At 49.6% G+C, this 57,671-nt stretch carries 54 protein-coding genes and 2 riboswitches (2 of these 56 cut by a window edge); of the genes, 47 read left to right on the forward strand and 7 right to left on the reverse strand.

What is annotated here, in order from left to right:
* From AXX12_RS10905 to AXX12_RS10920, 4 genes are all read left to right on the forward strand, one after another.
* Positions 1 to 933, forward strand: the 3' portion of a protein-coding gene (locus tag AXX12_RS10905; RefSeq protein WP_066242212.1) for a gluconeogenesis factor YvcK family protein. The gene continues 420 nt to the left of window position 1, outside the view; only the last 933 of its 1,353 coding nucleotides appear in the window; its start codon lies off the left edge, out of view; the stop codon is at positions 931 to 933.
* Between the two features lie 6 nt (positions 934 to 939).
* Positions 940 to 1,887: a DNA-binding protein WhiA gene (whiA, locus tag AXX12_RS10910; protein ID WP_066242215.1), complete on the forward strand. Its 948-nt coding sequence runs from the start codon at positions 940 to 942 to the stop codon at positions 1,885 to 1,887.
* Entirely contained in the window at positions 1,877 to 2,614 is a 738-nt protein-coding gene (locus AXX12_RS10915) for a polysaccharide deacetylase family protein (RefSeq protein WP_066242218.1), read from the forward strand. Before whiA ends, AXX12_RS10915 begins: the two co-directional genes overlap by 11 nt.
* 256 nt (positions 2,615 to 2,870) lie before the next feature.
* Positions 2,871 to 3,926, forward strand: a complete 1,056-nt coding sequence (locus AXX12_RS10920) for a copper amine oxidase (RefSeq protein WP_066242221.1) — start codon at positions 2,871 to 2,873, stop codon at positions 3,924 to 3,926.
* On the opposite strand, the gene AXX12_RS10925 is transcribed toward AXX12_RS10920, so the two are convergent.
* Positions 3,911 to 4,171: a hypothetical protein gene (locus AXX12_RS10925; RefSeq protein WP_066242224.1), complete on the reverse strand. Its 261-nt coding sequence runs from the start codon at positions 4,169 to 4,171 to the stop codon at positions 3,911 to 3,913. The two genes, AXX12_RS10920 and AXX12_RS10925, sit on opposite strands and share 16 nt — an antisense overlap.
* A 273-nt stretch (positions 4,172 to 4,444) precedes the next feature.
* On the opposite strand from AXX12_RS10925, the gene scfA reads away from it, so the two are divergent.
* The 10 genes from scfA (at position 4,445) to AXX12_RS10975 (ending at position 16,187) form a co-directional block, all read left to right on the forward strand.
* Positions 4,445 to 4,585, forward strand: a complete 141-nt coding sequence (scfA, locus tag AXX12_RS10930) for a six-cysteine ranthipeptide SCIFF (RefSeq protein ID WP_066242227.1) — start codon at positions 4,445 to 4,447, stop codon at positions 4,583 to 4,585.
* Positions 4,586 to 4,822: 237 nt separating this feature from the next.
* On the forward strand, positions 4,823 to 6,175 hold the full coding sequence (scfB, locus tag AXX12_RS10935) for a thioether cross-link-forming SCIFF peptide maturase (RefSeq protein ID WP_066242230.1): 1,353 nt from the start codon (positions 4,823 to 4,825) through the stop codon (positions 6,173 to 6,175).
* Positions 6,176 to 6,201: 26 nt separating this feature from the next.
* On the forward strand, positions 6,202 to 8,493 hold the full coding sequence (gene hypF, locus AXX12_RS10940) for a carbamoyltransferase HypF (RefSeq protein ID WP_066242233.1): 2,292 nt from the start codon (positions 6,202 to 6,204) through the stop codon (positions 8,491 to 8,493).
* 129 nt (positions 8,494 to 8,622) lie between these two features.
* Positions 8,623 to 8,844: a HypC/HybG/HupF family hydrogenase formation chaperone gene (locus AXX12_RS10945; protein WP_066242235.1), complete on the forward strand. Its 222-nt coding sequence runs from the start codon at positions 8,623 to 8,625 to the stop codon at positions 8,842 to 8,844.
* 32 nt (positions 8,845 to 8,876) lie between these two features.
* Positions 8,877 to 9,929 (forward strand): hydrogenase formation protein HypD, encoded by a 1,053-nt coding sequence (hypD, locus tag AXX12_RS10950; RefSeq protein ID WP_066243074.1) that lies wholly within the window; start codon positions 8,877 to 8,879, stop codon positions 9,927 to 9,929.
* A complete protein-coding gene (gene hypE, locus AXX12_RS10955; RefSeq protein WP_066242239.1) occupies positions 9,926 to 10,933 on the forward strand; it encodes a hydrogenase expression/formation protein HypE in 1,008 nt (335 codons plus the stop codon). Before hypD ends, hypE begins: the two co-directional genes overlap by 4 nt.
* A gap of 213 nt (positions 10,934 to 11,146) precedes the next feature.
* Positions 11,147 to 12,538: an RNA polymerase factor sigma-54 gene (gene rpoN, locus AXX12_RS10960; RefSeq protein ID WP_066243077.1), complete on the forward strand. Its 1,392-nt coding sequence runs from the start codon at positions 11,147 to 11,149 to the stop codon at positions 12,536 to 12,538.
* A gap of 716 nt (positions 12,539 to 13,254) precedes the next feature.
* Positions 13,255 to 14,412, forward strand: a complete 1,158-nt coding sequence (locus tag AXX12_RS10965) for a hypothetical protein (RefSeq protein WP_066242242.1) — start codon at positions 13,255 to 13,257, stop codon at positions 14,410 to 14,412.
* 92 nt (positions 14,413 to 14,504) lie between these two features.
* A complete protein-coding gene (locus AXX12_RS20015) occupies positions 14,505 to 15,401 on the forward strand; it encodes a YadA-like family protein (RefSeq protein ID WP_066242245.1) in 897 nt (298 codons plus the stop codon).
* A 309-nt stretch (positions 15,402 to 15,710) separates the two neighbouring features.
* Positions 15,711 to 16,187 (forward strand): DUF6941 family protein, encoded by a 477-nt coding sequence (locus AXX12_RS10975; RefSeq protein WP_066242248.1) that lies wholly within the window; start codon positions 15,711 to 15,713, stop codon positions 16,185 to 16,187.
* 174 nt (positions 16,188 to 16,361) lie between these two features.
* On the opposite strand, the gene thiW is transcribed toward AXX12_RS10975, so the two are convergent.
* The 3 genes from thiW to cytX all read right to left on the reverse strand — a co-directional run bounded on the left by thiW (position 16,362) and on the right by cytX (position 19,057).
* On the reverse strand, positions 16,362 to 16,862 hold the full coding sequence (gene thiW, locus AXX12_RS10980) for an energy coupling factor transporter S component ThiW (protein WP_066242250.1): 501 nt from the start codon (positions 16,860 to 16,862) through the stop codon (positions 16,362 to 16,364).
* Between the two features lie 192 nt (positions 16,863 to 17,054).
* Positions 17,055 to 17,867 carry a hydroxyethylthiazole kinase gene (gene thiM / locus AXX12_RS10985; protein WP_066242252.1) on the reverse strand — a complete coding sequence of 271 codons (813 nt, stop codon included), beginning with the start codon at positions 17,865 to 17,867 and terminating at the stop codon, positions 17,055 to 17,057.
* Positions 17,825 to 19,057: a putative hydroxymethylpyrimidine transporter CytX gene (gene cytX / locus AXX12_RS10990; RefSeq protein WP_066242255.1), complete on the reverse strand. Its 1,233-nt coding sequence runs from the start codon at positions 19,055 to 19,057 to the stop codon at positions 17,825 to 17,827. The genes thiM and cytX overlap by 43 nt, the downstream gene beginning before the upstream one ends.
* Before the next feature lie 292 nt (positions 19,058 to 19,349).
* Positions 19,350 to 19,462, reverse strand: a riboswitch (TPP riboswitch).
* A gap of 320 nt (positions 19,463 to 19,782) precedes the next feature.
* Between cytX and AXX12_RS10995 the strand changes: the two genes are divergently transcribed.
* The 5 genes from AXX12_RS10995 to AXX12_RS11015 all read left to right on the forward strand — a co-directional run bounded on the left by AXX12_RS10995 (position 19,783) and on the right by AXX12_RS11015 (position 24,789).
* Complete coding sequence (locus AXX12_RS10995; RefSeq protein WP_066242258.1) at positions 19,783 to 20,241, forward strand: RidA family protein; 459 nt, start codon at positions 19,783 to 19,785, stop codon at positions 20,239 to 20,241.
* Positions 20,242 to 20,254: 13 nt separating this feature from the next.
* A complete protein-coding gene (locus AXX12_RS11000) occupies positions 20,255 to 21,547 on the forward strand; it encodes an FAD-dependent oxidoreductase (protein WP_066242260.1) in 1,293 nt (430 codons plus the stop codon).
* Positions 21,548 to 21,715: 168 nt separating this feature from the next.
* Positions 21,716 to 21,827, reverse strand: a riboswitch (TPP riboswitch).
* Positions 21,828 to 21,964: 137 nt separating this feature from the next.
* Complete coding sequence (locus AXX12_RS11005; RefSeq protein ID WP_066242264.1) at positions 21,965 to 22,333, forward strand: Na-translocating system protein MpsC family protein; 369 nt, start codon at positions 21,965 to 21,967, stop codon at positions 22,331 to 22,333.
* A 332-nt stretch (positions 22,334 to 22,665) separates the two neighbouring features.
* Positions 22,666 to 23,685 carry a Nif3-like dinuclear metal center hexameric protein gene (locus AXX12_RS11010; protein ID WP_066242267.1) on the forward strand — a complete coding sequence of 340 codons (1,020 nt, stop codon included), beginning with the start codon at positions 22,666 to 22,668 and terminating at the stop codon, positions 23,683 to 23,685.
* 24 nt (positions 23,686 to 23,709) lie between these two features.
* Positions 23,710 to 24,789 (forward strand): hypothetical protein, encoded by a 1,080-nt coding sequence (locus AXX12_RS11015; protein ID WP_066242272.1) that lies wholly within the window; start codon positions 23,710 to 23,712, stop codon positions 24,787 to 24,789.
* Between the two features lie 155 nt (positions 24,790 to 24,944).
* Here AXX12_RS11015 and AXX12_RS11020 read toward each other — a convergent pair whose 3' ends face one another.
* A complete protein-coding gene (locus AXX12_RS11020) occupies positions 24,945 to 25,391 on the reverse strand; it encodes a hypothetical protein (RefSeq protein ID WP_066242274.1) in 447 nt (148 codons plus the stop codon).
* 187 nt (positions 25,392 to 25,578) lie between these two features.
* Between AXX12_RS11020 and AXX12_RS11025 the strand changes: the two genes are divergently transcribed.
* The 5 genes from AXX12_RS11025 (at position 25,579) to AXX12_RS11045 (ending at position 31,083) form a co-directional block, all read left to right on the forward strand.
* Complete coding sequence (locus tag AXX12_RS11025) at positions 25,579 to 26,040, forward strand: RidA family protein (protein WP_066242278.1); 462 nt, start codon at positions 25,579 to 25,581, stop codon at positions 26,038 to 26,040.
* Positions 26,041 to 26,066: 26 nt separating this feature from the next.
* Positions 26,067 to 27,536 carry a hypothetical protein gene (locus tag AXX12_RS11030; protein ID WP_066242281.1) on the forward strand — a complete coding sequence of 490 codons (1,470 nt, stop codon included), beginning with the start codon at positions 26,067 to 26,069 and terminating at the stop codon, positions 27,534 to 27,536.
* Positions 27,537 to 27,553: 17 nt separating this feature from the next.
* On the forward strand, positions 27,554 to 28,855 hold the full coding sequence (locus AXX12_RS11035) for an FAD-dependent oxidoreductase (protein WP_066242284.1): 1,302 nt from the start codon (positions 27,554 to 27,556) through the stop codon (positions 28,853 to 28,855).
* A 177-nt stretch (positions 28,856 to 29,032) separates the two neighbouring features.
* Positions 29,033 to 29,272, forward strand: coding sequence for a hypothetical protein (locus AXX12_RS11040; protein ID WP_066242287.1), 240 nt, complete (start codon positions 29,033 to 29,035; stop codon positions 29,270 to 29,272).
* The gene (locus AXX12_RS11045) at positions 29,269 to 31,083 is read left to right on the forward strand and encodes a cobalamin B12-binding domain-containing protein (protein ID WP_066242289.1); all 1,815 of its coding nucleotides are present in this window, start codon (positions 29,269 to 29,271) and stop codon (positions 31,081 to 31,083) included. Before AXX12_RS11040 ends, AXX12_RS11045 begins: the two co-directional genes overlap by 4 nt.
* A 146-nt stretch (positions 31,084 to 31,229) precedes the next feature.
* Here the strand turns inward: AXX12_RS11045 and AXX12_RS11050 are convergent, their stop codons facing one another.
* A complete protein-coding gene (locus tag AXX12_RS11050) occupies positions 31,230 to 31,913 on the reverse strand; it encodes a hypothetical protein (RefSeq protein ID WP_066242292.1) in 684 nt (227 codons plus the stop codon).
* Between the two features lie 83 nt (positions 31,914 to 31,996).
* Here AXX12_RS11050 and AXX12_RS11055 point away from each other — a divergent pair, with 83 nt between their 5' ends.
* From AXX12_RS11055 to kamB, 3 genes are all read left to right on the forward strand, one after another.
* Positions 31,997 to 32,443 carry a DUF6917 domain-containing protein gene (locus AXX12_RS11055; protein ID WP_197470694.1) on the forward strand — a complete coding sequence of 149 codons (447 nt, stop codon included), beginning with the start codon at positions 31,997 to 31,999 and terminating at the stop codon, positions 32,441 to 32,443.
* A gap of 19 nt (positions 32,444 to 32,462) precedes the next feature.
* A complete protein-coding gene (locus AXX12_RS11060; protein ID WP_066242293.1) occupies positions 32,463 to 33,203 on the forward strand; it encodes an FCD domain-containing protein in 741 nt (246 codons plus the stop codon).
* Positions 33,204 to 33,280: 77 nt separating this feature from the next.
* A complete protein-coding gene (gene kamB / locus AXX12_RS11065; protein ID WP_066242296.1) occupies positions 33,281 to 34,393 on the forward strand; it encodes a lysine 5,6-aminomutase reactivase subunit KamB in 1,113 nt (370 codons plus the stop codon).
* 193 nt (positions 34,394 to 34,586) lie between these two features.
* Here the strand turns inward: kamB and AXX12_RS11070 are convergent, their stop codons facing one another.
* Complete coding sequence (locus tag AXX12_RS11070) at positions 34,587 to 34,985, reverse strand: DUF2680 domain-containing protein (RefSeq protein WP_066242297.1); 399 nt, start codon at positions 34,983 to 34,985, stop codon at positions 34,587 to 34,589.
* A 281-nt stretch (positions 34,986 to 35,266) separates the two neighbouring features.
* Between AXX12_RS11070 and AXX12_RS11075 the strand changes: the two genes are divergently transcribed.
* The 20 genes from AXX12_RS11075 to AXX12_RS11175 form a co-directional block, all read left to right on the forward strand.
* Positions 35,267 to 35,935, forward strand: coding sequence for a TMEM165/GDT1 family protein (locus AXX12_RS11075; protein ID WP_066242300.1), 669 nt, complete (start codon positions 35,267 to 35,269; stop codon positions 35,933 to 35,935).
* Positions 35,936 to 36,633: 698 nt separating this feature from the next.
* Positions 36,634 to 37,347, forward strand: coding sequence for a GntR family transcriptional regulator (locus AXX12_RS11085; protein ID WP_066242308.1), 714 nt, complete (start codon positions 36,634 to 36,636; stop codon positions 37,345 to 37,347).
* Between the two features lie 43 nt (positions 37,348 to 37,390).
* Positions 37,391 to 38,473 carry a mannonate dehydratase gene (uxuA, locus tag AXX12_RS11090; RefSeq protein ID WP_066242311.1) on the forward strand — a complete coding sequence of 361 codons (1,083 nt, stop codon included), beginning with the start codon at positions 37,391 to 37,393 and terminating at the stop codon, positions 38,471 to 38,473.
* Positions 38,470 to 39,315, forward strand: a complete 846-nt coding sequence (locus AXX12_RS11095; protein ID WP_066242313.1) for an SDR family oxidoreductase — start codon at positions 38,470 to 38,472, stop codon at positions 39,313 to 39,315. The genes uxuA and AXX12_RS11095 overlap by 4 nt, the downstream gene beginning before the upstream one ends.
* A 27-nt stretch (positions 39,316 to 39,342) precedes the next feature.
* Entirely contained in the window at positions 39,343 to 39,873 is a 531-nt protein-coding gene (locus AXX12_RS11100; RefSeq protein ID WP_231881868.1) for a TRAP transporter small permease, read from the forward strand.
* Positions 39,873 to 41,165 carry a TRAP transporter large permease gene (locus AXX12_RS11105; RefSeq protein ID WP_066242318.1) on the forward strand — a complete coding sequence of 431 codons (1,293 nt, stop codon included), beginning with the start codon at positions 39,873 to 39,875 and terminating at the stop codon, positions 41,163 to 41,165. The genes AXX12_RS11100 and AXX12_RS11105 overlap by 1 nt, the downstream gene beginning before the upstream one ends.
* Positions 41,166 to 41,209: 44 nt before the next feature.
* Positions 41,210 to 42,223, forward strand: coding sequence for a TRAP transporter substrate-binding protein (locus AXX12_RS11110; protein WP_066242321.1), 1,014 nt, complete (start codon positions 41,210 to 41,212; stop codon positions 42,221 to 42,223).
* A gap of 303 nt (positions 42,224 to 42,526) precedes the next feature.
* Positions 42,527 to 42,898: an ArsR/SmtB family transcription factor gene (locus AXX12_RS11115; protein WP_066242325.1), complete on the forward strand. Its 372-nt coding sequence runs from the start codon at positions 42,527 to 42,529 to the stop codon at positions 42,896 to 42,898.
* A 5-nt stretch (positions 42,899 to 42,903) separates the two neighbouring features.
* Positions 42,904 to 44,991, forward strand: a complete 2,088-nt coding sequence (locus AXX12_RS11120) for a heavy metal translocating P-type ATPase (RefSeq protein ID WP_197470695.1) — start codon at positions 42,904 to 42,906, stop codon at positions 44,989 to 44,991.
* Between the two features lie 95 nt (positions 44,992 to 45,086).
* Positions 45,087 to 46,478, forward strand: a complete 1,392-nt coding sequence (locus AXX12_RS11125) for a hypothetical protein (protein WP_066242331.1) — start codon at positions 45,087 to 45,089, stop codon at positions 46,476 to 46,478.
* Between the two features lie 353 nt (positions 46,479 to 46,831).
* Positions 46,832 to 48,016, forward strand: a complete 1,185-nt coding sequence (iolM, locus tag AXX12_RS11130) for a scyllo-inosose 3-dehydrogenase (RefSeq protein ID WP_066242334.1) — start codon at positions 46,832 to 46,834, stop codon at positions 48,014 to 48,016.
* Between the two features lie 214 nt (positions 48,017 to 48,230).
* The gene (iolN, locus tag AXX12_RS11135) at positions 48,231 to 49,343 is read left to right on the forward strand and encodes a 3-dehydro-scyllo-inosose hydrolase (protein ID WP_066242336.1); all 1,113 of its coding nucleotides are present in this window, start codon (positions 48,231 to 48,233) and stop codon (positions 49,341 to 49,343) included.
* A 16-nt stretch (positions 49,344 to 49,359) separates the two neighbouring features.
* Entirely contained in the window at positions 49,360 to 50,244 is an 885-nt protein-coding gene (locus AXX12_RS11140) for a PfkB family carbohydrate kinase (protein ID WP_066242338.1), read from the forward strand.
* Between the two features lie 13 nt (positions 50,245 to 50,257).
* Positions 50,258 to 51,085, forward strand: a complete 828-nt coding sequence (locus tag AXX12_RS11145; protein WP_066242342.1) for a sugar phosphate isomerase/epimerase family protein — start codon at positions 50,258 to 50,260, stop codon at positions 51,083 to 51,085.
* A gap of 11 nt (positions 51,086 to 51,096) precedes the next feature.
* Complete coding sequence (locus AXX12_RS11150; protein ID WP_066242345.1) at positions 51,097 to 52,152, forward strand: ABC transporter substrate-binding protein; 1,056 nt, start codon at positions 51,097 to 51,099, stop codon at positions 52,150 to 52,152.
* A 164-nt stretch (positions 52,153 to 52,316) separates the two neighbouring features.
* Complete coding sequence (locus AXX12_RS11155) at positions 52,317 to 54,008, forward strand: ABC transporter permease (protein ID WP_197470696.1); 1,692 nt, start codon at positions 52,317 to 52,319, stop codon at positions 54,006 to 54,008.
* Positions 54,009 to 54,019: 11 nt separating this feature from the next.
* Positions 54,020 to 55,129: an ABC transporter ATP-binding protein gene (locus AXX12_RS11160; protein WP_066242348.1), complete on the forward strand. Its 1,110-nt coding sequence runs from the start codon at positions 54,020 to 54,022 to the stop codon at positions 55,127 to 55,129.
* The gene (locus tag AXX12_RS11165) at positions 55,126 to 55,947 is read left to right on the forward strand and encodes a Cof-type HAD-IIB family hydrolase (protein ID WP_066242352.1); all 822 of its coding nucleotides are present in this window, start codon (positions 55,126 to 55,128) and stop codon (positions 55,945 to 55,947) included. The genes AXX12_RS11160 and AXX12_RS11165 overlap by 4 nt, the downstream gene beginning before the upstream one ends.
* A gap of 11 nt (positions 55,948 to 55,958) precedes the next feature.
* Complete coding sequence (locus AXX12_RS11170; RefSeq protein WP_066242355.1) at positions 55,959 to 56,945, forward strand: LacI family DNA-binding transcriptional regulator; 987 nt, start codon at positions 55,959 to 55,961, stop codon at positions 56,943 to 56,945.
* 59 nt (positions 56,946 to 57,004) lie between these two features.
* A protein-coding gene (locus tag AXX12_RS11175) for a sugar phosphate isomerase/epimerase family protein (protein ID WP_066242357.1) crosses the window boundary here: on the forward strand, positions 57,005 to 57,671 show its 5' portion. It continues 170 nt past the right edge of the window; the window shows 667 of its 837 coding nt (coding positions 1-667); it begins with the start codon at positions 57,005 to 57,007; its stop codon lies beyond the right edge, outside the window.

A 57,671-nucleotide genomic window follows, 5' to 3' on the forward strand; every position in this document is an offset into this window, starting at 1 on the left:
ATTACGGCTATTGTCACGGTTGGCGACGATGGCGGCTCGTCCGGACGTATTCGCAGTGATCTTGGCATGATTCCACCAGGCGATTTGCGACGCTGTTTGGTCGCGTTGGCTGATACTGAACCGATGATGGAAAAACTGTTTGAACACCGCTTCGGCGGCAATGGCGGCTTAGCTGGCCACAACTTTGGCAATTTGTTCATTGCGGCGATGAATGAAGTACAAGGCGATGTCGAACTGGCTCTCCAAGCATCAAGCAAGGTACTGGCTGTCCGTGGTCAGGTTTTGCCTGCCACAACCGAGGCGATCCGTCTTTCGGCCACTATGTGTGACGGCAGCGTAATCGAAGGTGAATCCAACATTCCGCTCTGTGGCAAATGCATTGACCATGTGGGGATATTGCCTGAAGATGTTTTGCCAGTTCCTAGCGCAGTGGCGGCAATCCGTGAAGCAGATGCCTGTATTCTCGGGCCAGGCAGTCTGTATACGAGCGTTTTGCCGAATTTGCTGGTTAGGGGAATCGCTGACGAGCTTAGACGAACCAAGGCAGTCAAAATCTATATATGCAATGTGATGACCCAGCCGGGAGAAACTGACGGCTATAGTGCTTCACGGCATGTGAAGGCAATTCTCGATCATGTCGGGCCTGGTGTGATCGATTATGTGGTTGTTAATGCGCAAACCGTAGCACCTGTGTTGCGGGATAGATATGCCACTCAAGGCGCCGTTCCCGTCGAAGCAGACATTGAGGCGATTGAAGCATTAGGCGTTAGAGCAGTCAAGGCAAATATTATTAATGAGACTGATTTAGTGAGACATGATCCTGAGCGGCTGTCCCACACGATCATGGATATGGTAGTCAAGTTGGGCGGAAAGTCTGAACGCGTTCGACTGTTAGATTACTATTTGCAGGAAGAAGAAGGGCGTCAGAGGTGATGAGGATTGTCCTTTTCCATTGAGGTTCGCAATGAATTGGCGCGAATACTAGACGATGGTAAATGCTGCAGCACAGCAGAGCTGACAGCTTTATTGCGTATGGGTGGAACTTTGCTGATCATAGGCTCAGGCGTGCCTGGTCTGAGCTTTTCTACCGAAAATGCGGCAGTCGCTCGCAAGGCTCTTACTCTGATTCGGCAGGAATTTTCTGTGGCTGCTGAGGTTGTGGTTACTAGGGCACGCAGGCTACAGAAGCGCAACACCTATAAAATTCGGATCATTCCCTCACCAGCAGTGGCAGAACTATTGACTTCGCTTGGTATCCTGGCGGGCGGTGGCTGGGCTGGCGATGATTCAGCTTTACTACGGAAGCCTTGCTGTCGGCGGGCATATCTGCGCGGCGCTTTCCTAGGCGGTGGCTCGGTGAATAAGCCTGAGGGAGATTATCACCTGGAACTGGTAACAGCGAATGAGACTTTTGCGAAAACCTTATATAAGCTCTTGAGAGCGCAGCATTTGCCAGCTGGCATAACAGAGCGCAAGCATGATTCTGTCGTATACCTGAAAGATGGTGACGCTATTAGCGCCTTTCTTGGCCTGGTTGGCGCATATCAGGCAGTAATGAAATTTGAAAATGTGCGGGTTGTCAAGGATATGCGAAACCAAGTGAATCGCTTGGTCAACTGCGAAACTGCTAATTTGCAGAAAACTGTTAACGCCGCAGGTCGCCAGCTTGATGCAATCCGTCTTATTGATCAAACGGTCGGGATTGATAATTTGCCGAACGCTTTGCGGGAAACGGCTAAGCTAAGGCTAGAGTTTCCTGAAGCTACTTTGCAGGAATTGGTCGACGTATCTCGTGGAAAACTAGGCAAGTCAGGCATTAATCACCGATTGCGCAAACTTGAAGAAATTGCCATAGAAATTAAAGCGGGGGATAACAGTGAAACGTAGTCTACTGGTGCTGTTTGCTCTTGCGTTGCTGATAGGCTGGTTGCTTCGCCCGATTGACGGAGTTTCCATCCTCGCTTACCATAGGGTTCGTGAAGATGGGGAAAGATACAGTGTCAGTCCACAACAGTTTAGCGAGCAGATGCAATTTCTCCAACAGCATGGTTACACAGCCATCTCGATGGCCGAGATGGCTGATGCATTTTCTGGCAGCAAGACGCTGCCGCCTAAGCCAATTGTCATTACGTTTGATGACGGTTATGCCGATAATTTATTGACCGCCTTACCGATCTTGGAAAATTATGGAATGAAGGCGACAGTGTTCATTATTGCCGGCAGTGTAGGCCAGCCTGATTATCTCAACTGGGATCAGGCCACTGAACTGCTGCGCCGCGGTGTTGAAATCGGCTCTCATACAGTTAGTCATGCTGCTTTGAGTCAAGTCACTGATGCGCAGAAGCAAGAGGAAATCGTGCAATCAAAAGTCCTGCTAGAGGGCCAGCTAGGTAAGCCGGTGGAATTTTTGGCATATCCATTTGGTCAATTTGATCCCTCTTTATTTCCTTTGCTACAGCAGGCCGGTTATAGCGGTGCTTGCACCGGTATTGCTGGACTGAATTTTGCCGATGATCCGCCCTATCGCTGGAAGCGGGTCAGTGTGCCACGCCCTAAGTTTGGCATGTTGGAATTTAGGCTTAGATTATTGCGTGCGCAATTAGTTAGCTGGTGAATTAGAGAAGAGCTGAGGTACCATTCCACGGAGGCACGGAGTGGTGACGATGAGGGCACGGAGGTTACAATGTTTGAGCCAGCAAAGCTGGCATAATATCCTCTTCGCCTCTGTGACCTCCGTGTATCCTCCGTGTACTCCGTGGAACCGTTCTGTGTTCTTCATTATTAGGTAAGGAATTATTTACCTGGATAGCGAATGTTTACATAAAACAGAGATGTTGTTATACTAGTGGTATCATTTTTGGGGAGGGTCTATGAAAAAACTAAAGCATTTACTCGCTGCACTCGTTGTCTCTGCATTAATTCCCGCGTCTGTTATGGCTGCAGAGCTGGCTCCTGAACAAATTCGCACTTTGCCGGAATGGCCTGTGACGATTTCTACATATGGCGGAACGCTGCTGCTGTCTGATAGTCCGGAGATTGCACCTGCTGACGGCATCCTTTATCAAGATACTGTGCAAGGAACGGCTCGCCTGTTCTTTCACCATGTCAATGGAACAACTGTCGATAAGAAGGTTGTTGTCGTGCTTGAAAATGAAGGCAATCAGGCTGCTGAAGTCATTGTATATCGTTATGGCTTCGCCGGACCTGATCTCGACTACCTGAGAGTCGGTAAAGATGCGCAAACCCGTTATTTGACGGGCAGCGAGCTTTATACCGTATCTGTGCCAGCCAAGGGCTTTGCCTTACTTGATGCTGAGTTAGACAAGCTGGTCGTCAAACCGAATATGCTGGTGAATGGTATTTACGACTTTACCGCTAACTATCCAGTTAAAGTAAAGACGATGATGCTACCGGTAAAAAGTCATGCTGGCTTTGCGGCCCGCACTTTGCCAGTTTTGCCAACTGACAAAGATCGACTGCGGGGAACTTTCCCAGGCATGGACCGTATGGTGCTGCCGTTACGTCCCTATAATCCGGCTGAAGACGGACCTGCTGCCATCACTCTGGCAGATAACAAACTTGACCCTTATGCTGTTGGCGTTGATGCGACGACCGGGTTACCATCCTTAAACTATGGCAATTACGGAGTTGTTTATCGGATGTTCATTACCGGGGACTCGGGATTAGCTTCCTACTATATAAATCCGCGCGGTGGACTGTATGCCGGTGCGATGGGAGTTAAATACCGCCATGTTACTCAACCGCCGGTAGCTACACCTGCTGATACGCTGGTGATGGGCGAAGGTACGTCTACTTCGCTTTCCATCATTGGCAAGTACGAAGCCGACCAATCATTGTGGTTGACGTTTAGTCCGCCGGGGGCGTCGAACTTACCAGTACGGTTGGTGCTTCATTCCGGGCGTTGATAAAGGCCAATCTGCGTTGCACCCGTAAAGGGTATGCCGCCAACTTCATTGGACAGGAAGTCCAGGTACCGCGAAGGCCATGGACGGCCCAGAGCGGTGAAAGGCGCTAAAGCGCCAAGAGTTGCGCAATCAGACCCGAAAATCCATTGCTTGCGTACCCGTATCGTACGCGGCACTGCTGGATTTTCGGGGCTGCCTAGTGATGCTATCAAACCCAGTGCTTCATTTTTTGCAACCTGTCTCATAGGTAACAACATCTCGACCTTTCTGAACGCCATCGGGAACTGGGCCGAAGAAGCTGGGATCGCGTGCAGAGAATTTGAACAGAGAAGATTGTATAGCTAAATCTCAAAATCCATACTTTGCAGTGTTATCGCGAGGGCTTTTGCCCGTGGCGATCTTCTCTGATGTGTTTTGTCCTTCAGAGAAGGCGGTTTTGGGTATTGATTCTCTAGGCAAAAACAGCTACAATAATAATGATATACATACCTTGGATTCATCTGTTGGGAGGGAAAACAATGGCTAAGCACATTAAAACAATCAATACTGCATCACTGCAAAAATCCGTACATACCGGCGGTTGCGGCGAATGCCAGACATCTTGCCAATCAGCTTGCAAAACGAGCTGCACGGTAGCCAACCAAGCTTGCCAGAAGTAAGTTTCTAAAGAAGCCTCTCGCCGACGGCGGAGAGGCTTCTTTTTTGAGCTACTAATAAGAATAAGTATTCGACAAAGAGCGAGGCTGCGTTTTACCGCAGAGTACACAGAGGGAACGGATTTGTGTTTATAAATATCAACCGTAACCCTCCGTTGATCCTCCGCGTACTCTGCGTACTCTGCGGTTAGCGTAACCCCGTTTTCTCAATTAAATAGAAAAAAGAGGGAAGATTTACGTATGAAAATACATCTATTTGCACAAAATGGAATGTACATCCTATTGGATGTCAACAGTGGTGCGGTTCATACCATCGATGAAATGGTTTATGCGATCATGCAGATTTTTGATGGCAAGAACGATGAACAGGTTCTGGCCGTTCTCGGTGAAAAATATGATCAGGCTGAACTGCAGGAAGCGTTAGCTGAACTGCATGGACTGATCGAGCAAGAGCTGCTGTTCGCGCCTGATATTGATGAGCCGCCTGTGTTTGCGGCTAAACCGATTGTGAAATCTTTGTGCCTGCATGTGGCCCATGACTGCAACCTGCGTTGCGAGTATTGCTTTGCCGGGACAGGCGACTTTGGCCATAGCCGGGGATTGATGACACCGGAAATCGGTAAAAAAGCAGTAGATTTTCTTATCGAGCACGGCGGCAAAAGGCGGAACGCCGAGCTGGACTTCTTTGGTGGTGAACCGTTGTTAGCAATGGATACGGTCAAGGAAGTCGTCGCTTATGTCAGACAACGGGAACAGGAAACCGGAAAAAAGTTCAATTTGACTTTGACGACAAATGCCACGCTGCTTGACCAAGAAATCATCGATTATCTCAATGCTAACAACATTGCCATGGTACTGAGCCTCGATGGTCGTAAAGAAACGCATGACCGGATGCGGCCTTGCGTGGATGGCAGCGGCAGCTTTGATGAAATCGTAGCTAACGCCAAGAAACTGGTGGATTCCCGCGATGGACAGAATTATTACCTGCGCGGCACGTTCACTGCCTATAACCCCGATTTTGCGGCAGATGTGGCGGCAATGGCTGATCTCGGCTTTAAGCGTCTATCTGTGGAGCCAGTTGTGGCGAAAGAAGCGGCCTATGCGTTGACAGAAGAGCATTTGCCTGTCTTGTTTGCGGAATATGAAAAGCTTGCAGACGATTTTCTGAGCCGCAAGCTAAATGGTAATGGCTATGAGTTCTTTCATTTTAATTTAGATATTAACAATGGTCCCTGTGTCGCAAAGCGTCTGGCTGGTTGCGGCGCCGGCCACGAGTACTTCGCTGTTACCCCTGATGGAGACTTGTATCCTTGCCATCAATTCGTTGGCCGGGAAAACTATCAAATGGGTAATGTGTTTGAAGGGCTAAAGGCTCATGAACTGAGCGCCCATTTCCGTTCCAGTCATGTGTTGACCAAGCCAGCATGCCGTGAGTGTTGGGCACGCTTTTACTGCAGCGGCGGTTGTCACGCCAACGCTGATTTGTTCCATGGTGATATCCGCGCTCCCTATGAAGTCGGCTGTGAATTGCAAAAGAAACGGCTGGAGTGCGCTTTATATATTCAAGCGAATTTAGCCTCTCTTGCGGAGTAAAGAGGCACAGACCAGTAGGTGAGGACTTGACGAGACTCGCAATTCATATCACAGGTATTGTACAAGGGGTGGGGTTCCGCCCCTTTGTTTATCAATTGTCACATCGTCTGGGGCTGTCTGGCTGGGTGAAAAACGATGGCGGCGGTGTTTCCCTTGAAGTGGAAGGAACTGATGCTGCTCTGGCAGTCTTCCAGTGTGCTTTGACTCAGGAAGCGCCCAGGCCGGCTGTTGTTGAGCAGGTGATAGTACAACAGTTAGAGCCGGTCGGTGAGACCGGCTTTTTCATTGCTAAGAGCGATACGTCTGCAAGGCCAACAACCTTGCTCTCTCCCGACCTCGCTACTTGCGAAGCCTGTTGCCGCGAACTGTTCAATCCGGCAGACCGCCGGTATCGCTATCCCTTTATTAATTGTACGGAATGTGGCCCGCGCTATACGATTGTCCGCGGCTTGCCTTATGACCGGCCGGCCACAACGATGGCCGGCTTTTTGCTTTGCCCTGCTTGTCGGCGCGAGTACGAAGATCCGATAAATCGTCGCTTTCATGCCCAGCCGAATGCTTGCCCAGTCTGCGGACCGCGTTGCCACCTGCTGGATGCGAGCGGCAACGAGATCCAGACAGATGATGTCATCAGCAGAACCAGTCAATTGATTGCTGCTGGCGCGATTGTCGCACTCAAAGGGTTGGGCGGCTGGCAGTTAGTCTGTAACGCGCGCAACCAATTAGCGGTTGAGCTATTGCGTCGCCGTAAGGGCCGTGAGTCAAAGCCATTTGCTGTCATGGCCGGTAGTCTAGGCGCAGTGCGACAGATCTGTCACGTTTCTTCGGCAGAAGCGGCATGGCTGGCTGGACGAGAACGACCGATTGTACTACTCGAAAAAAAGCAATACTATGATTTGGCGGCTTCAGTTGCGCCGCAGAACTCGCGGCTGGGAGTCATGCTGCCCTATGCGCCGCTGTATTGGTTACTACTGCAAGCTGATGATGTCTGGGTAATGACTAGCGGTAACCGCTCAGACGAGCCGATTGTTTATGATGACACTGACGCGCTCGGCCAGTTGGCTGATGTGGCTGATTATTTTCTTAGTCATAACCGTCCAATTGAACGGCGGGCTGATGATTCGGTTATCCGTTTGTTTCGTGATCAACCGTTGTTTATCCGTCGTAGCCGGGGGTTCTCGCCGGCACCGGTGAGTTTACCGCATCTAACAGACTCTATTCTGGCGGTTGGCGGCGATTTGAAGAGCGCATTTTGCCTGACACGAGAGGGGCAGGGTTTTATTAGCCCCCATATTGGCGATCTCGCCAACCAGGCGGCATTTACTTTTTTTGGACAGCTATTGGAGCAATACCAGACTCTATTTTCGGTCAGGCCTAGTTTGGTTGCCCATGATTTGCATCCCGGCTATTGGTCAAGCCGCTATGCTCTCAACTGTGGGCTGCCCACAGTTGGTGTGCAACATCACCATGCTCATATTGCTGCAGTCATGGCAGAACATGATTTAGCCGGACCGGTCATCGGGGTTGCGCTTGATGGCACTGGTTACGGTGAAGACGGGGCGGTGTGGGGAGGTGAGTTTCTCGTCGGTGATTTGACTGGTTTTAGCCGAGAGGCGCATTTCGCCTATTTGCCTTTGCCAGGTGGTGAGCAAGCGGTGCGTGAGCCTTGGCGGCTGGCGGCTTGGCTGGTTCGGGAAATCGGCGGAGATCAGGTTGGTACGAGTCATCACCATTTTACATCGCTGCTACCTGAATGGTGGCAGACTGTGGCTGCTATGCCGGCAAACGGACTGAACTCGCCATTAACCTCCAGTGCCGGTCGGCTTTTCGACGCTGCGGCAGCGCTGATCGGCGGGCGACTATATAACCAGTATGAAGGTCAAGCGGCAAGTGAACTGGAATATCTGGCTGGGACAATGCCAGGAACAGTTTTGCCGTATCTGTTGCGCGAAGGCCCACCACTGACTGTCGACTTTATGCCAACCTATGCCGCTCTGCTGGATTGGCTGCCCAAGCAATCGCCAGCAGTGTTGGCTGCAGCCTTTCATGAGACGATGGCTGATGCAATATGTAGAGTCGTCAATCGGTTGGCTGAAGTAACTGGGATCCGGGTAGTTGTGCTTGGCGGTGGTGTGTGGCAGAATGCTAGGCTGCTTGCTACTACTGTCACGAGGCTTGGTTTAGAGGGATTTAGCATCTATATACCGCGGCAGGTTCCAATCAGTGATGGAGGGTTATGTTTAGGCCAGGCTGCCATCGCGGCACATAGCGTTGATAAAGGCCCATCTGCGTTGTTCGCCGACCCGCCCCATTGCTAGCGTACCATATGTACGCGTCGCGACTGGGACGGGTTCGTCTGCCTAGCATATGGACCTTTCTGAACGCTCTGTGCAGTGACGCGTGAGGTCTGTGTTTGTATTTAGTCTAAGTAGGAGAGTGTGTATAGCATGTGCTTGGGAGTACCGGCATTGGTAACAGATGTTAGTGATGGAATGGCGACAGTGGAGACTGCTGGCGTGGTGCGACAGGTTAGCAGCCTGTTGCTGCCTGGACTGCAGCTAGGAGAATGGGTGTTAGTTCATGCTGGTTTTGCCATGCAAACCATTGATCAGCAGGCAGTAACGGAAATACTGACAGTGTATCAAGGTTGGGCGGAGAGTGGTTCGTGAATAGCCGGGAAACCCGCCGTGCTGCTGCGGCGATGCTGGCTGAAATTCAACGTTTGGCCCGGCCGATGCGGCTGATGGAAGTGTGCGGTACCCATACAACGGCTATTTGCTTGTCAGGGATCCGCGGAATGCTGCCACCGGAAATCGAGCTAGTCAGCGGTCCAGGCTGCCCTGTCTGTGTAACTCCCAATTGCTATATTGACCAAGCTATTGCCTACTGTAAGCTGCCGGGCATGATTGTTGCCAGTTTCGGCGATATGTTGAAAGTCCCTGGTACAGCTTCTAGCCTGGCGCGTGAAAAAGAGGCTGGTGTTAATGTGCGTGTCGTCTACTCGCCGCTCGACGCGGTACAATTAGCTGTGGACAATCCGCTGTATCGTGTAGTTTTCTTGGCGGTTGGTTTTGAGACAACAGCACCTGCCGTGGCGGCGGCTATTCTAACAGCGGTGAAAAAAGGACTGAGGAATTTTTTTGTCCTATCATCACATAAGCAAGTGCCGCCAGCGCTAAGAGTCCTGCTGGCATTGCCAGAGACGAAACTGGACGGGTTTCTTTTGCCTGGGCATGTCTGCATGATTACCGGTCTTGCTCCTTATGCGTTTTTGCCGGTAGAATATCATAAACCCGCCGTCGTCACTGGTTTTGGGGCTCTGGACATTCTTAGGGCGATTATGCTGATCATGATGCAAGTGAGCGGGGTGGCAGAGACACGGCTGGAGAATGCTTATCCGTCTGTAGTCAGGCCTGACGGCAATCCCGTGGCTCAGCAAATGCTTGAAGTCGTATTTGAGCCCGATGACAGCGAATGGCGGGGTTTAGGGGTTATAGCGGCGTCTGGACTTCGTCTGCGGCGGGAATATCAAGACTATAACGCCGAATATAATCTGCCGGTTGCTGTAGCCGAAAGCCGTGAACCGGAGGGCTGCCGCTGTGGTGATGTGCTGCGCGGATTCGTCCAGCCGCCTGCCTGTTCTCTGTTTGGCAAAGCCTGTTTACCGGTACAGCCAATCGGGGCCTGCATGGTCTCGGCCGAAGGAGCATGCGCGGCTTGGTATAGATATGGACAAGGACGGTGGTTGGCGTGAATGATTTCATACGCTTAGGCCATGGCAGTGGCGGCAAGCTGAGTCATGACCTTATCTCCGCGATTTTGCTACCCGCCTTTGCTAATACGATATTAAACGAAGGACATGATGCAGCTCGGTTTACGATTCAAGGCGCGAATCTGGCTTTTACCACTGATTCGTTTGTGGTTAAACCGTTATTCTTTCCTGGCGGCGATATTGGGCGGTTGGCTGTATGCGGCACTGTCAATGATCTGGCGGTCAGTGGCGCCGAACCACTTTATATTAGCGCTAGTTTTGTACTTGAGACAGGCTTTCCCCTAGCTGATTTACAGAAAATCGTGAACTCGATGGCTGCCACGGCTCGGGAGGCTGGCGTTCTTATCGTAACTGGAGATACAAAAGTGGTGGAAAAAGGGGCCGTTGATGGTATATTTATTAATACCGCCGGTCTCGGCAGACTGATCACAGGCGTTGACATCAAGCCAGTCAATGCCGCGCCAGGTCAAGACATCATTGTCAGCGGTTCTCTGGGGGAACATGCGTTGGCTGTTATGCGGGAGAGGCACGGCCTGAAGTTTCCTGGCGAAGTAATCAGTGACTGTGCTCCGCTAAATAGTCTAATTAGCGAATTGCTGGTAGCAGTTCCTCAGGTCGCCGTCATGCGTGACCCGACCCGGGGTGGATTGGCCACCACGTTAAACGAAATTGCTAGTCAAGCAAATGTTGGAATTTTGCTGGAGGAAGAATTAATACCAGTCAACCCCACTGTTTGCGCGATTTGCCAAATTTTTGGCTACGATCCTCTCTACCTCGCCAATGAAGGGAAATTGATTCTATTCGTCGAATCTTCTTTTAGTGAGAAAACGTTAGCGACTCTGCACCGGCACCCGTTGGGCCGGGGCGCACGAAAAATAGGACAGGTAACTGCAGAACACAGGGGACTAGTCGGCTTACGCACCGCGATTGGTGGTATTCGACTATTAGATATGCTGGCTGATGACCAGTTGCCCCGCATCTGTTGAGAGAAGCTGTTATTAACCACATCTGCGATGCGCAAGGATGCGCTAGTGTCGAACGCGCCAAGGATGGCATAGCGTTCGATTGTTGCACCCGCAAGGGGTATGCCGCCAACACTACGGCGCTAAAGCGCCAAGAGTTGCGCAATCACTCCTGCGGTTACTTGCTTGCGTAAGTTTTGTTTGATATTGCCTGGGGAGGAGGGCTTCGTAGTGCGAATGGAATTTGGCCTCAAACTTGATATCAGTCAAAAATTAGTTATGACACCGCAGTTGTGCCAGGCTATCGCCGTGCTGCAACTTTCGTCCCTAGAATTGGCGGAATTGCTTGAAAAGGAAGTTTTGGAGAATCCGGTATTGGAAATGGAGGAGTCGGCAGAAGCCGAAACTACGGCAGAGCAAAGCCAAGAACCTGTTAAGGATGAGAAGCCTGCCGAAACCAAGCTGGATGAGTACCTTGAATGGGAAGCATATTTCAATGAAGGCGTCTACAACGGAGAAGTCGCTGCCGTCGAAGAAAGGCGATCCTTCGAGTCCATGGTTGGCGGTGTCGGTTCATTGCGAGACCATTTGGAGCTGCAGATGCATGTAGCTGCTCATGACGACCTGTCAGAAAAGATTGGTCGCTATCTGATTGGTTGTTTGGACGATAATGGCTATTTGACCATTAGTGTGCCAGAGGCAGCAGCGGCACTAAATGTTACGGCAGGCGCTGTCGAAGTTGCGCTGGCTTTGTTGCAAAGCTTTGATCCTCCCGGCGTGGCGGCACGGGACTTAAAAGAGTGCTTAGCGCTGCAACTCAAATACAGAGGGGTAAATGATCCACTAATTTGGTCGATCATCAATAAGTATCTGCCAGATGTGGGCGAAGGCCGCCTACGGCATATTGCTGAACAGCTAAAAGTGACACCACGTGAAATTCAACAGGCAGTGGACTTCATCCGGACACTTGACCCGAAGCCAGGCAGCGCGTTTGGCAGTGGTCAGTCTTCATATGTAACACCTGATATTACAATTGAACGGGTCAATGGTTCATACATCATTGTTGTCAACGATACGCAAGTTCCACGCTTAACGATTAATCCCTATTACCGGCGGGTGATACACGACATTGACGCAGATACCAGAAAATTCGTAGAGGGCAGGCTTAATGCAGCAGTCTGGCTGATTAAAAGCATTGAGCAGCGCCGGCGGACTCTATACAATGTAGCAGAAGCAATCGTAGATTTGCAGCGTGGTTTTTTTGACTATGGACCCAAACAGCTTAAACCCCTCACGATGAAAACTGTGGCCGACCGGCTGGGTATTCACGAATCGACCGTCAGCCGGGCAACATCCAATAAATATGCGGCGACTCCACATGGATTGTTTAGCTTACGCACCTTCTTTACCTCTGGCGTTAGCAGCACCGAGGGAGAGGCATTGTCTGCCTCTACTGTAAAACAGGCAATTCGTGAGCTGATCGCAGCCGAGCCGTCCGGTCAACCGCTGAGCGACCAAGCGATCGCGCAAGCTCTGGCTTGCACCGGCACCACCATTTCTCGCCGCACGGTTACGAAATACCGGGAAGAGATGGGAATAGCGGCGTCGAGTAAACGGAAACGATATTAATTTGAGCTGTAAAACTATATAAAGATCACGAGGCGCAGGCAAAATTGCCTACGCTTTTCTTATAATATAAAGCAAGCCAAATGTACGACAGGGGAACGTATTTGAACCGCCAAAACGCCATGCGCTAACGCGCCATTAAAGCGGGTACGTTGCGCACAATGTGCGCATTAATTTCTGTTTTGCGTTCCTTTTGGCGCAGGCGCACAGCGCCTACTTCATTTGTTTTGGCGGTTCAAAAATTGTTTCTAATCTAGCAACTCGTCTTTGTACTGCAAAGGCGGGTTGTTCTCTTTTAAATACAAATTAGCAAAAAAACAATCCTTATTCGCTCAAATAGTACTTGATTTACGCAGTGACAGGACAAAAGTCTGTCTTTTTGAACATAACCTAGGCCTAAAGTCCTAAAAATTGTCAGAATATTGTTAAGGCATGTCCTGTAAATAGACAAAAATGCAATGGGAAAAAATGTATATTAAACTTATGGGAATTTGGAATAATACTGCCATGATTTGGATAAGATGGATGGCAGGGGACATCCTGATTTAAGCAGGGGATTACCGTTCTGCTTAAGTCTTCATGTTTGATAAGCTAGTCGCCTAGAGCGTGCTCTGTGCGATTGGCTTGTCGATACGTTTACGCGGGAGGTGGGTAGCTTAGTTATCCAGTTTCCAAGTTGATTCGGGGGTTCAGTAATAAAGTATTTGGAGGGAAAAGAAATGAGAAAAACTTCTAAGAGAGCAGCTCTGGCCGTTGCTGCAATGTTGGTCGGGTCTATTTTCTGTACGCCGGTGTTTGCGGCTGAATGGTATGATGGATATTTGTTCAACGGCATTGCTGTAGGCCAAGTTGGTATTTTTACCCCAGGTAATGCTGGACAATTCAATGGGAATAACGTGGTTATAGGTACCGGGTCCGAAGTTGATAACAGAGCATTAAATTTCCATGCGGAAGGCTATGTTGGTATTTTTAATGGTCAAACCAATACGAATACCGTCAATGGACTTGGGGCGTATATTGGCCGGAGTGATGGCGCGCGAGCAATTGGTACAGTAGGGCAATTCTACAACAGTAACAACAATACAGTTGAGATGGGTACAGGTGCTGTAGTTAACTCGGGGAACTCAAACACTGCTATCGGTAGAGTAGGTATTTTTGATGGCAGTTACAACAACCAAATGAAGAATATTTGGGTAAACGGCGAAGGTGATGAGCCCGGTTATTCGGCTGGAAGCACAGGCGCTTATGTGGCAGGCGGATCCAATAACACTGCCATAGGTGACGTCGGTATTTTTAATACTGCAGGAACTCGTGAGAATGGAGTCCAAGGAAACGTTGTATATGCTAGCCAGGGTGCTGTTGTAATTGCAGGTACTGGGAATAGAGCGACTGGTACTGTGGGTAGCTTTACTGGAAACATATATACCGAAGTTCCGAACGAAGCCAGACAAGGGCAAGTACAGGTGTTTGCTGGAAATGTAGCCCAGAACACAGTTCAGTCAAGTACGGGCGCCATTATTGAAGGCGGCAACAATAATACGGCAACCGGTTATGTTGGAATGTTTACCGGTAGCGTGAATGCCTCTCCTTGGGGCGGGCCAGTCAGTTATGTAACCAATAATACCGTGTTACCTAGCACTGGTGCCTGGATAGTAAATGGTGACAACAACAGAGCTATCGGTTCAGTCGGTATATTCAACATGACTGCTGGGTACTCCAATGGAGATAGCTTCATGAAAATGAATCAGGTTCAGGGAATGGGTGCTTATATCTCGGGTGGCAACAACAATCTCGCAATCGGTACGGTCGGCCAATTTAACGGCGGTATGGCTGGAAACAACAAAGTCACTGGAACTGGCGTAATTATTCGCCGTTAAGAGGAACAAGCGGACTGTTCATTTCGAAGTGGTTGAGAGTTCACTCTCAGCCACTTCAAAAACCAAATAAACAACCCTATAGGGGGAGACATATGAAAACTAACAAGCGAAGGTTGTCGCTACTTACAGTCGGTATCTGTCTTTCGTTAACACTGGCTTTGCCAGTAGGGGCACATCATGGCTCAACTGAATTAAGTAATAACACAATTACTGACGTCGTTGGCGCTGTGGCAGGCAACGGGGATTATAACACGGCTGTTGGTGTGGCAGGTGTTATTGGAAACAACATCATTTTTGGCGATCTAGTCCCCGTGGATGAATACAATAACGGCCATATGGGTTATGGTTCACGTGCAGAAGGCGGCACGTCGAATAGGGCAATTGGTTATGGGGCATGGGCAGTAGGAACTAAAAACACTGCTATGGGGGCGAGTAGCCAGGCGCTGGGATTCGAGAACACCGCAGTTGGATTTGAGTCTTATGCTAGCGGCGGCGGCAAAATTGGCAGTGTTGCCATTGGGGCTCATTCCATTGCAACCGAACCTGATACCGTTTCCGTCGGCCAACCCGGTTACGAGCGTAGAATCATGAACGTTGCCCCTGGCATCAACGGCACGGATGCAGTCAATATGAACCAACTTCGTGTAGTTGACGACAAAGTCGATCGCGTCGGAGCTTCTGCAGCTGCATTCTCCGCTTTAGCGCCACTTGCCTATGATCCCAAAGAGCCGACCCAATATTCCGCAGGCATTGGCACCTATAACGGCACAGCTGCGTTTGCGGTTGGCGTGTATCATTACACTCAACCAGATGTCATGTTGAACGCCGCAATTGGTATCAGTAACGACGGTTGGGAGAAACAAGCCCGCGTCGGTATCAGCTGGAGAACCGGCGGATCAAAGGCAAAAGAGATTGCCCCCGCTGTCGAACCGAAAGAATCGATCGAAGACCGCGTGAAACGGATTCTCGAAGAAAACAAAACAGAATAGGATTTGAACAGCAACAGAAAATGTGCTGTGTTGAAACTAGATTTCGACACAGCACATTTTATTTAGTTTAAGTTGTAAGGCGTCACGAAGGCTTGTGACGCAGGAACACTAGCGCCACTAAGGAACTACGTTTTGTGGTCGCTCGTGTATCGCTAGTGCCGCTGGTGTTCATCGTACTTATAAAATCTCTCGGTACTATTAAGACAATGTCGGCAGTTTTTCTCATGTCGGATTGACCGGGAAAAAGATTTGGTATATACTAAATAATGTAAATTATAGAAATTATTGCATTTGAATGGAGGCGCATTGGTGTTGCATAAGCGAAGCTTTTTAACTATTCTATTAGGGCTTTTCTTGCTGCTTTTGCCGCAAGTGAGCCATGCCAGCATCAAAGTTATTACCGGTGACCATCCAGTCTTTGTCTCCAGTCATGTCATGGGTAACCAGGTAATTCAATATCAGAATGGTAATCGGTCGCTTGATGGATTGATTATGGGCTTCGCCGCAGCTCAATTTCCTGCCAAAGTGGCTTTTTCGACTTCGACGAATTTCATTGCAACCGGACAGTTCCAGTCGGTCTCAAACGCGATGGTCTTAACCGATTCCTTGGGCAAAGCCAATCTTTGCCGCTTGGAATTTGACCTCAAATTTCCCCGCGCAGGAGCGATGCAAAACCAAATTGTTCAATGGAAAGTCACCTTCCCGACTGAAGGATTTTATGCGATCAATGTCTTTGTTGACGGAACCTTGGTAGGCTACTATCCGTTCTATGTGTGGGCAAAATAGAGAAATTAGCCGCGAGAACGAGACTCTTTTGAACCGCCAAAACAAATGAAGTAGGCGCTGTGTTACTGCGCCAAAAAGAAATAATATATGCGCATTGCGTGCGCGCCGTATCCATTTGGCGGCGCACGCAGTGCGCATTGCGTTTCGGTTCAATAATCGTTCCTTACTCCGTACTCATCTTGTGTTCTGTCCCAATATCTCCCGCGAGTACGCAACTACCGGTGTCTTATACAGCAGCCAGGCGATCAAACTGCCGCCGACTGTGCTGACTAGGAACGGGATAATGAAAAAGAACGCGCCGACAGGTGAACCGATCAGGAACTTGGCGATCGGGAAGGATAAAAGACCGCCGATTAGGCCAGTGCCGATGATTTCGCCAGCGATTGCGCCCAAGATATGCCCAGTGCGTTTATAGAGTATGCCAGACAGTGCAGCGCCGATCATGCTGCCAGGGAAGGCTAGAATGGAGCCAGTGCCCAACAGATTGCGCAACAGCGAGATGCCAAACGCCGCGCCGGTCGAGTAGCGAGTTCCTAGCAGAACCGCCAACAGGACATTGATAGCATGCTGCACAGGGAAACATTTTGCGACACCCACCGGGATATACACCAAATGAGCCGACAATACGCCAATGGCGATAAATAGAGCAGTAAACGTTAGTTTTCTAATGTTCATAATCATTCTCCTCTCGTATCTGAGTATCCGTGGTTTAAGGACGCTAACCGCAGAGTACGCAGAGATCCCAGAGGGTTGCGGAGGGGGCGGAAAATACTATTATAATCAATAAATCCAGTAGCCCTCAGCGAACCCTCCGTGTAATCTGCGTACTCTGCGGTTGAAGTGCTGCCTCGTTTTCAGACGCTACGTTTACCCCTGGTTTACTCTGCCGTGCCGTAGCAGCAGTTCAGGAGTCATATTTGATACTGCGTCAAACAATCTAACCCTAAACGTGCCTATTCCTTCATCTGGTTTCAGAGAACGCTCAGCGATCTCGCCGGCGATCCCCATTACCGCTATGCCGCCAACGGCGCTGGCGAGGTAATCGGTAGTCACACCACAGAAACAGGCGATAAGCGAAGTGGCCATACAGCCGGTTCCGGTCACGTTAGCCAAAAGGGGATGTCCGTTGTCGATGCGGTACAGGCCCTGATTGCTGACAATGAGGTCCATTTTGCCAGTAATCGTGACAATGCAATTCAGTTTTTTTGCTACCGTTTGCGCCGCTTGGTCACCATCTGCCGTATCAACCGCCGAGTCTACTCCGCGAGTGACTGCCTCGAAACCGGCCAGAGTTTTGATTTCCGACATATTGCCTCTGATCACCGTTGGCTGCACAGCTTGCAGTATTTGGCCGGCCGCTTGCCTGCGAAAAGACGTAGCCCCTACTCCTACCGGGTCGAAGATGACTGGGATGCCGAGCGTATTGGCTTGCTTGCCGGCCGCGATCATTGATTGCACTTTGGTCGCGTCAAGGGTTCCAATGTTGATCACCAGCGCCGCTGCGTGGCTAACCATTTCTTCCACTTCCTGCGGGTCGTTAGCCATGACCGGCGATGCGCCAATAGCCAAAGTGATGTTAGCACAGTCATTAATTGTTACATAATTCGTCAAGTGGTGGATCAGCGGCTTCGATTTCCTTATGGCTGCGAGGGCTTGGGCTGCTGTTTGCAGTATGTCCATGTGTTGGCAAACCTCCCGACAATTGTATAGATAAACGCGGTGACGATAATGACCGGAATCGTCGCGCCGAGCGCAAGTTTAAGATCAAGGAATTGATAATATAGGGCTATCCCTACGCACCAAACCGCCAAGGCAGACCAGTTTGCCTGTAGTTCTGGACGGATGCGGCGATTCTTTAATATGAAGTAATCTGTCAGCAGTATCGCGAATAATGGCGCAAATACTGAGCCGATGGCTAACAAGAATGAAATGTATTGTTCCATATCAATGATGAGGGCAAGCGCCGCGCCCAGTACCGTGACCGCCATGGCCATATGTTTTTCGTTGAGACCAGGACAAAGAGTGGCGATACTGACTCCGGCCGAATAGGCGTCCATGAAGGTGGTTGTAATAGTTGCCAGGATCACAATCCCTAAGGCCGCAAGACCTAGATTTGCTGCTAGCATGACTGCCGCCGGATCGGCATTGCCGGTTTTGACGGCAACACCAAGACCAATGAGGTACATCCAGCAGCTTCCAGTGAAATAGCCAATAAAGCTGCCCCAGGCAGCACCTTTGCCAGAACGGGCAAATCGGGTGTAGTCTGCGGCCAGCGGCAACCAAGATAGAGGCATGGCTATGCTCAGCTCGATCGCTTCCGTGAAACTCAGCATCCCTGCGGCTGGCTGCTGAGCCACCACCGGGTTCCGCAGCACGGCCCAGCTCAATACTACGGTTAAGCCAAATAACAGCCAAACTGCTGCCATGTTGAGCTTCTTCCAGCCGCTTTCCCGACCGAGAGCCACCCACAGCAGGATTAAAGCGCCGATAGTTACGCTCCAAATTGTGGTGTTATCAATCTGGAATAGAATTTTCGTGATTTCGTTGACAGAACGGGCCGCCGAGAGGATCATAATTGTTGTCCAGCCAATCAACTGTAGCACATTCAACAATGCGAATAAGCGGGCGCCGTAAGCGCCAAATGAAATGCGCGTCGACTCAATCGCCGGCACTCGCTCCTGGAACCCGATCAGGCCAACCAGAGCCAGCAGGGTAGTGCCGATCAAATGCCCTGCCAGTATGGCAGTCGCGCCGCTGGCTAAGCCAAGTGGGGCAAGCAATCCGCCAGCGAGAATTTCCGGCACCGATACCGCGGCGCCGAACCAAAGAAACAGAAAGTGTTTGAAGCCAAGGGTTGATGTTGTATTCATAATTACACCTCTTTCTATGTAGCAAGAAAAACCGCTTTGCGGTCCTTGGGGAGCCGAGGTACGTTCAGCACAAGCCGCACTAGCGCCACAAGCGCTACTATGGACGGCCAAATGACACGATGCGCACGTGTGTGCGCATATTTTTTTTGTGCGTTCCCTTCGCGTAGGCGCGTAGCGCCTTTCGCGTTTTTGCGGCCAACCGCTAGCACGCTTTGCGTTCTTTGCGCTAACATACTTCCACAGTTATACTTTCTTGACGCTCTAAGAAAAGGCGCATCCGTACGGATGCGCCTCAGAAAATCTGCTGCATTCCCTACGCTGGCATTACCCAGATCAGGTTACAGGGTCATAGACCTTATCGGGTCTAAATCTCAGCCGGCCTCTCCAGCACCCCTTGCCTACACTATTATATTTATTCAATCATACACCCTGGGAGATCAGGAATCAATAGAAAAAATCTAAACAGAAGTATGCTTGTCATGGGATTAGCGGTACTGAATCAGGAGAAAATAGGAATTGTCGGCAGGAGTCTGGCAACATCTATAGAATTGTCTCAAAGGTCGCTTCTCAAGGATGCGGTGAACAAGAAAACGGCTTAATCCTTCAGATTTTGCAGCTAAAGCATACTTTTCTGCGGATGGATATCACCATATATCAGGTGCGAAAAAAAGATTCCGTAGGGAAGGCGTTTGGCTGATTTTAAGGTTAGAAAGGTGGAAGAAAAAATGGGATTTGAAGACAAGCTAAATGAATTAGGACTAACCTTGCCAGAGGTGGCAAAGCCGGTGGCTGCTTATGTTCCTGCTGTACGCTGCGGTGATCATGTGTATACCTCAGGTCAGCTTCCGATCGTGAAAGGCGAGGTCAAGTACAAAGGCAAGCTTGGGCAGGAAGTAAGCCTTGAAGAGGGTTATGAGGCAGCCAAAATTTGTGCGCTAAACTGTCTGGCGGCGGTTAAAAGTGTGGCCGGCAGTCTTGACAATGTTGAGAAAATCATCAAAGTAGTTGGTTTTGTCAACAGTGCCGTCGATTTTACCGATCAGCCTAAAGTAGTCAACGGCGCATCCGAGTTAGTCGCCAAGCTGTTTGGCGAGGCTGGAACACACGCCCGCTCTGCCGTTGGTGTAGCCCAACTTCCTCTTGGCGCGGCAGTTGAAGTCGAAATGATTGTCAAAGTGAAATAGGAGGTATTCAGCAGTGGCGAAAAAAGTAATAATTAACGGCGGCGGCTGGGCCGGCTGTGCGGCTGCTCTGGCTGCGCGACAGGCAGGGGCAGAGGTTGAGCTGTTCGAACGGACTGACATGCTCCTCGGCACCGGCCTGGTTGGCGGCATTATACGCAACAATGGTCGTTTCTCTGCCACTGAAGAGTTAATTGCCATGGGCGGCGGCAAATTATTTCAGATTGCCGATCAGGTAGCTCGTCATAAGAATGTGGAATTCCCAGGTCACAAACACGTCTCTTTATACGATGTGGCGAAAATTGAACCGGCGGTAAAAAAAGCGTTGCTTGAAGCTGGTGTCAAGATCCATCTCTGTGCCAGAGTAAAAGATATCGAAAAAGACGGTGACACCATTACCACTCTGATTGCCGAACACTACACTGAGAAGAAAGAGATCAAAGGTGTTGGCGATAGCTTTGTCGATGCCTCCGGCACGGCCGGCCCACAAGGCAACTGCACTAAATATGGAAACGGCTGTGTTATGTGCATTTTCCGCTGCCCAACCTTTGGACCGCGGATGTCGATCGCCGGCAAAGCTGGCATAACAGAGCTAATCGGCAAAAAGCCTGATGGCTCAATTGGCGCTATGAGTGGTTCGTGTAAACTTCTCAAAGACTCGCTATCGAAAGAGATTGTCGAACAACTTGATACAACCGGTGTTGCGATTATTCCTATCCCCAAGCATTTGCAAAAAGGAGAGGCGTCGTTAACGCAGAAGGCCTGTCAGCAATATGCGCTGGCGGAATTCAATGACAATATTATCCTGTTGGATACCGGCCACGCCAAACTGATGACAGCCTATTATCCGCTGGCGATTCTGCGGCAGATCCCAGGCTTTGAAGAAGCACGCTATGAAGATCCTTATGCTGGCGGCATCGGCAATTCGATGCGCTATGTAGGTATGTCGCCGCGCAATAATGCACTGCATGTTGATGGACTGGCTAATGTTTTCTGCGGCGGTGAAAAGGCCGGTCTGCTGGTTGGTCATACCGAAGCAATTATTACCGGCACACTGGCAGGGCACAATGCCGCTCGCGCCGCGTTTGGCCAAGACCCGATTATTCTGCCGACTTCCCTGGCTTGCGGTGACGCGATTGCGTTTGTTAAAGAAAGTATGCAAACCGAAGAAGGCATGACCAAGAAGTACACCTTCTCCGGATCTGTATATTTTGAACGGATGAAACGACTCAACCTCTATACTACAGATATCAAAGAGATTAAAGACCGGGTAGAAGAAGCCGGCATGACCAACGTATTCAAGTCATAAAGCAGACTTGATTCAGGTGGGGTTTTAACTCCATCTGAATCCTCGCCGCACTTATCCAGGGATTTAGCCGCTCTTGGGCTCCTTCTTTAGAGGAAGGAGCCCAAGAGCGGCTTGTCATTATAATATGCAAGGCCAGGCGCTATGTGCTTTTTCAATTACTGATTAGCCTTAGAAAATCTGCTGCATTCCCTACGCTGGCGTTACCCAGATCAGGTTACAGGTCGTAGACCTTATCGGGTCTAAATCTCAGCTGGCCTCCCTAGCTCCCCTTACCGATACTATTATATTTATACAATCATACACCTTTTCCAAAACGAATCAACTCTGAACATATTCTTCCATATCATTTCCGTTGTCTGTCAACAAAGAATATGTTATGGTATATATTAGAAAATTCTGATAGATAGAGGGTGCGTTATGGGTCAGGCGCCGATTGATTTAAAACAGGAAATTATTCGGATCAATAATAATTTGAATATCAGCATGTTTGGTATTGGTTTACGCAAACAGCGAGTTGTCATAGTTGATGATGATAAGATCATTATTTCCGCCGACCATAAACGTATTCCGGTTCTGGCTGTACTCGATCAGAGCAATCGCAGCATAACTCGCTCTGTCGATGTAGCCATTCTCGATGAATATAAACGGCGGTTGAAAGCTGAATTGGCCGATCAACTGCAGCTTCCAATAAAGTGTGTTCTAAAAGATTATGATCCCGAGTGTGAGTTAGCTCTGACGGTGATCGTACTGAGTCAGCCACTATCACGAGAGTTTGGGCGCTGTTGAAAATAGATTAAATATTTTTAATTATTAGAATTTGATAGCAGGAAATTTAAAAACTGCGTCGAAGTATTGGCATTAGAAGCTCATCATAGATGAGTAACCGACGAAAATTACATACTAGGCTGGCTGTAGGAGCTTTTTACAAAGAGCTGAAAGCTACCCTTTATCGTGTCGAAGGCAGACATGCGTTGCGCCGCTTGTTTGTTCCTAAGCGATTTGATGAGGGTAGCTTTTGTCTTTTATCAATCTCCAGCCGATGCCATATTAACTTCATAAAGGAGTGATGCAACGTACTTTGGACTCTACTGTAAATCAACAGTTTCAAGGAGGATGACATGACAAAAGTTCACGACCTACTGCATGTACTCGATCAGATTACCGGCGGGCGCTGTGTCCGCGACATTGGCGACATCTTTAGCGGCAGAAACAAATTTGTCGTCAACAAAACTTCCAATATTCCTGGTAAGGCTTGTATGGAGACGCCCGGACTAGTGTGCGGCAACCTCGACGCGGAGGTAAAGAAAATTGCGGTGACCATGACACTGACGGAATGCAATATCGAACTAGCGGGTGCCACCGGTGTTGACGCTATCGTCGCCCACCACCCGATTGTCGAAGCAGCCAATTCCGGCGGCGTCACCATGCGCAATTATCTCGAACTATACGGACTTAGCGTCTTTGAACTACATGAGGCATTTCACGGGCTGCACCCCGGCATTGCGTTTATTCACGGACATAAGGCATTTCGGGTTGACATCGCTTATGGCGGCATACCTGGCAATATTTTGTATGTTGGTCGCGCCGTGGATGAGGTAAAGACTCTCGGCGATATTTTGGACAGGCTAGATGCCTTCATGGGAATCGATGAAGAAAAACGGATGCTGTTTGCAGAACGCAATTCGCGCTGCTGTGACAGTATTATTGAAACCAATGTGGCCACCGGTGGGAAAATACTGCTTGGCGCCAGAGATAATCCTGTAAACACTATTATTCATATCTTCCCGCATACAGGCTTTACGCCAGCTCATCTCGAGAAAGTAAAAAGTGAGCATCCGGAAGCAGATACATTGCTGGCCTCGATTAGCAGGATGGGTGCTGACAGCGCGTTAGTGGCCAAGGCTAGGGAATTGGGAATGAATGTAATTATCGGCAACTCCCATGCCATGGAAATTCTCGAAAACGGCCTACCGTTAGCCTATGCCATTAAGAGGCTGCTGCCAGATGTTGAAGTTGTTCTATTCCGTGAACGGATTACCTCGACTCCGATTGCCATGGCAGGATCGTCAGTCATCAGAGATTATGCGGCAGATATCGCTGAGCGCTTCCTGCTGCCTAACGCCAATAAAGTGTCATAAATAAGTAGAGGAGGAAGTATAAATATGGCTCTGGATACTAGCCAAGGTACTGCTAAAAGAAAGGTAACGAACATTGAGTATCTCGGATTTCTTATGGTATTTTTGGCGATCTTAGCCCTTATTTACCCCCAACCTGTTGCCGGCGCCTTTACTGCCGCAGCGAGCAAAGTAAAGTCTATCGCTTTCGATGCATTCCTCATGAATGTTGGTTGGGCGATCGTCTGTGGTGTTATTATGGGGCGACTTATAGAAAGAGCTGGTTTTACCGACGCTCTTGTGCGCATATTCATTCCTATCACTAAACGCATAGGTATAAATCCCGCAGTTATATTGCCCAGTCTCTATCACATCATTGGTGATATTAATGCAGCTGGCAGAATCGCTGGCCCTAGCGTTAAAAAAGCTGGCGCCACGAAAGATGAGCAAAAAATAGCTATTGCTACTATGGTTCAGTCGCAGCAGTCCTTTTCGACTTTTATGCTTGGGCTTGTAAGTCTGACCTTAGCGAAAGTTAATCCGCTGCCAATTATTTTGCTGACGATCTTTTTACCGCTTATTATTGTTCCGCTTTTGCTCAAGACAACACTATGGCGCGATACAAAGGCTGTATCCCTGGATGAGTTGCCTAAGTTTACACCAGATACTCCCTTGCTAGCCGTACTGTTTGGGGCTGCGCGTGAAGGAGCCGAAGTGTTATTCCTAATCGTTATTCCTGCTGCAGCTGCTGTGTTTAGTATTATCGGCGCTCTTGAGTATGCTGGTATTTGGCAAGTTGTTCAAACCGGTTTATCTGGAGTATTATCGGCTTTGTCGATTGATGTACAAACAGGCATCGTATCCGTTTTAGCTGCACCGACATTAGCTATGGCAATGCTTACTAAGACTGCCGCTACTATGAATCCTAAGCTGGTGGTAGGTTCATTTGTCATTGCCGCTTCTGGTTTTCCTCTGGGTGTAGTTTTTGGTCAAATCCCCATGATCTGGAAGGGTGTTTCCGATTTAACAGAAACGGAAATAGTGAAGGCCGCTGTTCTTGGCATTGGCATGCGAATTATCACTGCCTGGCTGGTCGCGGAGTTTATAACACCGTTCGTCATGATGTAAGGGAGGTTTGTCTGACCACAAAAACACAATAAGGGCTATGGATAAACCATAGCCCTTGTGGGCACGAAGTGCACGCTTTTAAGCGCCTTTGCGGTCAAAGGAAGTGGCCTGTTATCCTCTGTGCACTCTGCGGTTACGTAACGATGGCTCCTACATTACAGACTCTTCACACTGACTATGTACTTACCGCGAGACTGCCAATCAATCTCTACCTCAGGGGATTGCAACGGTATTTCCCGGTAGTTACCATTTTTCTGAACACCGAGACTGAGATAATGGCTGAGCAAGCCCTGGCTTAGAAACAGATTCGTGTCGACGGCAAACGCGAGGGAAGCTGCTGTCTCAGAAGACATCTCTACCGGATGAGACGCGGCAGCTTCCAGAGCAGACAATCCGGCTGGCAAATCATCAAGCTGATAGCTCTGCTCACGGCCAAACCCTGCCAACCGCTTTTCGGGCAGCACCATCCCGTTTAATTGAAATTCGTCATGGCCGCGTGATTCATCGATGATAGTACCATCAGCGATCATCGCAGTTGAAAAGTAACTGCCTGGAATCACATCAATGGCATGTTGGGCCTTCCACTCAAAGGTAAATTGCATGCTTTCGCCTCCTGTCTAAATGTTGCTATATAGTATGAAAGACTTAACTAGAGGTGCCAAAACGGTCAAGGAAAAAAATCTTATTTGCTAGGCAGGAGTTTTATTAAAAGCGGAGAATTGTATATTCATAATCGCTCATCAAAGATGAGTAGCGAGAAGACATGCTGCTAGAAAGGTGGATGGTGAAATGAACTTTGAAGACCGATTGAAGGAACTGGGATTAACCGTACCTGAGGTAGCTAAACCAGTAGCTGCCTATGTTCCCGCAGTGCGCTGCGGCGACCTTATTTACACATCCGGTCAGATACCCTTGGTCAAAGGCGAAGTCAAGTACAAAGGGAAACTGGGACAAGAGTTGAGCATCGAAGACGGATACGAAGCAGCCAAGGTCTGTGCATTAAATTGTTTGGCAGCAGTAAAGGGCGTAGCCGGCAGTCTCGACAATGTGGAGAAAATCGTTAAAATTGTTGGCTTTGTTAATAGCGCAGCTGGTTTTACCGATCAGCCGAAAGTTGTAAACGGTGCTTCCGAACTGGTGGGTAAAGTGTTCGGCTCAGCCGGAGAGCACGCTCGTTCGGCCGTGGGCGTAGCTGAGCTTCCTCTGGGAGTGGCGGTCGAAGTCGAAATGATCGTAAAGGTAAAAAGATAAAAGGTAAAATAGGGAGGTTGGAGAAAATGTTAAAACCAAATTACAAGTTTCAGATGTATCGTCAACTACAGGCAAACATCGCAAACATCTATGGCGATGCTCGCAAAGCGGCCGATGAGATCGGTGTTCCGCAAGAACTGCGCGGTAAATTCGGTCTGACTGGCGCCATTTCCGGCTGTCCGGCGCCGTTGCGTGATGACATCATGGAATTTAGCGAACATGGTGCAAAAGAGGTCATCCCGCTTGCCAAGCTGGTAGACGAGATTCGTGAATTGGTTAAAAGCGTATATGGCGACGAGTATGACGCAGCTCCTGTAGCTACCTGCGAAGCCGGCTTGTGGGTTACCTTTGACTCACTGTTCAGCCCGCCGATGATGGGGCGCGGTGATAACTACCGCTCCCGCTATATTGCCCTCTATGAGAAGCATCTGCATCATCAAGGCAGCTATGGTCGTCCCTTCCCGCCGAAATACAAAGATATTCTGGCTGACCGCGGCTCAACTGCCGGCGAACTCGGCTTCTACGGCAAACGCCAGAATAATCTCGATACCGTCATGGTGCCACTGGCAGGTGCTCGCTATGACGTACACGGCATCAAGTCCCATCCGGTACCTCTGTTAACTGACGTCGATCCGGATGGTTCAATGGAAAATATTAAAAAACATGCGCAAATACATATGTCTCAATTGGCTGGTTTTACCGGACTGGCATATGAGACCCCTGGATACGGCTATGCAAAAAAAGATGCAGATGGCACTCCACTGCTGCAGAAGAAACTGGGTCAATTTGCCCAAGAACTGAATCTACCTTATGTTCTCGACAATGCCTGGGGACTTCCCTTTGTCGGCAGCGACATAAGGAAGACTGGCGCGGATGCGATCATCTACTCCATGGATAAAGCGACTGGTGCAGCGACCAGCGGTCTGATCATCGGCAAAGAAGATATCATGGTTCCCGTCCGCCGCGCGCTGGGCATGCATGGTGATCGTTTCGGTACGACTGCTTCCTACGGCAAAGCTGCCTATGTCGCATTTGACCCTGGTAAAGAGGCGCTTCTTAGCCAAATCCAAGCACTGAGAATACTGCGTGATAACCCAGCCGTTTTGACTAAGCCGGTCGATGATATGGAACGCATTATCCGTGAAGAATTCGCCAAAATTAACCTGCCTTCCCACTTGAAAGAAGGCATCCTCATCAGCAAGTCGTACAACTCGACTGCTGTCGAAGTCAACTATGAAAAAACCTGGGCGAACGGCCAACTGGGCATTCCAATTTTCTCGATCGAAGATATGTATTCAGGTACGAACATTTTCCAAACAGGTCTTGCGCAAATGGGTGTTATTCCGACCGTAGCCTATGACGGCAACATCTATATCTCCACAGGTCTGGGTACCTGTGACAGCAAAGGCAACCTCATTGAAGCTGTTATGCGCCATGGTGTTAAAGCGCTGGTGCGCTTGATCGAGATCACCTGCAAGTATGCCGGCATAGCCTAAAAAGGGGGTATTCAGCAGTGGCGAAAAAAGTAATTATCAACGGCGGTGGCTGGGCTGGCTGCGCGGCTGCCCTAGCTGCAAGAAAGGCCGGAGCTGAGGTAGAGCTGTTTGAACGCACCGACATGCTCCTTGGCACAGGTCTGGTCGGCGGCATTATTCGCAACAATGGACGCTTCACCGCCACGGAAGAACTGATTGCCATGGGCGGCGGCGATCTATTCCAGATTGCTGATAAAGTTGCTCGGCACAAAAATATTGAGTTTCCCGGTCATAAACATGTGACCCTTTATGATGTCGCGCTGATCGAGCCGGCAGTCAAAAAGACGCTTCTTAACGCTGGTGTCAAGCTGCACATGCATGCCAGAGTGAAAGATATTGATCAAGACGGTGATGTGATCACCGCCTTGGTCGCCGAGGATTATATCGATAAGAAAGAAATCAAGGCACCCGGCGACTCTTTTGTTGATGCGTCAGGAACCGCTGGACCGCAAGGCAATTGTATGAAATACGGCAACGGCTGCGTCATGTGTATCTTCCGTTGCCCGACCTTTGGCCCACGGATGTCGATTACCGGAAAAGCCGGCATTACAGAAATGATCGGTAAGAAGGCTGACGGCTCGGTTGGCGCTATGAGTGGCTCATGCAAACTCCACAAAGATTCTTTGTCCCGGGAACTTGCTGAGAAACTCGATAAGACTGGGGTTGCGGTGGTTCCTATTCCCCAGAACCTGCAAAAAGGCGCTGCGTCATTAAAGCAAAAAGCCTGTCAACAATATGCGCTGCCGGAATTCAATGACAACATTATTCTGCTGGATACCGGTCATGCGAAACTAATGTCAGCCTATTATCCACTGGAAATTTTGCGGCAGATCCCGGGCTTTGAAAATGCTCGCTTTGAGGATCCGTACGCTGGCGGCATCGGCAACTCGATGCGGTATGTGGGGATGTCGCCCCGCGACAATGCGCTGCATGTCGATGGTCTGGCGAATGTATTCTGTGGCGGCGAAAAAGCCGGTTTGCTGGTTGGTCATACTGAGGCCATTATCACAGGCACATTAGCTGGATATAATGCCGCCCGGACCGCATTCGGCAAAGATCCAATTGCTCTACCTACCTCGCTCGCCTGCGGCGATGCTATCGCGTTTGTTAAAGAAAGCATGCAGACAGAAGAAGGCATGACCAAGAAGTACACATTCTCCGGATCAGTATATTTCGAGCGGATGAAGCGGCTCAATCTTTACACCACTGATGTGAAGGCTATCGAAGACCGGGTAGAGAAAGCCGGTATGACTGACGTATTCGCGAAAGCTGTTCTGTAAGAAAATCGCTGCGGCGGTTTTTGCCGAAGCTAGGAACGTTAACCGCAGAGTACGCAGAGGATACCGCAGAGGGCTACGGTTATTATATAAACAAATCCGAAACCCTCTGTATACTCTGTGGTAAAACGTGCCTGCTTCTTCCGCCTCAGGATAATTTCTGGTTGGAGGGGCAAAACGATGGCTGAACCGTTAGGTCAGATAATGGATGCTCTGGACGTGGAAACGTTCTTTGTCTGCGCCAGCGAGGCCGAGGGACGGACGTATATGCTAGCCTTGCTGAAACAATGGGGCCTTAAAGATGTGGATATCGTGTTCGTGCAGCATGAGGGACCTGGGGCTCGAGTGCGCGGACGCGCCTATGTCTATCGTCCAGCAGACAAATACCAATGGTTATTGGGTGGGGAGGGACGGTCATGAAACGAGTACTGTTGGCTCCCCTTGATCCGGTACACGATATTGGCCTGAAAATGGTGGCTAGAGGGTTAACGGCAGCAGGGCATAACGCCCTGTTGCTGGCTCCTGATCTTGCGCCGGAAGAGATTATTGAGCAAGTGGTGAAACACAGGGCTGATACTCTGTTGATCGGTCGGACGCTGGGCTATGGAGTGGCCGAACTTCTGGCCCGTTTTGTTGACTTAACTGATGCGTCTGGTATTCGTGAAAAGGTGAAGATCGGTATCGGCGGTATGGCAGTTCGACCGGAATTGGCAGCTGAACTTGGTTTTGACGCAGGCTTTGGTCCAGGCACCGAGGTCGAGGAAGTTATCTGTTTTGTTGAAGACCGTGAATATAAAGCTGATCTCGGCAGGATCAAGAAACGTAAGTCTGACATGACCTCAAGCTATGACTATCGTTATCATCATCCCGGCATATCGGCTAAGCTGGCCCAAATCACCGATATGATACTCGATTGGGTCAAAGGCAAGAACTCGTCAGGGGTACGTCGCGCCAAAGTCCGACACGAGCTATGGGATGCTGCGCGCTGGCGAGCGCGTGAAGATATGAGCGAATTCACCAAAGAGTATAGTAAACACTGTGGCGAGATTCCCCGTAAGTATTTTGAACAAGGCGAACTGCATCCCAAGACACGCCGTTTTACCATCGAAGAGGTCCGGAAGTTTGAGGCCTATCTGCAAGAACTGAAAGAACGCATGAGTGTAAAAAAACTGCAGCACACCCGGCCTAAACCGCTGGTATTTAACCAGTATGGAACCGGTTGTCCATTTATGGACATTGGGCATATTGTGGCCAGTCAGGCTTGGGGAGTAGATGGGGTTATCCACTTTGATCCGTCATGGGGCGCTAGGACCGAAGGATTCATGGATGGATTTCTAACCCATCAAGAAGACGGAACAGTGATAACTCCAGCCAATTTCAACAGGATCCACTCGTCGCTAGAGTCGTCCACCTTATGGCAGGTTAGGGCGCATCGCGGCTTGAATACTCCAGAGACTGTGGTGTTGGCAGGTAAACTAGGAGCAGATCTGACCAAGATTAACATTTGCTATGGCGCTCTTGGCGCTGGCACCGACCCGGCCAGGATGACGCTGGACGGATACCATTCTATCCTTTACGCACAACAGTACAACTTACCATTTGACGTGGTTACCAATGAAGAATTGGCCGGAGTGCCTGCGCACAAAGCATTTGCCGGCATGCTGATTGTCGCCGATCTAGCTGTTCGTTTGGGGGCGCGTCCCATCCTGCAGCCGTTGTTTGCTTATTCGCCGGAAGTCATGCTGCGCGGTCTGATGGCAGACAACTATATCGATTACAATACAGCTAAGGTACACGCTTTGCGAAGCATTCTTAATGCTCCTATCTGGCCGGGCGCGCCAATCGGATTCCTCACCCACACTGAAGATCGTGTTCAGTCAGCCATGACTACTGCGATGCACGCTAGCTTAGCTATGTCGCTTGGGGTAGACGCCATTTCAATTGCCTCCACCGATGAAGCATATTCGGGCGGTCCGATTACGGCGTCAGCCAAGATCGACACACTGCGGGCGGTTCAGGAAGGATTCCGATTCTTTGGTCAGGCCTCCATTATACCAACTGCCAATGCCAATCTGTTGGTTGAGGAACTGGTCGAGCAAATCGAAGCTGTCTTGGATAGAGTCATCAAGACTGGCGATTTTGTAGCCGCCTTGCACCAGGGATGTTTGGGCAGCCGCGAAGACGGCGCATACCCAGGCAGGGCGGGCAAGGATACGGTAGAGATGGAATAAGAAAGAACACGAAAAATACGAACCACAGAGTGCGCGGAGTACGCAGATGGCATTTAGAGGGCACGGTTATTATATACAAAAAACCGAATTCCTTTATGTACTCGTCGCACTCTCTGTGGTCTCTGTGGTAAAATAACTCTATGTAATTACTTCGTAAACCAGAATGCGCTGTGACTCTTATTTCTCAGAGGCAGGTGTTTTAGCGCCTGGGACAGTGTTTCTTTGTTCTGGCTGATGAAAATTAACAGATCGGCCATCTCGGCAGGCCAGTTTTCGTTGAGAGACAATAATTGCACGTGAGCCCCCTGCTTTTTTAATCCATCTGACAAAGTGGTCAGCGCTGGCAGCAAGTCTGTGTCTGCAAAGATCAGTACAGACTGTCCGGCAGTGTTACTCAGATAAACGGCGTCATTGCCGAACACATTATGCTCTTGTTTAATTGTGATTGGCGCGCCTAGCGATAGAGCAAAAAAATGACCAGTGATTAGTAAATAGGCAAGTTGTTGTTCCGGGTATGTCTGCAAGACTACCCCGCTAACCGGTTCCTGGCCAGTCTGATGCAGAACCAGCGTATCGCCAGGGGTCAGCAAAGCGCTTTTTCCCCAGTGCAAGACAGCACCTGTAGTTGTCTGAAAAGGAAAAACAGCAACAACTTGATCATGAGCAGAAAGTGGCTGCTTTTCTTCCCAACGCTGTTTTTCATACACACAGACTCCCGGGTAATCACACTGGCAAAACTCTTTTCCCATTAACAAACTACAGCAGCGGCACTGGTCGATATCGGCCAGGACACAAGGGCAGGCATCCCGCGCTAAAGTCTCGCAAAACATGATCTTCCCCTCCGACTTTTCGTTTTTCCATCATATGCGAGGGGGTGCCAAAGCGTAACCCATACCTGTAAAAGGAGGCAATTATGATGAAAATCGATCCCTATAAAGCAGGTAAGTTTAAGAGTAGCCCCTATGCAAAGAAAAGCGATGTCAGGGGACCACTTGTTGTAGTGCTTGACGGCAAGATAGATGATCGCGGACTTTCATTGATTGTGCCAATTTCCCGCTGCATTAAGAAAGATGAAGTGCACGAACTTATTCTAACTGACGAGGCGACGGCGCATCCGGGCGCTATCGTCAATCGTATTGCCTATCTTGGTTTCTTTACCGCCGAACAGAGCGGAGTTCTTGTTGAAGGGGACAAAGTTACGCTAAACGGCCAAGTTGTTGGACATTTGGCCGGCTTTGACGAGACCCATATGCCTAATCATTTAAATATCGTCATCAAGACAACAGAACTAAAAACCGGGCTTGAGCTTTCCGCCAATCCTGGCGATCAAATAGTTTTTCAGTTGCAAGTAAAAGGCTAATTTACGGGGGAGTTATTTGGTGTTAAGTGAGAGAGAACGATTAGAATCCGACGTACTAGCCATTATTCGCGACGCCGATCAGCCTGTCGGCAGTGGACTGCTTAGCGCCACGCTCCGGCAGTTAGGTCATGTTGTCAGTGAGGCGACAATAGGGCGTTTGCTGCGCGATTTTGACCTGGCTGGCTATACGCAGAAAGCCGGTTTTCAAGGGAGAAGTCTGTCGACGGCCGGGAGAGATAAGCTTGCTGCGTTGGCAGACAAGGAAAGGAATTTGCTTTGGGGGGCTGAATTTGCTGATGCACTCAAAGGTCATAACAAGGAGAAATTGCTCGAGGTTCTCATTGCCCGCCGGGCTATTGAAAGCGAATTGGCTGCTCTAGCTGCTTTGAACGCCACCGAGGAAGAACTCAAGCAACTCAACGGCATTGTCGATGACCAACGGCGCACTCTGGCGGCTGGCAACATGACCGCCCGGCAGGATGTCGATTTTCACGCGCTGATTGCCCGTATGGCCCGTAACCGTGTGCTCGAATCGGCGGTAGGACTAATCCGCCAGGATACCCAGCTTTCCCCTGTACTGGAGTATATCCGTAAACATGTGAATAGCATGATTTATATTGATCATGACAATATCCGCAAAGCAGTTTCCACTCGGCAACCCGCACAAGCTCGCCAAGCTATGATCAGTCATATTGACAATCTCATTGCAGACGTGGAACGCTATTGGGAAACAACCGCTACCAGAGACGTTAGCGAATAAGAGATTGTCAGGAGTATACGGTGTTTCGTTCTTCCTTAAAAGCCGCATAGCGGTTAAGTTACAAGGTGGGTACTACCATGCTTGAGATGAGACTGGGCATAGCCGGTACAGCCAAAAACACAGGTAAAACAACAACAACTGCCGCCGTTATCGACGAGCTTCGCCGACGCGGTATTCCATTTTATCTCACCAGTATTGGCTATGATGGCGAGAATATCGACAATGTGACCGGCCTGCCCAAGCCGAAACTGCGTGTGGAGGCAGGCGATATAATAGCAACAGCTGAAAAATGCATCAAAGCCAGCACGGCTGTATTTTCTATATTGCAGGAAACCAGTGTTCGCACGCCGCTTGGCCGGATACTGGTAGCCAGAGTAGAAAAAGCGGGGCTGGCGGTCACGGCCGGACCGAATAAAAGTACTGAAGTAGGGGAAGTCGCTCAAATTCTCAGCCGGATTGGGCCGGGAATCACACTTTTCGATGGAGCACTAAACCGTATCGCTCCGATGATTGAGACTGACGGATTTATCTTGGCAACCGGGGCATCGCGCACACCTGACATTCCGCGACTGGCTAAAGAGACTGAGCGAATCTGGCGCATTGCTAATCTGCCAACCGTGCCGCGCGCGTTCGAATTGACCGAACGACGGCCAGAAACGGTTACACTTTTTGACAGCGATCTGGAGGTGCTGGCCCACTGGACCGGAGGTTCTCTACTTTCCGAGGAAGACGCGGCTTCAGCGGTGAAGGCAGCGTCTAGCGGCGGCGCCTACCTATATATTCCCGGAATCATCGGAGAGCGCGCTTTCGCCTATTTGGCCGAAAGGGCTGCCGAATTACCGAAGCAAATGTTTCTCACTTTGGCTGACCCGATTAAACTGCTGGCTTTCGCCAATCCGGTTGCCCATTATGACTGGATCGTGAAGTTAAAGCGCCATGGAGTATTGACAGGAGTGCTTAAGCGGGTACCGTTGTTAGCGGTTACGCTTAATCCGTTTTTCCCCGAATTTCGTTTCGATACAGAAAGCTATCGACCAGCCTTTGTCGATCCCATTCGCTTGCAGGTAGCGGTCAGTAAACAGGTGCAGGCACCTGTTTACAATGTGGTAAAACAAGGCATAAAAGGATTGGTTGACAATATCTTGTCTCAGGCAAGACTGTGGGAGCATCCAACAACTACAAGATTCTAAGAACAGTAGAAGATTGCTTCAGCCTTTGACCTCGGAATGACAGTGAGAGTGTGGCGTTTCCCTACCAGTGTCATCACGAAAAAAGCGCGGCGATCTTCTTGCAAATGCTTGCTATCGGTGGATGGCTACAGACAATTTGTATTATCGGTAAAAGGCAAACAGCCTTTGGCCAAAGGCTGTTTGCCTTTTACAATTACTGATTAACCGGAGCCTGCTGTCCTTGGAAGTTCGGGCAGTTTTGCGGGCCTGCGCCGTGCATTCCTCTGCCCGGGCCGTGACCCATTCCCATTCCCATGCCGACTTTGCCATCCTTTACAGCAGTGTCGAGGTGGGTTTTCATCGTTGCGATGCGACTGTCAGCCTGCTCTTGGCTGATTGCGCCTGCTTCAACATATTTTTGCATCATCTGTTTACGCAGATCAAGCATTTGATAGTGCAGTTTCGCCAATTCATCCTTTTGCGCATCAGTGAATGTAACTGATTGCCATTGCTTTGCCCCCGGACCCATATTACCGGGAGCTGCCATTACAACGCCGGCGGCAACCGCGAGAACCAGTAAACCAACAACTGCGAACAAAGCAAACTTTTTCATGTACATCTCTCCTTATGAATTTACTCTACTTGTAGTGTAACCGGAAGGTTTTACAAAAGTGTGTTATAGATGTGAACAGTTTGTGAAATCGTGTTGTTCCATGAAACAGAAGAACCGGCCCTTGTTTCTGATGCAAAGGGAGGGTTCTCTCACCTGGCTCTACCGTTGGTTCCGGCCAATCAACGAGACCTTTGGCATGCTTTTTCATGCCAAAGGTCTCGCTTTTTTATGTATGCGTAGCTGCCGCCGGGACAAAATAACAGAAAAATGGGAGGTTAAAAATGACAGCTTTTCTTTCATCATTGGTATTTGTCGTATTAGCAGAAATGGGGGACAAAACTCAATTATTAGCGATGGCGTTTGCAACCCGCTACCACTGGCAAACCGTCATGTGGGGCGTGTTTGCCGCGACGGTGCTTAACCACTTGTTAGCAGTTGTCGTCGGTAATTATATTACTCAAATTATCCCGCTGAGTTATGTGCAAATAGCGGCAGCGGCATCGTTTATTATTTTTGGTTTGTGGACGATTCGCGGTGATGAACTCAATGGTGAAGAGAAAGCGACTGGACGTAGTCCGTTCTGGACTGTTGCAATTGCTTTTTTTATTGCTGAGATGGGGGACAAGACCCAATTAGCTACGATTGCGCTGGCGGCCCAGTTCAACACCATATTGCCGGTTTGGCTGGGGACGACCAGCGGTATGATGGTGGCTGACGCAATTGGAATAGTTTTCGGCGTGGTCTTTGGCAAGCGAATTCCGGAGCGAGCTGTCAAATGGTTTGCAGCTATCGTCTTTATCGCCTTTGGTGTGATTGGCTTGTATCAGTCGCTGCCGAAATATCTGCTGACCACGCCGACTATGGTCGGCGGGGTAGCCGTCATGGGGATATTAATATTATTGGTAGCGCGTTTTGGACGAGATCGGGAAACTGAGCTGGATGAGGCGTAATCATTATAGCCATACAGGTTGTGTGCAGGCAATGGCCCAGATGCGTTAGGGGTCAGTCTTAACAGGCTGGGACTGTGCCGAAACATAGTTTCACACAGTCCCAGGGCTGAATACAGACTAGATGGGGAAACACGGACGCGGGAAACAGGTTCGGCGTGGGAAGCAGAACTGGCGTGGGAAGCAGAACTGCCGTGGGAAGCAGAACTGCCGTGGGAAGCAGAACTGGCGCGGAAAACAGAAACGGCGCGGGAAGCAGCCGAAACCAAATCCGAATCCAAGTCCAAGTCCAAGTCCGATTCCGGGGCCGAAACCTAAGAAGAGCTGACGGTCACCTTCATTTCTTGTTCCTGCTTCTGATTCGCCAAATTCAGTAAATTCCCAATCCTCTATTTCTGGATCTTCCCATTGATACGTTTCTCGTTTACGGGGCATTGAGGGTTCCACTCCTTTCAACTATGTGTCAGGTGTTCCACTATTAGAATACGCAAGTGCTTATGGTAATGTTACATAACGTAATCGGCAAACTCAGCTATTCGATTTCTTCATCCTTCCGAAGGAGGGGAATCAAATGTGTCTAGGTGTAAAAACCTAGACACATTTGTAATATTTTTAGATTATTTAAAAAAGATCAAAAAAAAACGCATTGATACTAGTATACCAGTAAAGTAAAATTGAATAGAAAGACAGGTGAGTAGTCTGTGGACATACACTTAATTGAGCGATTCGCCCAAGAATCCACGAGACAGTATGTGTGCAGGTTATTGCGGACTAACATCCTCAATTTGAAGCTTTCACCTGGCAGCGCTGTTTCGGAGAAAGATATTGCTGACATTCTTCAAGTGAGCCGTACTCCTGTGCGTGAGGCGTTTATTAAGTTAGCCCAGGACGGCATGCTAGAAATTATTCCGCAGAAAGGTTCCTATGTTTCACTGATTGATCCGGAGCAGGTAGAAGAGGTGCGGTTTTGCCGCGAGAGTTTAGAAAAAGAAATTATTAGGCTAGCTTGTACCGCCTTCCCCAAGCAAGATTTATTCAAAATCAGATCAAGCCTAACTTTGCAAGCCTTATGTATTCACGAAAAAAACTATGTGAGCTTCTTTGAATTGGATGAAGAAATGCATGGCGCTATTTTTGCCGGCTGCAAGAAGCCGCGCCTCTGGGCGATGATGCAGCAGATGAATACTCACTATAACCGGGTAAGAATGTTGAATCTGGTTTTTGGCTATGATTGGGCGTTATTATTGCAGCAACATCAAGAAATCTATGAGGCAATTTGCGAGCAGGATGTGAAAAAGGGTCTACAAGTGATCAATGTTCATCTCAATAAGGTAACCATTGATCTAAAGCAACTTCAAAATCAGTTTGGAGACTTTTTCAAGAACCAGCCTTTGTATACATCTGGTTTGGTGTGAGGCTTCAAAACGATAATAATGAATGTATAGGAGAGATAAACCGATGATTATGTCTTTCCGCTGGTACGGAAGACACAATGACAGTATTCCGCTTCAGTATATCAGGCAGATTCCGGGCATGCGTGGAGTGGTAACTGCTTTGTTTGATATTCCGGTTGGCGAGGTTTGGCCCCTGGAGCAGATTCTTGCTGTGAAAAAAGACATTGAAGACCACAATATGTTATTTCACACGATCGAGAGCGTAAACATTCACGAAGACATCAAATTGGGCTTGCCAAGTCGGGATCAGTACATTGAAAATTACCAGCAGACATTGCGACATTTGTCCAAAGCTGGCGTAAAAGTTGTCTGCTATAATTTCATGCCGGTTTTTGATTGGACTCGTACGGAATTAGCAAAGGTTTTACCTGATGGCTCGACCGCTCTGGCCTACGATCAGAATGTGCTCGAAAACACAGACCCAGAAACACTTGTTGAAGAAATGGAAAAAGGCTCAAATGGTTTTGAAATGCCCGGATGGGAGAAAGAACGTCTACGGGAACTAAAACGCTTGTTTGCGCTGTATAAAGATATTGATGAAGAAAAGTTGTTTAGCCATCTACAGTATTTCTTGGCGGCAGTCATTCCTGTAGCCGAGGAGTGCGACATCAAACTAGCGATTCATCCGGATGATCCGCCCTGGTCTGTATTTGGTCTGCCGCGTATCGTGACTTCGAAAGTAAACTTGGAGCGGATTATTCGTTTAGTAGACAGTCCATACAATGGCTTAACGATTTGCACTGGTGCGCTAGGAGCAAGTCCAAGCAATGAGATGCCTGATATTATCCGCCACTTTGGCAAATTAGGCCGGCTTCATTTTGGTCATGCCCGCAATGTGAAGTTTGATGCACCAGGCGTATTTCATGAAGCCACGCACAAGCAAGACGAAGGTAGCTTAGATATGTGCGGCATTATGCAGGCATTCTATGATATCAAGTTTACTGGCTGCATCCGACCTGACCATGGGCGGATGATCTGGGGTGAAACAGGACGTCCTGGCTACGGGTTATATGACCGCGCCCTGGGCGCAACTTACCTCAACGGCCTGTGGGACATGATTCATTATCAGCAGGAGGGAAAGAAATGAACGACAATCTAAAAGGAAAAGTGGCTGTTGTTACTGGCGGTGGCGGCGTTCTTTGTAGCGAATTCGCCCGCGAGTTAGGACGCCAAGGCGCTAAAGTGGCTATCCTCAACCGGACCCAGTCGAAAGCAGACGCAGTGGTCGACGACATTAGGCGAGCTGGCGGCGAAGCGATCGGTATTAGTTGCGATGTGCTTGATAAAGCCAGTATCGAAAAGGCTGCCGCTAGTGTGACCGAAACCTTCGGCATTTGCGACATTCTGATCAACGGCGCCGGCGGCAACCATCCCAGCGGCATCACCAGCAAAGAAACCCTGGAAATGAGCGATTTGCTGCAGAAGGATGATTCCGTAAAAACATTTTTTGATCTGACGACTGAGGGATTTGACTTTGTCTTCCGCCTCAATATCATGGGAACGCTGATTCCGACGCAAGTTTTTGCAGCGCAGATGGCGGGACGGCCGGGCGCGACCGTTATCAATATGAGCTCGATGAGTGCTCCGTTCCCACTGACAAAAGTGCCAGCTTACAGTGCAGCTAAAGCGGCTGTCGATAATTTTACCCAGTTTCTGGCTGTGCATTTTGCTGATGTCGGTATTCGTGTGAATGCCATTGCACCTGGCTTTTTCCTGACTGATCAGAACCGCAATTTGTTAACAAATCCAGATGGCTCACTGACTCCTCGCGCCAACAAAATTATCTCTCATACTCCGATGCGCCGATTTGGTGTTCCCGAGGATCTGCTAGGCACTTTGGTCTGGTTAGCTGATGCTAAGGCTTCTGCTTTTGTCACCGGGATCGTTATTCCTGTTGATGGCGGCTTTATGGCATATGCAGGTGTTTAGGAACTACGCTAAATAATATGGAGGTATATGATGAACGTATTGCGTCGCCTCTCGCTGGCAATTGATTCTTTCTTTGAGAATTTTGCCATTTGCGCCTTACTCTTTGTTGTTATTGTCATGTCTATTCAAGTGTTTACGAGGAAGTTTGCCAACTTTGTTTTCTTTTGGTCTGAGGAAGCTATTCTTTTGTCTCTCGTTTGGTTTGCGTTCATGGGCATAGCGGTTGGATTTCGTGAAGGCATCCACATGGGCATTGATTCATTGACTAACTATTTTGGTAAGCGTGTCAACAAATGGCTTGATGTCTGGATCGAATTGATGAGTCTGGCTTATGGCATTTATTTTGTTATTTATGGCTGGGAATTCACTGTTCTGATGATGGAATCTACTCTTCCGGCAACTAAGCTGCCTAATAGTGCTGTTTATTTGGTCATGCCGGTCAGCGGCTTTATGGTTTGCATTTATTCCATTCTCCACTTGTGCGGCATTGATACAAAACGGCATACAGCATCAGTCGTAGAAGTCGGGTCCGAACTGGAAGAGGAGGACTTTAAGTAATGGAAACAACAGATTTGGCAGTATGGACATTAGGAATTAGTTTTTTAGTCTTTGTATTGCTTCGCCTTCCGGTGGCTGTGGGTCTGTTCGCATCATCGCTGATAACAATGATGGTTCTTGACGTGCCGCTGCCTACGATTGGCCAACAGATGATTCACGGAGTCAGTTCTTTCTCACTGCTGGCAATTCCGTTCTTTATCTTGACCGGTCAGATAATGGGTGCGGGCGGTTTAGCACTTCGAATGGTTAATTTAGCTAGCCTCCTGGTCGGACGCATCCGCGGCGGCTTGGCTCTGGTCAATTGTATTGCCTGCATGTTTTTCGGTAATATTTCCGGGTCAGCCGCGGCTGACGTTGCCTCAGTCGGTTCTGTCATGATTCCGGCCATGAAGAAAAAAGGTTATGAAGCCGACTATGCCGTGGGTCTGACTATTTCCGCGGCGATTCAAGGTGTTGTCGTGCCGCCGAGTCACAACTTGGTGCTGTACTCCATCGTCGCTGGCGGCCTTTCCATTAAAAGTCTGTTTCTAGGCGGCATTGTTCCTGGATTTATTTTGTTAGCAACACTGATGACAGTTGCCTACTTTATGGCTATCAAACGTGGCTATCCACCCAGTGATCCTGTGCCTAAAGCCGAGTGGGGCGGGATTATTCTTCACGGTATTGTATCGCTGTCACCGGCGTTCGTTATCCTCGGCGGCATTATTTCCGGCATTTTCACCGCTACCGAGTCTGGCGCGCTCGCGGTTATGTACTCGTTCATCCTGGCATTTCTTGTCTATCGCGATGCGCCGCTATCAAGTTTCTGGAATGTACTGAAGCGGACCATGCGGACAGTGCTAATGGTTTACTTCCTGATCGCCGCCTCAGCAGCATTCGGCTATGTGATGGCTTTCTTACAAATCCCAGACATGATTACTACGTGGTTCCTGGGCGTTTCTGAAAACCCGATTGTTATTTTGATGTTGATTAACATCCTGTTGCTGATTCTGGGCGGACCAATGGATATGGCGCCAATGATTTTGATTCTGACGCCGGTTCTGCTGCCTGTTGCTAAAGCAATTGGTATGGATCCGATTCACTTCGGCTTGGTTTTGATCTTTAACGCCGGTATGGGTCTCTTGACGCCGCCGGTTGGCACTGTGCTATTTATTGGTTGTGCAATTGGCGGAGTCACCATTTCCCAAGGAACTAAAGCGATGATGCCATTCTTCCTTGCGATGATCGTCGTATTGCTGATCCTCACGTATATCCCGCAAACGGTCTTGTGGTTGCCGTCCATGTTTAAGTAAGGGTTCCCACCGGGTAACCGGAAAAAATAGGAGGAGGAAATTCAATGAACAACAAAAAAGTGTTGGCTCTAGGTCTGTCCGCGCTCATGCTAGGTAGTGTACTAGCCGGCTGTGGCAAAAGCGATTCAAAGCCCGAAGCGAAAGCAGAAGCTCCCAAGTACACCTTCCGTTTGGCTGAAACCCACCCTGCCGACTATCCCACTACTCTTGGCGATAAGAAATTCGCTGATTTGGTAGCTGAGCGCTCCAACGGCCGCATCAAAATCAACGTATTCCATTCCGCACAGCTTGGCGAGGAAAAATCAGTTATTGAGCAAGTCCAGATGGGGTCAATCGAGTTTACTCGTGTCAGCTCTTCGCCGCTTGCCGAGTTCAACAAAGCGTTTGGTGTGTTCTCCCTGCCGTATATTTTTGACAGCGAAGCTCATGAATGGAAATTCCTCGAAAGCGATTATGCCAAACAGATGCTGACAAATCTAGAAAAATCGAAATTTATCGGTCTAGCTTACTATGATTCCGGTTCACGAAGCTTCTACACCAAAAACAAAGTTACTGGCCCAGCTGACCTCAAAGGCATGAAGATTCGCGTGCAACAGAACAAGATTAATATGGACCTGATCCAGGCTCTTGGCGCGAGCGCTACTCCGATGCCTTATGGCGAAGTATTTAGTGGTCTGCAAACCGGCGTTATCGACGGCGCAGAGAACAATGCTCCGAGCTATCTGACTGCCAACCACTTCCAAGCGGTTAAATACTATGTCCTCGACGCTCACCAACGTGTTCCCGAAGTGCTAATGGCTTCGAAAGCAACTTGGGATAAACTGTCTGCTGAAGACCGCAAGCTGATTCAACAAGCTGCTACAGATTCCATCAAGTTCCAACGCGAAGCGTGGAACAAGTTTGATAAAGAAGCTCTCGATAAACTGAAAACCCAAGGCGTTACTGTCACTGAAGTAAAAGACGTGAAACCTTGGCAAGCGGCTGTAAAACCTGTTATTGACAAGTACAATGCTGACTTTAAAACCGAACTGGAAGCAATTGCAAAAGCCCGCAACTAAAAAGTTGCCGAAAGAGCCGTTGGCGTAAGCCAACGGCTCTTTTTCGTGAGCGTCGTCTTGAAGGTAGTGCAAGAACGGAACACTAGCGGCACGAGACGATACTAGCGCCACTACAGACGTACGTTTTGTGTCGATATTGTATCGCTGGTGCCGCTAGTGTTCATCGTACTATTACGCACCTCGATCTTATGAAGACCTAGACGGTGTTTTTCTTGAGAAAAATGCTTGACGTTTCTTATCTCAGAGCATATAGTAATATTAAAACAAACATATGAATAGATGTTCATATAATGGAGGATTGAAATGGAAAAGCAAGACTGCGGCTATGATCTTTGTGAACAACTTTGCGAGCATCCACAGACCATCTGTTTGGCTAGACGCGAGCTTTTGCCAGAGGAGACGGTGATTCGTCTGGCGGAGGTATTTAAGATACTTGGCGATCCGACCCGGGTCAATATTTTATCAGTCCTAGCCACACGCGAAATGTGTGTGTGTGATCTGGCTGCGGCGCTGTCTATGGGGCAGTCAGCCATCTCGCACCAATTACGGATTTTACGGGGCGCTCGGTTGGTGAAGTATCGCAAAGAAGGTAAAGAAGCCTGGTATTCACTTGATGACGATCATGTCGTTAGCTTGATGAAACAAGCGCTTGAACATCTTGGACACGGGGAGTGATGAAAATGACTGAAAGAGTATTGCAGCAATCCGTGTTTCAGATCAACGGTCTTGATTGTGCCGACTGTGCCGCGCAGCTTGAACAGCAAATAGCCGCCTTGGCTGGCGTAGTAAAAGTATCACTTAATTTTGGCGCTGGTAAACTGACTGTCGAGCATGACGGGGCTACTGATGCAATTATTCACGCAGTTGAAGGCCATGGCTACCAGTTATCGGCTCCTGGTCTGGCCTTGCCCAGCCGGTTGCGATGGCGTCATGACCGCCGTGCCCAATTGACGGCAGTGTCTGCCGTGTGCTTTTTGGCGGCAGTCGTGGCTGATTGGCTGAACGCAGTGTCTGCTCCGTGGTATGCATTGAGCATGCTGGCTGGCGGCTGGTTTACCGCCCGAGTGGGCTTTGCTTCACTTCGCAGTGGTCAGTTTGACGCTAATCTGCTAATGGTGGTCGCAGTGGTTGGTGCGGTGGCGATTGGTGAATGGAGCGAGGGCGCGATGGTTGTCTTTCTGTTCGCTGTCGGCAATCTGCTGCAGAGCTATACTGTAGATCGCACCCGCCGCTCTATCCGGGCGATGATGAATCTGACGCCGCCAGAGGCGACAGTACGGCGGCAAGGCATCGAAGTGGTTTTACCGATCGAGCAAGTTCAGGTTGATGATGTTGTCGTGGTTCGTCCAGGCGAACGGCTGCCGGTTGATGGTATGGTTCTTGAAGGAGAATCGGCTCTCAATCAGGCGCCAATTACCGGCGAGTCGCTGCCAGTTGAGAAGCGCAGCGGCGACATCGTCTACGCCGGCTCGGTCAACGGCTATGGGATGTTGGTTCTGACTGTTGTTCGTAAAGCTGCTGATTCGACGCTAGCCCGCATCATTCATTTAGTAGAAGAAGCGCAATCGCAGAAAGCGCCAATTCAGCAATTTATCGATCGATTTGCCCGCATCTATACGCCACTGGTTATGTTTGGGGCGTTACTATTCGCCGCCGTGCCGCCGCTGTTGTTTAATGCTCCGTTTGAGCCTTGGCTGTATAAGGCGCTAACGCTGTTAGTCATTTCTTGTCCTTGTGCATTGGCGCTTTCCACTCCGGTTTCGATTGTATCTGCCATTGGAGCGGCCTCACGCCGAGGTGTGTTGATTAAAGGCGGCGCCTATCTGGAAGAAATGGGCCGAATTCGCGCAGTCGCTTTTGATAAAACGGGAACACTGACCACCGGGCAACTAGCGGTAACTGATGTTGTCGCCTTTGATGGGGCTGGTGAGAGAGATATACTGGCGCTAGCTGCTGCGATTGAGCAAGGATCAGAACATCCAATTGCCAAGGCGGTCCTAGTTAAAGCAGAGGAGTTGCCGTTTCCAGCGGCAGGTGATTTTGCCATCATCCCCGGTCAGGGGGCCAAAGCAACGATTTCTGAGCAAACGCTATATGCCGGTAATTATCGGCTGTTTCATGAAGCCGATAACTTTAGCGAGGCATCTGTGATTGGCGAGTCATTGGCAGCAGCTGGAAAAACCATCGTCTATATTGGTTCGGCGACGCGAGTGTTTGGCTTGATTGCTGTCGCTGATACGGTGCGGGAGAATAGCAAAGCAGCTGTTGTCGCACTTAAACAGGCCGGAGTCGCACATATTGCCATGCTGACAGGGGACAATGCCGGAGCGGCGGCTAGTGTGGCGTCTAGTCTGGGATTGGATGCGTCGATGAGTGGTTTGCTGCCAGAGGAGAAAGTAGCGGTAGTTGGGAAGTTAGTCGATCAGTATCAGCATGTAGCGATGGTTGGTGATGGCATCAATGATGCACCAGCACTATCGGCGGCGTCGATTGGCATCTCGATGGGCGCGGCAGGGTCTGATGCAGCTTTGGAAGCAGCTGATATGGCATTGATGGCTGACGACCTAGACGGTATCGCCTATGCGATTCGGTTAGGCAGGCGTACCCTGACCATCATCAGGCAAAATGTCTGGTTTGCCGTTGGCATTAAACTAGTATTTGTGCTGCTTACTCTATTTGGCTTATCGAATCTTTGGATGGCAGTTTTTGCAGACACAGGGGCAGCTATACTGGTGACGCTAAATAGTATGAGGCTGATGCGAGAATAAAATATTTCAAAGTCTTGTATTCATTCGACTACGCGCACAAACGAAGCCCTCCCGGAATACATCTGAGATAGAGTCAGATGAGGGAGGGCTTTTTCATGGGAGTCGAGTTAACGACGATTCATTGGCTATATCTGTTATTCGTGTTGGTTATCCTGGTTACCATGTGTCTTCGACGCGATACCTCGGTGGCTTGTTTGGCTGGGATTTTCCTTCTTGGTCTATTTGCTAAGGGAAGTTTATATCAGGCAGTGAGCGGAGTGTATACCAGTTTTATTTTTGCGATTGGTGAGCTGCTCAGCACGATTCTGGTCATTTCGGTTATTTACGCATTGAGCCGGGCGCTACTTCACACTGGCATCAACTCGGTTATGGTTTCGCCATTTACTCGGCTGATGTCGTCACCGGCTGCCGCCTTTTGGGTAATTGGCTTGCTGATGATGACTATTTCCTGGTTTTTTTGGCCTTCGCCTGCAGTTGCCCTTTTAGGCGCAGTCCTGCTACCTGCGGCACTGCGCGTGGGCTTGCCGGCCATCGGCGTGGCTATGGCGATGAACCTATTTGGCCACGGTATTGCTCTGTCAAGTGATTTCGTTATTCAAGCTGCACCTAAACTGACTGCCGACGCAGCTGGAATTCCGGTGCAGGCGGTTGTCACGGCAAGCATCCCGCTGGTTTGCGTGATGGGAGCAGTCACGGTGGCAGTTGCTTTTTGGCAATTGCGGCGGGATTTTATGAATGGAACACTGGCGACAGGGGAAATCGTAGCAGACAAGGTCCAAGCCGTAGAGCCGGCTGCATTACTGTCGCCGGGGAAGCAACGCTGGTTGGCGGTACTCGTGCCAGTTCTGTTCCTATTGGATGTTGTCGTTATGTATTCAGTTAAACTTCAGGGTGGTGACGCCACTGCTTTAATTGGCGGCACTGCGGTCATTGTCTTGGCAGCGCTTTCCGGCTTTGCCTATGGACATGGCGCATTGGAACAGATCACTACTTATCTGACAGACGGGTTTCAATTCGGCTTCAAGATATTTGGTCCGGTTATTCCTATCGCCGCATTTTTTTATCTAGGCGATTCGGCCTTTGTACAAATTTTTGGCAAGGTTTTGCCAGCTGGATCGCAGGGAATCGTCAATGACCTTGGAGTTGCTTTGGCGCAGGTTGTGCCGCTGAATGCGGCAGCAGGCGCGGTGACACTATCACTAGTCGGAGCAATCACCGGTCTGGATGGCTCTGGATTTTCCGGTATCTCATTAGCGGGTTCGGTGGCAAAGCTATTCTCTCACGCTATCGGCGGCGGAACTGCTACTCTCACGGCATTAGGACAGATTGCGGCCATCTGGGTAGGTGGCGGTACGATCATACCCTGGGCGCTGATTCCAGCGGCGGCCATCTGCGGCGTAGATCCGTTCGCGCTAGCTAGGCGCAATTTGGTTCCCGTTGCAACTGGAATGGCAGCAACTACTATAGTGGCGATGTTCTTGATATAACTTAAGTTGAGAGAGACGGCGTATGGCTGATCCAATACGCCGTCTCTTTTTTGTTACGGAATCCCACCTCAGCAATTTTTCTTAGAAACCATAGAGATTATAAGTTTCGCGAGGCGGACGAGGTTACGTTAGTCTCGCAAACGTTTACTACGACCTTGTTGCCTAGAACGAAAATTCGCTCCATTGCAAAGACATATATCAGAGATTTTTTTAATATAATGCCTATGAACAAGCTGATAGCGTGATGCAAAGCAGGACTTCTATTATGCAAGGGCAATTATACATGGCTTGAATTTGTAAACGTTTGCAAGAAATCATTAGAAGAGAGGGGTATGGGGAATATGGAGGACAAAATGAAAGCAGTAGTCTTGCGGGGAGATTGGGAGCCTAAACCGGAGTTTCGGCTAGGGCCGAAAGACATCGATCAGAAACAAACCTATCTGGGGAGCAAAGTGTGGCGAAATCCCTGCCTCGGCATCGAAGAGGTCAATATTCCAGAGCCTGGTCCGGGTGAAGTTCTGATCGAGGTGAAAGCCTGCGGTATTTGCGGCAGTGATGTGCATATGGCCCAGCCTGACGCTGACGGCTATATCTGGTATCCGGGTTTAACCGGCTTTCCCGCTGTGCTAGGGCATGAGTTTGCCGGTATTGTGAAAAAAGCAGGTCCGGGAGCGGTCAATAAGCGCACGAACAAGCCTTTTAGCGGCGGTGAATATGTATGCGCTGAAGAAATGCTATGGTGTGCTCGCTGTCAGCCTTGTGCCGATGGTTATCCCAACCATTGCGAGCATCTAGATGAACTTGGTTTCAACGTGGATGGAGCCTTTGCCCGCTATATCGTGGTGCCGGATCGAGTAGTCTGGTCGCTTGAATCGCTCAAGAAGCTGTATCCGGGCAATGATTTGTTCTTAGCCGGCAGTCTGGTCGAACCGACCTCGGTCGCTTACAACGCAGTCGTCCAGCGCGCTGGCGGCATAAAACCAGGCGATAATGTGGTTATCTGTGGCGGCGGGCCGGTTGGCTTAGCGGCGTGCGCTATCCTAAAAAGCATGGGCGCAGCGCGGGTCATCCTATCTGAGCCGGAAGCAGGGCGGGCTGCGATTGGCCGGGCCTTGGGAGCCGATTTTGTCGTAAATCCCTTAACAGAAAACTTTGTTGAACGAGTCCTGGAATTGACAGATGGTTATGGCGCCAAGTTGTATCTCGAAGCAACTGGTTTGCCAACTATAGTTTATCCACTGATCGAGCAATGCATCTGGGATGGGCGTACTCTGAATAGCACTATTGTCGTGGTTGCCCGGGCTGACGCTAAGATGCCGGTAACTGGTGAAGTCCTGCAAGTGCGCCGGGCCCAGATCGTCGGCGCCCAGGGGCACTCTGGCGAAGGTACATTCCCGCGGGTGATCGAGGCGATGGCGTCTGGCATGAATATGTTGCCAATGATTACAAAGAAAATTACTCTCGATCAAGTGCCAGAACATATCATTTCGCTCCGGACTGACCGTTCGGAATGCAAGATTACCTGTTTGATGGACTAAGGGAAAGATATGAGGATTTTAGGGTAGGACGAGTACGTTAACCGCAGAGTACGCAGAGTACGCGGAGGTCACCCGCAGAGGCTTACCGGTTTATTATTAAAGACAGTTACTTTCCAAACCCTCTGTGCACTCGACGGACCCTTTGTGTACTCTGTGGTAAAACGTACCCTTTCCACGTAACCTGCGATTAAATGTAATTAGGGGAGGGGTAACCATGGAACAAAAACGCTGGCTACTAACTGAAGATCCGGCGATTATTTTTGAAGATAATTCGGTCGGCAGACTGAAAAAGCAGCTTTGGGATGCTTCTGAGGCGGAAATCGACGCGGTACTAGCTGAATACGGAATTCCAGCTGAGTCCGAATTGGGCAAGGCTGGAAGCTACATTCAGAACACGCCGCGGAGCAAGGTGATTGAGAAGCGCCGCAAGAATGATATCGTCTTTTTACCGATTGGCTGCACGGAAAACCACGGCGTTCATGCCAATAGCGGACTTGATACCTTCATGGTAACGCAAATTCTGGAGGGACTGCGCCGTTACACTGCCACGCAAGGGCGGGAGGTAAGCCTGGCATTCCCACCGCTGAATTACGGCGGACACCCCTACCACCACTTAGGCATGCCAGGAACAGTGATTATGCCCAAAGAAGTTGTCGAGGAAACCCTAATCTATACCATGCTGGGCTTATGGAATGACGGTTTCCGCAAAATCATTATGATCAATAACCACGGGCATCTGTGGATGTTGGAATCAGCTATCCAAGAATTCATGAAGCGCTTCCAACTACCTGGCATCTTCCAAGTGCTCGACTGGCACCGGGCTGTTCGGGAGTTCTTCTACCCGGTTGCTCGGGAAGGCAATCTAGAGACACACTTTATTCATGCTGACGAAGCAGAGACCTCGGTCGGGCTGTTAATGTTCCCTGACATGATCGATATGAGCGTAGTGCAAGACGCCGAAGGAGAGTCTTTCCTGCCTGACGGACACTTTGATAAATCGGTCGAGCCATTTCGCCGACCACACCGCTGGTCAGAAGGTGAAGGCCACGCAGCCATTGAACGTGCGGCAACACCTCAGGGGGTTGTCGGCAAACCGAGCATTGCTACCGCCGGAAAAGCTAAGCGGCCGATTGCAGCCATCCTGCGCTATTTGACGCTGGTGCACGACCAAATCCTCGAGGCATTCCCGGCTGGAACAGTGCCGCCGGTAGAGAAGACTACCCTTCGGACAGAAGCAGAAATGAAACCATTTTTGCAAGAACCGTTCAGCGAAGGCTGGAAGTCGGTTTACGAACTGACGCCGATGGGCGTATTCCAGAAGTTATAATTGAGGTGAGGCCGCGTTGAATTGCTATGATACCTTTATCATCGGCCATCTTTCTCGCGATGAGATTCTTTACCAGGGAACAACGGAGAATTTACTGGGCGGCGCTGTTCTTTACGCTGCATATGCTGCCATGGCAGGCGGGAATAAGACCGGTTTGCTGACTAAGATCGCCCGGGGCAGCGAAGAACTTCTGCAGGAATTCAGCGTCCCTGCCACTGATGTTCACTGGCTCTATTCGCAGGATGACACTGCTATTCGTAATGAATTTTTATCTGATGACCGGGAACGGCGGCTTTGCACTGCGCTCTCGATTGCTGACCCATTTTTATCTGAGGATATTCCTGCTGTCGACAGCGCTGTGTATCACTTAGCCGGGCTGATCGCCGGCGATTTCCCGGAAGAACTCATCGACGTGCTCGCTGGCCGGGGTAAGCTAGCGGTCGATATGCAGGGATTTCTGCGGCATGCCGAAAACGGCGTGATGGTGTTCAAAGATTGGCAAAATAAACAACAGTGCCTCTCAAAGATAACCTATCTCAAAGTCGATGCAGCGGAAGCCGAAATTATGACCGGACTAACAGACCGGCGAGAAGCTGCCCGGCAGCTCCACGCATGGGGTGCGGGCGAGGTGATGGTGACTCACAACACTGAGGCGTTGATATACGACGGCAGTGAGTTCTATACGGTTCCGCTGAGGTCACGCAATCTCAGTGGTCGGACCGGGCGTGGCGACTCCTGCTTCAGCGCCTATATCACCGAACGACAGCGCCAAGCGATTCCCGAGGCGCTTTTGTACGCTGCAGCATTAGTATCGCTGAAAATGGAGACTCCTGGCCCATTCCGCGGCTCGCGATACGATGTGGAGGCTTATATTGATCAGGTCTACCGGGACGCTTGTTGAGGAGAGGATTAACGTGAAAATCGGATTCAATGAAGCCACCACCATGAAGCGCTCAACATTGGCGCTGGATTTGGAACTGGCCGACCGGCATGGCTATGATCTGATTGAAATTAGATTAGACAAATTGAAGCAATACTTGTCAGAACACGACATTGGCGAACTGGCAGCATTTTTTGACGATCATTATTTGAAACCATACACTTTCAATGCACTCGAATTTATCACCTTTCGCGATAAAGCTGGCTATAGCCAGATCAAAAGCGATCTTGACCTGCTGTGTACTGCTGGCAAGAAGGTAGGTTGCGATACAATCATCGTCGTGCCGACCTTTGATATTGTCGATAAGACAATCCGCGAAATCCGACGAGAGTCAATCAGTGTGCTGAATGATTTAGCGGACACAGCTGAACGGCATGACATAAGATTAGCCTATGAGTTTGTCGGTTATCCCAACTGTTCTGTTAATACGTTTGGGCAATGCTATGAGATTATTCATGAGCTGAATCGTGACAGCGTGGGCTTGGTGCTGGACTGTTTTCACTTTCACGTGATGAATTCACGCTGGGAGGACCTTGAACAGGCTGACGCTAAGAAGATCTTCGTACTGCATGTCGATGACAGCGAAGATCTTCCGCCAGGGATTCTACGTGATCAGCACCGCCTCTGGCCAGGAGACGGAGTCGTTCCGCTTGACAGGATCCTGCGTATTTTACGCAAGAATGGATATGACGGGGCTGCTTCGGTCGAATTGTTCCGACCGGAGTATTGGAATTGGGATGTTGAACAGGCAATCCGGGTTGGCAAGGAAAAAACTCTGAAAGTACTTGCTGAAGTATATTAGGAGGGGAGATCATGACAAAGACGAGAAGAGTATTTATCACACTGGCGACGCTGATGCTATTCTGCGCCGGGCTGTTGGCAGGTTGCGGCAGTTCTCAGCCTGCGGCGGAAAAGACGGCTCAGAGCAAAAATCTAACGATTTATACTGCCCTCAATGAAAACGAAATCGGCACCTATGTCAAAGCGTTTGAAGCGAAAACAGGTATCAAGGTGAGCTTTGTCAGGTTGTCGGCAGGGGAGATCATCACTCGGCTAAGAGCGGAAAAAAACAATCCCAAGTCAACCATCGTATTTGGCGGCCCGTCAGACACCTTCATCGTGATGGCTAAGGATGGTTTGCTTGAGCCGTACGCCAGCCCAGCGGCTGCAGCCGCGCCCGAACAGTATAAAGATAAACAGGGCTATTGGTCGCCGATTTATATTGGCATTCTCGGCTTTGGTACCAATAGCAAACTGGCTGAACAAAAAGGCATCAAACCGCCTGAGTCCTGGGATGATTTGCTGAAACCGGAGTTCAAGGGACTGGTTTCGATTGCTCATCCGGGAGCATCCGGCACTTCGTACACGGTACTCGCTTCACTGGTGCAGATGTGGGGTGAAGACAATGCTTTTGCCTATCTGAAAAAACTCAATCTTAATATCCGTAACTATGAGAAATCGGGCGCCGCTCCAGCGCAGAAAGCTGGTTTGGGAGAAGCGCTGGTTGGAATTTGCTTCTCACATGATATCCTCATTCCGATTAATGAGGGGTATCCTCTCAAACTGACCTTCCCGCGCGATGGGACCGGCTATGAAATTGGTGGTATGGCTATGGTGAAGAATGGCCCAAAGGATGAAGTCGAAAACGGCAAGAAATTTATTGATTTCTTTGCTGGCAAGGAAGGTCAGGAGACCTATGAGACAGCAAAAACCTTCCGCCTGCCTGTCAATACCGAGGCAAAAGCTCCTAAAGGTGCTGTGAAGCTGACTGATATCAAGACTATTCGCTATGATAATGTCTGGGCTGGTGAGAATCGCGGTCGGCTTGTCGAAAAATTTAATAAGGAGATCATGGCGAGACCGCAATAAATGTTCAGGGGCGTTGATATACCCCATCTGGGGTGTTAGCCCCGCAATCCCATTGCTAGCGTACGTCTAGTACGCGTCGCGTCTGGTCTTGCGGGGCTGCCTACCATCTAGGGCATCTGAACACCCCTGGGAACAGTCGCTTTTTTTGAGTTCTTACATCGGAGGTGCGCGATTTTGGAACTATCCACTCTTGCAACAAAGCCAGCCTGCACTCGTCCGAAATCCATCCGCATGGAACCGCTATTGGCACTGACTGTTGCAGCCGTCTGCGCCTGCCTGTTGCTGTTGTGCTTTGGCCATTGTTGCTAGTGCTCAAGGTTAGCCTGACGAACGACCAAGGCGTCTTCAGTCTAAGCGGACTAACGACGATCTTCCAAAACGCGTTTTACCTTGAAACGCTTTGGAACAGTCTGAAGTTAGGGGCTGTCACCGCAATCGCTTCTACTTTGATCGGCTATATCTTCGCTTATGCGATCACCCGTACGACTATGCCGCTTAAAGGCTTTTTTCGTATGATTGCGACCTTGCCGATTATTTCGCCGCCGTTTGTTTTGTCCTTGTCAGTGATCTTCCTCTTCGGTCGTCAGGGTCTGATCGTTAATAATCTGCTTGGCTTGCAGGATTTTGACGTCTACGGCTTACCCAGCCTTGCCCTGGTTCAGATACTTTCGAGCTTTCCGATCGCGTATCTGACGCTTGCAGGTATACTGGAGACCATCGATCCCGCCGTAGAGGATGCTGCCTACAATCTTGGCGCGAAACGGGGCTATATCTTCCGGACAGTTACTTTGCCGCTGTCTCTGCCAGGGATCGCCAGTGCCATTCTATTGGTATTTGTTAACTCTTTGCAGGATTTTGGCAATCCAATGGTCTTGGGAGGGAATTTTTCTACCTTGGCAGTTCAAGCCTATCTGGAGATTACAGGTTCCTATAATCTGCAGGTAGGATCTATCCTTGCCGTCACCTTGCTAGTACCATCCCTCATCGCTTTCTTCTTGCAAAGATACTGGCTGGGCAAGAAATGCTATGTGACGGTATCAGGCAAACCATCCTATGAACGGAAACTGATCAGCGATGTCCTAATCGTGCGCACGCTATTCGCCCTTTGTCTTTTCTTCACCGCTTCAGTCTTGTTATTTTACGGGACGGTGCTCTACGGATCGTTCGTAAAAATATGGGGCGTTAATCACACGCTTACTCTCGATAACTACCGGTTTGTCCTTGATCTGGGTTTCGATCCGTTGAAGAATTCACTATATCTATCGCTAATAGCGACCCCGGTAGGCGGTATTCTCGGCATGATCATCGCTTTCCTCGTGGTTCGCAAGCGTTTCCTGGGACGGAGGGCGATGGAGTCCATTTCATTATTTACCTTCGCCGTGCCTGGCACAATTGTTGGTATTGGCTATATCCTTGCTTTTAATGAACCTCCTTTGGCGCTGAATGGAACTGCCGCGTTAATTATTATCGCGTTCCTGTTCCGCAACATGCCTGTGGCGATCGAATCCGGCACATCTGCGCTATTGCAGATCGATCCCTGTATTGAGGAAGCATCAACCAGTCTCGGGGCCGGCAGTTTCACCACTTTCCGCCGCATTACGTTGCCGTTAATTAAATCCGCATTCTTCTCCGGACTTGTTTATGAGTTCGTACGGGCGATGACTGCAGTCAGCGCCGTCATCTTCCTAATCTCCGCCCAATGGAATCTGGTAACGATTGCGATACTTTCCCATGTGCAACTCAGCCGGTACAGCTCAGCAGCCGCGTATGTGATGATTTTGATCGTCTTTATCATCGCAGCCATCAAAGCGCTAGAGTACTTGGTTGGCCTCATGGGCAGGAAAAACTACGGTTAGGAGTGGGAAAGATGGCAGAGTACAAGAAACAGACCGGTGTAGCGGTAAAAAACTTAAGCAAAGAATTTAAACGCCATGATCATAAAGGCTATCTAACAGCTGTAAACGATGTCAGCTATGAGTTCAACGATAGGCAATTAACAACTATTCTTGGTCCGTCTGGATGTGGGAAAACCACCATGCTTCGCATGATCGCCGGATTTGAGACTCCAACCAGCGGCGACATCTTTATTGGTGATAAAAATGTAACCTGTATGCCGCCGAACCGGCGCGACATCGCCATGGTTTTTCAAAGCTATGCATTATTTCCCCATTTGACTGTTTACGAGAACATCGCCTATGGCTTGCAAGTTAGAGGGCTGCGCCAGATAGAAATTCAGCATCGTGCAAATCAGGTCATCGACCTGATGCGGCTGAACGGAATGGAAGGCCGCTTCCCCAATCAGGTGTCCGGCGGTCAACAACAACGAGTGGCGCTAGCCAGAGCAATTGTGGTGGAACCCAGGCTGCTGCTGTTCGACGAGCCGCTCTCAAACCTAGATGCAAAGCTTAGAGAATATATGCGGGATGAAATCCGGAAACTGCAGCTGCGGCTAGGCATTACCAGTATCTATGTCACGCATGATCAGGCTGAGGCGATGGCAATTTCGGATACGGTGATCATTATGAATAATGGCGCCATCGAGCAGTTAGGTAGTCCTTATGAAATCTATTACCGGCCTGTCAACCGCTTTGTCGCTACCTTCATGGGCAAAGCCAATTTCCTGGAAGGCGTTCTGGTCGGCATTGATGGAGATGTCGGGTTGGTCAGAATCGGCGATGGAGTCATCAGGGCTGGCTGTCCGAGCGGGTATTGCCGGGTTGGCAATCCCTGCGTCGTGTTTATCCGACCGGAAGCTGTTCGTGTGGTCAAAGCAGGCGGACAGGTAAGCGCGACCGTCGAGCAAATGACTTTTTTAGGAGCTGTTGCCGAATATGAGCTCAGTGTCGGTAAGACCCGGTTAGTGGCGCAGACTGCGAATCCCCTGAGTAGCGGCATGATTAACGTCGGCGGTGAAGTGGGGCTCGTCTTTGACGAAGTCTGCGCGCGAGTGCTGCCAGAGGATGGAAAAACAGCATGAGATGCAAGCTGATCGTATCTGATTTGGATGGTACCTTGCTTGACAAGCAACAAGCCATCCCGAAACATACGAAAGACCTGATCGCTGAGTTCCAGTCAGGAGGAGGCCTCTTTTCGATCGCTACCGGCAGAATGGAGATGTCTGTCGCTAAATATATCAAAGAGCTTGCTATCACTGTACCGATAATTCTCTATAATGGCGCCAAGATTGTGCATCCAGGCAAGGCCTTGGCGCTGCGGGAGCACACGCTTGATTGTGGGATTGCGAGAACGGTTCTTGGTCTAGTTAAGCGTTATCCCTGGGATGTTCTCTTATATCAGAATCAATCTCTGTATGTCGAGAAGGGAACAGACGTTATTCGTCGCTACGCGGCCAAAGACGGGGTCAATTGGCAGGAAGTCGGCGACCTGCTTGCTTTTCTTGAGGGTGCGCCGACCAAACTATTGATTATCGGTGATGACAGAGGCTTTTCCGGGTTTGTTGAAGAATGCGTCAGGGCTTGCGGTCGTATGATTAATACTGTTCGCTCTGAACGTAGTTATTTGGAAGTGCTGCCGGATAACGTCTCCAAAGGCAAAGCGCTTTTGGAACTATGTTCTATCCTTGGCGTCAAGCCGTCGCAAACGGTGGCATTGGGAGATCACTTAAACGACCTGTCGATGATTCAGGCAGCCGGGCTAGGAGTGGCGGTGGCCAATGCGCATGAATATCTGAAACAGCAGGCCGGCTATGTGACAACCGGTGAAGATACAGACGGGGTTGCCGAGGTGATCGAGATGGTGTTGACAGATAATCTGCCGCTGGATCTTGCGCGATAGGAGTAATGCTTGTGACTGTTACGATTAAGGATATAGCAAAAGAGACTGGCGTTTCGTATGCTACAGTTTCACGCGCGTTGAGCGGTAGGCCGGGGGTTAATGAACAAACTAGAAAGATGATCCTGGCGGAAGCTGTGAACATGGACTATCAGCCGAATGCCGTAGCGCGAGGGCTAGTGACCAAAAAGACGAATATTATCGGATTGGCCATTCCTGACATCACTAACCCATTTTTCCCGGAAATCGCCCGGGGCGTCGAAGACGCCGCCAGCGAGCTGGGCTATAATATCTTTCTTTGTAATACCAATTGGAGTTTTGCCAAAGAGGAAACATACCTGCGGGTTCTGCAAGAGCGCAGGGTGGATGGAATCATCATTACTCCGGTATCTGATGAAAGAATTTATAACAATATCCAAATACCGATGGTTTTTATCAGTCGGATTCCCCATGAAGTCAGCAACAGTTTTGTGGTAATTGACAATGTCAGAGGTGGTTTTTTGGCAACCAAGCAGCTTCTTGAATCAGGTTACAAACGCGTCGCATTTATCGGCGGCAAGAGCGAGGTGCACGTGAGCGCCGAACGGCTGGATGGATATAAATCGGCGCTGCATCGCTACAAATATCCTGTCGATGAAGCATTGATTCTGAACGGTAAATTCGATAGCCAAAGCGGCTATGAGATCGCCGGGAAATTGCTCTCCACTCCGAATCCGCCAGACGCGGTATTTGCGGCGAATGATGTGATTGCCTTGGGTGTGCTGCAACGAGCTAAGGAAGTTGGCCTTAATGTACCTGGTGAGTTTGGCATTGTTGGTTTTGACGATATTCCCTTCGCAGCCTATTCACAGATTCAGATGACGACCATTTCGCAACCTAAGTACCAGATGGGGAAATTTGCAGCTGAGATTTGCATTGGTGAAATTTGTGACAAGACGAAGAATGACAGTAAGAAAATGATTTTAGAGCCCGAACTTGTCGTCCGGGGGACGACAAGATAGTTAGTACCGTGTCAACCCTAGGCTGATACGGTACTAGTAGCGCAGGAGGTTGGTCAGGCATGAACAAAATTAGTGCAACAATCCCGCTACAGTTTGATACAGGCTTCTCACCGTTTTTTGCAGCTGAGTTTGATGAAGCCCTCTCTTGGCTTGCGGAAAATCGGTTTGACGGGATTGAAATCTGCGTTTCTGATCCGAAGCGAGTCAATGTTGAAGAATTGAATAATAAACTACGGCGGCATCATCTCGTCGTGACCGCGGTTTCTACCGGCCAAGCGAGGGCGCTGGAGGGAATTAGTCTAACTGATAGCATTAGGGAGGTCCGGGAAAGTGCAGTTCAGCGGCTGAGGGAGCATGTTGATCTTGCCGCCGCAATTGGCTTCCCGCTCGTAACTATTGGACTGCTACGCGGAGCGGGGAACCCAGGCACGAAGGATCGGGACTTGACGTATCTGGCTGAAGCGCTCGAAGTCTGCGCTGCCTACGCCGAATGTCGTCAGGTTGAGCTAATGGTCGAGCCGATTAATCGCTATGAAACGACTTTGCTTAACACGGTGGATGAGACGGTCGCATTCTTGGCCTCTGTTGCCGGTGGTGAACAGATTGGCATCTTATTTGATACCTTCCATGCTAACATCGAAGAGGCTGACATCTGCCATTCCTTAGAGAAACTTGGCGATAGGCTGCTGCATCTTCACTTCGCCGATAGTAACCGCTGGCTGCCGG

Origin of the sequence: Anaerosporomusa subterranea, from assembly GCF_001611555.1 — a bacterium.
In the GTDB taxonomy this organism is placed as follows: domain Bacteria; phylum Bacillota; class Negativicutes; order Sporomusales; family Acetonemataceae; genus Anaerosporomusa; species Anaerosporomusa subterranea.

What these genes read in the sequence shown, in the direction of transcription:
- AXX12_RS11100 (WP_231881868.1), top strand. Translation starts at nt 39,343, where the DNA reads ATGATGAACGTATTGCGTCGCCTCTCGCTGGCAATTGATTCTTTCTTT.
- AXX12_RS10920 (WP_066242221.1), top strand. Translation starts at nt 2,871, where the DNA reads ATGAAAAAACTAAAGCATTTACTCGCTGCACTCGTTGTCTCTGCATTA.
- AXX12_RS11025 (WP_066242278.1), top strand. Translation starts at nt 25,579, where the DNA reads ATGAACTTTGAAGACCGATTGAAGGAACTGGGATTAACCGTACCTGAG.
- AXX12_RS11120 (WP_197470695.1), top strand. Translation starts at nt 42,904, where the DNA reads ATGACTGAAAGAGTATTGCAGCAATCCGTGTTTCAGATCAACGGTCTT.
- AXX12_RS10965 (WP_066242242.1), top strand. Translation starts at nt 13,255, where the DNA reads ATGAGAAAAACTTCTAAGAGAGCAGCTCTGGCCGTTGCTGCAATGTTG.
- AXX12_RS11165 (WP_066242352.1), top strand. Translation starts at nt 55,126, where the DNA reads ATGAGATGCAAGCTGATCGTATCTGATTTGGATGGTACCTTGCTTGAC.
- AXX12_RS11115 (WP_066242325.1), top strand. Translation starts at nt 42,527, where the DNA reads ATGGAAAAGCAAGACTGCGGCTATGATCTTTGTGAACAACTTTGCGAG.
- iolM (WP_066242334.1), top strand. Translation starts at nt 46,832, where the DNA reads ATGAAAGCAGTAGTCTTGCGGGGAGATTGGGAGCCTAAACCGGAGTTT.
- AXX12_RS11045 (WP_066242289.1), top strand. Translation starts at nt 29,269, where the DNA reads ATGAAACGAGTACTGTTGGCTCCCCTTGATCCGGTACACGATATTGGC.
- scfA (WP_066242227.1), top strand. Translation starts at nt 4,445, where the DNA reads ATGGCTAAGCACATTAAAACAATCAATACTGCATCACTGCAAAAATCC.
- rpoN (WP_066243077.1), top strand. Translation starts at nt 11,147, where the DNA reads ATGGAATTTGGCCTCAAACTTGATATCAGTCAAAAATTAGTTATGACA.
- AXX12_RS11070 (WP_066242297.1), bottom strand. Translation starts at nt 34,985, where the DNA reads ATGAAAAAGTTTGCTTTGTTCGCAGTTGTTGGTTTACTGGTTCTCGCG.
- AXX12_RS11110 (WP_066242321.1), top strand. Translation starts at nt 41,210, where the DNA reads ATGAACAACAAAAAAGTGTTGGCTCTAGGTCTGTCCGCGCTCATGCTA.
- AXX12_RS11010 (WP_066242267.1), top strand. Translation starts at nt 22,666, where the DNA reads ATGACAAAAGTTCACGACCTACTGCATGTACTCGATCAGATTACCGGC.
- AXX12_RS10925 (WP_066242224.1), bottom strand. Translation starts at nt 4,171, where the DNA reads ATGAGACAGGTTGCAAAAAATGAAGCACTGGGTTTGATAGCATCACTA.
- AXX12_RS11105 (WP_066242318.1), top strand. Translation starts at nt 39,873, where the DNA reads ATGGAAACAACAGATTTGGCAGTATGGACATTAGGAATTAGTTTTTTA.
- thiM (WP_066242252.1), bottom strand. Translation starts at nt 17,867, where the DNA reads ATGGACATACTGCAAACAGCAGCCCAAGCCCTCGCAGCCATAAGGAAA.
- AXX12_RS11005 (WP_066242264.1), top strand. Translation starts at nt 21,965, where the DNA reads ATGGGTCAGGCGCCGATTGATTTAAAACAGGAAATTATTCGGATCAAT.
- AXX12_RS11160 (WP_066242348.1), top strand. Translation starts at nt 54,020, where the DNA reads ATGGCAGAGTACAAGAAACAGACCGGTGTAGCGGTAAAAAACTTAAGC.
- AXX12_RS11150 (WP_066242345.1), top strand. Translation starts at nt 51,097, where the DNA reads ATGACAAAGACGAGAAGAGTATTTATCACACTGGCGACGCTGATGCTA.
- AXX12_RS11125 (WP_066242331.1), top strand. Translation starts at nt 45,087, where the DNA reads ATGGGAGTCGAGTTAACGACGATTCATTGGCTATATCTGTTATTCGTG.
- AXX12_RS10945 (WP_066242235.1), top strand. Translation starts at nt 8,623, where the DNA reads ATGTGCTTGGGAGTACCGGCATTGGTAACAGATGTTAGTGATGGAATG.
- cytX (WP_066242255.1), bottom strand. Translation starts at nt 19,057, where the DNA reads ATGAATACAACATCAACCCTTGGCTTCAAACACTTTCTGTTTCTTTGG.
- uxuA (WP_066242311.1), top strand. Translation starts at nt 37,391, where the DNA reads ATGATTATGTCTTTCCGCTGGTACGGAAGACACAATGACAGTATTCCG.
- AXX12_RS11040 (WP_066242287.1), top strand. Translation starts at nt 29,033, where the DNA reads ATGGCTGAACCGTTAGGTCAGATAATGGATGCTCTGGACGTGGAAACG.
- AXX12_RS11055 (WP_197470694.1), top strand. Translation starts at nt 31,997, where the DNA reads ATGATGAAAATCGATCCCTATAAAGCAGGTAAGTTTAAGAGTAGCCCC.
- AXX12_RS11095 (WP_066242313.1), top strand. Translation starts at nt 38,470, where the DNA reads ATGAACGACAATCTAAAAGGAAAAGTGGCTGTTGTTACTGGCGGTGGC.
- AXX12_RS11030 (WP_066242281.1), top strand. Translation starts at nt 26,067, where the DNA reads ATGTTAAAACCAAATTACAAGTTTCAGATGTATCGTCAACTACAGGCA.
- AXX12_RS10995 (WP_066242258.1), top strand. Translation starts at nt 19,783, where the DNA reads ATGGGATTTGAAGACAAGCTAAATGAATTAGGACTAACCTTGCCAGAG.
- scfB (WP_066242230.1), top strand. Translation starts at nt 4,823, where the DNA reads ATGAAAATACATCTATTTGCACAAAATGGAATGTACATCCTATTGGAT.
- AXX12_RS11075 (WP_066242300.1), top strand. Translation starts at nt 35,267, where the DNA reads ATGACAGCTTTTCTTTCATCATTGGTATTTGTCGTATTAGCAGAAATG.
- iolN (WP_066242336.1), top strand. Translation starts at nt 48,231, where the DNA reads ATGGAACAAAAACGCTGGCTACTAACTGAAGATCCGGCGATTATTTTT.
- AXX12_RS11020 (WP_066242274.1), bottom strand. Translation starts at nt 25,391, where the DNA reads ATGCAATTTACCTTTGAGTGGAAGGCCCAACATGCCATTGATGTGATT.
- AXX12_RS11050 (WP_066242292.1), bottom strand. Translation starts at nt 31,913, where the DNA reads ATGTTTTGCGAGACTTTAGCGCGGGATGCCTGCCCTTGTGTCCTGGCC.
- thiW (WP_066242250.1), bottom strand. Translation starts at nt 16,862, where the DNA reads ATGAACATTAGAAAACTAACGTTTACTGCTCTATTTATCGCCATTGGC.
- hypD (WP_066243074.1), top strand. Translation starts at nt 8,877, where the DNA reads ATGCTGGCTGAAATTCAACGTTTGGCCCGGCCGATGCGGCTGATGGAA.
- AXX12_RS20015 (WP_066242245.1), top strand. Translation starts at nt 14,505, where the DNA reads ATGAAAACTAACAAGCGAAGGTTGTCGCTACTTACAGTCGGTATCTGT.
- AXX12_RS11015 (WP_066242272.1), top strand. Translation starts at nt 23,710, where the DNA reads ATGGCTCTGGATACTAGCCAAGGTACTGCTAAAAGAAAGGTAACGAAC.
- kamB (WP_066242296.1), top strand. Translation starts at nt 33,281, where the DNA reads ATGCTTGAGATGAGACTGGGCATAGCCGGTACAGCCAAAAACACAGGT.